The organism is Echinimonas agarilytica, from assembly GCF_023703465.1.
GTDB classification, from domain to species: Bacteria; Pseudomonadota; Gammaproteobacteria; order Enterobacterales; family Neiellaceae; genus Echinimonas; species Echinimonas agarilytica.
Genome location: NZ_JAMQGP010000002.1, coordinates 115,344 through 173,014 on the forward strand (window position 1 = coordinate 115,344; position 57,671 = coordinate 173,014).

A 57,671-nucleotide genomic window follows, 5' to 3' on the forward strand; every position below is an offset into this window, starting at 1 on the left:
GTTGTCAGATGTGTTATCACAACCGTTCGACAACCAGTCAGGCGGCAGAGATGTATTTAGCCTTGTGGTAGGGCGTCGTTAATCGTCACCTTCATTTTCTTCGGTATTTCTATTCCGGTTAAATTCGTCAATAGCCTTATCCCAATGAGGTCCGGCAAAGCTAATTTGTATGGGACGCGTGACAATTCCGAATCCAATCAATACAAAAATTATTGCAATCACGGCCTGCCAAGGGGCCAATTGAGCTAGCGCTAAAAATGGTGGCACAATAATGGCTAATTTGATCAGGTTGAGCCCTACTTTTTCCACTGCAGAAAGGCGTTTTAGCGCTAAATTTAGAATCGCAACTCGATCTAATGGCTTGAAACGGGCAAGGGCAGGAACCTTATTTAACGAAAGATACATGACTTAATTCTCATTTTGCAGCATGGGTAACGCGTGCCGCACAGGATATCGGTTGTTCCAATAGGCGACAACCTAAAGCAATGCTTAAATCATGTATAAGAGGTTTTCTGTAAAAAGGATCGCAGATATCTGTGAAAAAGTGATTCGACCTGTTCAAAGTCAGGCCGAACCTCTCGTTGTTATTTGGTTAACGCGAGCTTTGCTGCAAGTTTTAATACTTCAGGTTCTACACGAGCCTTGTAGTTTGGGTTCACATATTGAAATTGAACAATACCTTGGGTGTTAAAAACGTAAGCTGCGGGTACTGGCAATACAATGCGTTTCTCATCACCCCGAGTGACAAATTCCGTTTGGATGTTGTTGCGGTACATGGTGGCAACTTTGTCGGATAAAAAGAATCCTAAACCGAATGCTGTGGTCGCGTCTAAATTGCGGTCAGATAGAAGTGTGTAGCTGAGCTTTTTGTCAGCAATGCTGGCTTTCAAATCTACTGGTTTATCAGGTGAAATACCAATCAGTTGATAACCCATAGCTTGCAAATCAGCTTCAATCGTTTGCAGTTGGCTCATTTGCATTGTGCAAAATGGGCACCAGCCACCACGATAAAAAAACACGATGGTGGGTTTAGTCTTTACTAATTCTGCCAGCGCCACTGGGGTGCCATCTACATCGTTGAGCGTCACATTGGGAACCGCTTCGCCATTTAAAAGCGGTGCAATTGTTTCTGCCGACTCGGCGATGGTCGGAATTGCAGCGTGAGCATGCAATGACAACAATAATGCAAAAGGAATGATAAGTTTTTTAATCAGCTTCATTGAATTATTTTTCCGTAGTCCATTGGATTTTTATGGATAAAAAAGCGTACTCGGGAATAGACCGGCAACTCCCTAATATTCATTCATTAGAAATAATTTGGTTCGGTTGCCAGTGATAAAGCGCAAGACGCCTTTGCTGATATTTTGGATCGGAATCTAATGTGATTCGTTGGGCATTAACATGCACACCAAACCAATTGTAAGCTAAGCGTAAATCTGGCATTCCCTGTAGGTTTAACCATTGATAATAGTTTCTTTCAAATAGGCGATGTTGATTAAATTGGTCTAGTGAGCGCACAAATTCGATACCAGTCCACTCCTTGTTAGCTTCCCTACAACACCCTTTAAAGCGTAGTAGCGTATACGGTAGGCTCGTACCCAACGATTGCAGCTGATAAGCAACGTTGAGGTAATAAGCTGCACCGCTCCAATACACGCGTCGAAAGCTTCCTGTTTCATGCATTCGAGCCGCGAGCTTTTGTAGTGACCAATGGTTGAGACGAATATCGTTTCGGCCACGCTCGAATCCGAGGTGTAATTTTTGCCAGGCTTGATGCTCAGATGTGAGATTTACATTAATAGGTAGAAGGTACTGATATAGGCTTGCCAGACCTTCAGATAGCCAAATGTCGTCATAACCGGGATAGGGAATGAGTAAATGCGATAGTTCGTGCGGAGTGGTCCAGTCGGCCATTAATTCGTCGAGCGAATAATGGGCATTCACGTGAAAAACAATACTGTCAGGATCGCCCCTTTCGACCTGAGCCCACGGAACCGGTCCCGATCCAGAACTCGCTTTTTTGATGATATAACGTGAATGTTCAAGTGGGTATTGCCCGTATAAATAGGTTAATCCCACACTGTGCTGGCGCAGCCAATAGCTGATTTTTGCACGTTCTTTGGCTGTGAACGAATTTTGATACCTAAGCTCGATTCGAGCCTTATCAATGGAAAAATAAGTGCTGGATACCACTGCTTTGGTAGTGTTCGTCATCCACAGTATTATCGACAACAAAGCCAATACTTTGATTGTTTGTCGTTTGTTGCAATGTGATGGAATGGCGATATGCACAGATTGATTCCTTTGCATTGGCCCTGCGGAAACGCTCTATGGAGCTTACGAGCGGATATCTCACCTGTATCAATAGTAGACCGGAATTGAGGGTTTTAATTGCACAGAACATGAAGGGAGGGCAAGGGAGAGAGTCGCGACCAAGAGGCGGGCCGCGACTTGAGGTTTAATGGCCCTCGCTGAATACGTAGTTGAGCCAGCTCGTCATTCGCAATAAGACTTTGCGAATGACTGATACATGATGGAAATGATCAGTGTAAATGGCGACTTCTGCCGTTACACCCGCAGGTAGGTGGTATTCAGAAATGTCATCAAGCACTTTGAATTCAACTAGGATTCTGCCCTGAGATGCCGCGGGGTCAATGCCTTGCAATTGTCCACTGGCCTGCCAATTTCCTCGCGAGATAACCGGCATGATGGTGTGAACTTGTGCTTTAAATATTTCGCCTGGGGCTCCTTTGACAATGATTTCAGCTTCGTTCCCTACCTCAATGCGTTGGGCAAGGTTTTGTTGAAATTCAGCTAGCATGCGTGGCTTTTCTTTGTGTACAAAGACCATGACTGGTCTAAGTGGTAAGGGCACTGCCATCATTCCTGGGCGAAGTATGACTTGCGCAACGTAACCGTCTGTTGGGGCTCGTACCACGGTATTGGCAAGATCGTACTCGGCCTCAACCAATTCTGCTTTGAGTTGCGCAACAATCGGGTTTTCGCCTTCTAAATTGGCTTCGAATTCAAGTTGGGCTCTAGCAGCTTCAGCTTGCGCTTTCTGGAGTTCACCTTCTTTGGCAAGATACATTTGACGGCGATTTTCAACTTCATTTTCGCTGAAAGGAGAGTTAAGGCCGCCTTTGGTATAGCCCTCAAGATAGCGATCAAAGCTTTGCTTTGTGCGATCACGCTCGGCTTGAATCTGTGTGACTTCAGCCTTTGCCGCTTCCCAGCTTTGGTTTAGGCCGCCCACGTCTTGTATGGCTCCTGCTAACTCTGCTTTAATCTGATCAACTCGTGCTTGAAACGGCACGGGGTCAATTTTGAACAGGATGTCGCCGCGATTCAGCGCTGAGTTTCCTTCCACTGGTACCTCTGTCACAGGCCCGCGCACCTGAGAAACAATCGGTGTTGTCACGTATGCGGCCTGAGCAACTTTGGTAAACGGGTGGTTATAATTCATGAGGAGCAACATGGCACCAATTAGAAAAATCCCACCGAGCACCGCGGTTGGGACTGTCCACTTATTCACCGGCAAATCGAAAATTTTGAAAATGGCGTAACAAAGAGCCGTGTATGTGAGAATAAGTAATAAATCCATGCTTAGACCTCCTTATCGCGTGGTTGGGTAGCGTCTTTGGGTTGAAGTGCAGCAAGTTGTGCTTCGAGTACTTCAATTCGCGCGATTAACTCTTCGTTATTAGACGAGGGTGATGACGAAAACCCATAGCCACGATCGGGCCTGTAAATGGTGGCCCATATCCATAAAAAAGGCCAAATAGCGTGAAGCGTAAACAAGCTGACCCACCCGGCTGCATGAATGGCATCTTGATGGGGGTGGTTGCGCTTCACCGCGATTTCGTAAGGAATGTCGTGAACCACAATGATCAAGTAGAACATGGTGATCACCACAAAGAAGATGAGAAATAAAGCGAAATAATCCAAAAACATACTGAAATCCCTTAGTGTTTCTTGCTGCCAGTGCAAATATTTTTATACAACCTTGTTACATCCTATAGCCAAAACCAAAATTTGCCCCCATTATTAAACAATGGGGTGTTTATTTTTGTCGAATTGCAGCATAAACCTCGCAAAATGAGTGGGGTAGACTTTAGTTTATTAGTGGTGCAGTCGAAGTACTCGGAGTGACTTATGTTTCATGTATTGTATCGTTGGCAATTGAAGCCAGGTAGTGAGCAAAAATTTCAACAGGGTTGGAGTGAAATTGTTCATCGAAATGTCAATAAATACGGAGCATTTGGCTCGCGGTTGAGCAAATGCAGCGACGGATGGTGGCGTTCTTTGTCGTATTGGCCTAGCGAAGATCACTGGCTTAAAGCCTTGCGCATTGATGATTCTGACCAAGAAGCGCGCAAAAAAATGATGAGCTCCATTGTGCGTAAAGAAAAACCGGTCACAATGACCCCTGTGCTGGATCATGTGATTGCGAGTAAAGTAGATCACAATGATCTCTAGAGTCGCGATGTTTTTTTTTCGCTGGATGTTGAGTCTTTTTGTTCTGTGTAGCTCGGCATCAGCATATTCGCAATCGCCTAGTTTAACGATCGCGGTTGCGAGCAACTTCAAACATACACTTGAACTGCTCATCAATGAATGGGCGACTGAGCACACTCAGTCCATCAAAATAACATCGGCGGCTAGTGGCGTTTTGCATCAGCAAATTATTCATGGGGCGCCTTTTGATATGTTTCTTTCTGCGGATGGCATGCGAGTGGACGACCTCACTCAACGCGGTTTATCGATCGGTGGCGGCTTCGAATATGCACGAGGTAAACTTGTTTTCTGGACGCCTAGTTATATGCCTACGTTGAGCGATTTGAGGTCTTGGTCCCAGCAAATCGCCGTTGCAAATCCTGCCTTAGCACCTTACGGTGCCGCTGCTCAACAAGTGCTAGATGTACACACTCAAGTGAAACCATCGCAGTTAGTGATGGGGAACAATGTGGTTCAAACCAGCCAATATGTTGCGACTGGCCACGTCAAAGGTGCGTTAGTGGCATTGTCTCAAGTCAAGCAATTAGGTGCGCAGCATTACGTCAATATTCCGTTGTCTTGGCATGAACCGATTGTGCAAAAAGGCATGATCCTTAAATCTTCCTCTGAGCCTATGCTGGCGCAGCAGTTTGTCTCATTTTTGGCCAGTAAGACTGCGCAACGTCTAATTCACCATGAAGGCTATGAACTTCCTAAATATATAAGAGAATCAATGTGATAGGTGACTGGCAGGCCATTACGCTTACAGCCAAGTTAGCATTGGCTACGACATTTATTTTGATGTTGATTGCACCGCCTATTGCTTGGTGGTTGGCCTCCACACAGCGCCGAGTTGCGGTATTGGTGGAAGGTTTAATTGCGCTTCCTTTGGTGTTACCTCCAACGGTACTGGGGTTTTATTTATTACTGCTGTTCTCGCCAGAGAATGGACTTGGTCAAGTGTGGCATGAATGGTTTGGCGTGGGCTTAGCATTTCGCTTTGAAGGCCTTGTAATCGCATCTGTGATTTATTCGCTTCCCTTCGCTGTTCAGCCATTGCAAGCCACTTTTGAGCGATTTGATCGCAACTTGTTGAACGTTGCTGCAACGTTAGGCTTACCTCCTTATCAACAGTGGTTATCGATTATCATGCCGATGTGTCGGCCTGGATTTATTGCCGCTGCGGTATTGAGTTTTGCTCATACTGTCGGTGAATTTGGGGTGGTACTTATGATTGGTGGCAATATACCGGGAGAAACTCGGGTCGTTTCAATTGCTTTGTTTGATCATGTAGAAAGCTTTAATTTGGCCGCAGCACATCAACTCGCTGCGTGGCTATTAGGCTTTAGCTTTATTACGTTGATTTTGGTATACGGCTTAATGCGCCGCCGGAGGTGGTCATGGCGTTAACAGTAAATGCCCAAATCATTTTGAACCAATGGCAAGGGCACTTTGATTTTGAACTGCCTCACAGGCCATCATCGAGATTGAGTTGCGCTGTATTGGGGGCTTCTGGCGCAGGCAAGTCCAGTTTACTCAATGTACTTGCCGGTACTATTGAAGCTCATGGGAGTTTGCACTGGAATGAGCAGGCTTTGCTCAGCGCTAAACATCAGGTGCCAGCTTACCTGCGTCCGATTACCTTGTCGTATCAAGACAGTCGGCTGTTTCCGCATCTGAACGTGATACAAAACTTGATGCTAGTTGCCAAGCAGCATAATACTCAGTGCGATATTTCGGCACTCGTCAGTTTGACTCAAATACAAGCGTTGTTGGAGCAACACCCAGATCAGCTATCGGGTGGTCAACGTCAACGGGTAGCCATTGCTAGAGCATTGCTCTCTGCGCCAGAACTACTGCTATTGGATGAGCCCGTCAGTGCGCTCGAACGAAGTACTCGAAGGCAAATATTGCTGCGATTGAAGGTTTGGCTGAACGAACGTCATATTGGCTTAATGTTTGCCACGCACTCGGCTGAAGAGGCGTGTTTGATTTGCCAACATGCGTTGCTGTTGGAACAAGGTACTGTAATTGCCCAAGGCAGCCCAGCTAGCCTATGTGCTGATAGTCGATATAGTCATTTAATTGATACTCGGGCGGGATCAGTCTTGAATGTACAAGTGGTAGGGTATGATTCAGACCAACACCTAACGTTACTGAACCTTGCTGGCCAGCAACTTACGGTACCGGCCGAAGAACCCACCCACAGCGATGCTTTGTTTGTGAAAGTTGCGGCTGACGAAGTCATTCTAGCCACTCAAGTGTTGCAGCATTGCAGTGTTCAGAATTGTTTAACTACTCATATTCAGCGAGTTGTAGAGCACAAAGATGGGCAATTAATGCTTGAACTCAGTCTCGATGGGCAAACATTGCTAGCCGCTATTACTCGTCGCGCGTATGATCAGCTGGAATTAAAACAAGGCATGCAAGTATTGGCATATATCAAAGCCATGAGCTTGCATCCGTTATAACCCGTTTAGGGAAAGAAGTTCGATGGTATTTGATTTAACAACAGTCATCATTTTAATGCTCATTGGCGCTGTTGCGACAATTTGGTGGAAAAGCAAAGAAGCTCAAGAGCGCGCGTTATTGGCTGCGCGTGCGTACTGTAAAAGTATGGGACTTCAGTTGTTAGATGAGTGTGTTATTCAGTCGAATTGGGAAATAAGTCGAGCTGAAGACGGTCGCCGCTGCTTTATTCGGCGTTATCAGTTTGAGTTTACTTCCACCGGCCATGAGCGTTATTTTGGCGAAGTGATCATGAAAGGTCAGCGGCTACAGAATGTTCATGTTGAGCCGCATCGAGTGTCTCAGTAAATTGCTTAAACAGCATTCGTATGAACGAATTCTGTTCATCGTCATCAATGGTAACGATAGCCGCGAAAATCTTCTATCACAGAGTGATCTTGCTCTGGTTCGATTGTTCTTAACACACTAAATGGCAGAGCACTTACTTGACGTGAATTACACCAACCTAGACCCACCGGTAGGCTAGTGGCGGGTGGTAATTGGTCAATATGAGCGTTAATGTCTCTCGCCTGCATCGGTAGTATTTCTGATACCACCAGCTTTGCGCGTGTCGCGACCCAAGGTTGTCCTAAGCGTCCGCGTTCACCCCAGCCAATGGTGAAGTCGTTACAACCCGGCTCATCGATACTGGGTTGATTCACAAACGCAACATCCCTAATGGCACCAAGAACATGCGACATCATGGCATTTTCAAATAGCATCGCAACATCTTCGGCATCAGACGAGTAGTTGTACATGTCGTTTGCGCCATCAATAGAAAACTGACTTCCAGCATCGGCAGCGCTTAAGGCTCGTTGTGATGCCGTGGCCGTGTTTCCTGCGAATAGTACTTGCCCCAATGCAGCAAGTGTATTGTTGATGAGTGGCACTTGATCATCGAGTTGTTGTTGAATGGCTTCATTGGCATTGAAGGTTTGTTCAATCAAATCGTAAAAACTCGTGTTGCCTGCGGGCAGCGCAATGGCGGTGCGTCTGGTGGGCGGCACGAAGTCATTGGCATGCGCGAGTTCGTGATACAGCAAATTCATCAGCCCCGGCAAAATTTGATTGATGGTACGGTTATTGTTGAGTGCAGAATAAGTGTTGGATGTGGTGACCGAATTGCCATCTTCATCAACGTAACGCCAAAACGCATCGAGTGATAAATCGCTAGAAAAGCCTGCTCGATAGTCTTCTTTATCGGCAATGGTGTTGTACTCGCTTGCATTGGTCCAAACAAACCGAGGATCAATGTACATGGCGCCAGTCAAAGGATGATAGAAGGCTGGGATAATGTCGTAGCTAATGACGATGGCAGTGAGCGGTGCGAACATTTGGAGCAAGGAGTTTGGGGCCGCATTGAGTGCTTGTTCAAAACGCTCAGCCATCCAAGGGTGGCTCACTACCAGTCGATCCATAATGTCATCCACTGTCACTGATTGCCCTTGAATATCAAGAGGAGGCAAAACATCGACCAGGCATGATTGTTGGTCTTGATAGGCGGTTGAACATGGCGCAAGAACAGCGCTGTAAGGAGAGCTGCTGCGGGCCGGAACAATACGCGAGAGTAGAGTCTCTTCTTGGGGGGGCTCGTTGTCTTCTGGGCTGCTGTTGGAGTCGCTTCCTCCACCTCCGCCACATGCAACTAACATCATGAGAGTGCTCACCAAAATCAAATACTTCATTATCGCGTTACCGGGTCGTTAAAAATTAATGTGCTTCGTGTTGCTATCCTCTGATGTTGGGGGTAGCTTGTAAATAGATTTGTGTCACTTTATGGATATTTACGATGATCGCTTCAACAATGATCATGGTTCGCCTCAACTGGCTGCTCAAAATTATTGAGCTGCAGCCAAGGGCGTGTCTGTAATTTGATCCGACACCGGCTGCGTCAAGCAGCTGGTCTCCCCACCTACTTTTCGCAGCCTTTACTCAAAGCATTAAAGGAGCGGAAATGGATAGGACCTCTGAACATCATATAAACCGAATTAAATACCGCACTATGGGGTGGGCGATCTGCTTGTTATCGGCGGTACTTTTTTCGAGCAAAGCAATCGCGATTAAGCTGGCATATGTGTATTCAATCGATGCAACAACACTATTAGCGTTGCGAATGATCATGGCGCTACCTATTTATTTGGTGATGAGTTTCTATTACTGGACAAAGTCATCCGTGAAGCGTAAGTCAGATGCTGTGCAGGCGCGCTACACCTTTTTGACCGCTGGTTTTTTGGGCTACTACTTAGCGAGTTTGCTGGATTTTATGGGGCTGAGTTATGTCAGCGCTCAGTTAGAACGTATTGTGCTCTTTAGCTATCCAATGTTAGTGATTGTCTTGGGTTACTTTTTTTTCGGCCAACCGTTGCAACGCAATGTACTGATTGCATTGCCGATCTGCTGGGCTGGTATTGCTATTAGCATGTTAGCCGATTGGCAGGGAGCGGGTCGCCATGTGCTGCTTGGTTCGGCCTTAGTGTTTGGTAGTGCGGTAACTTATGCCATATACACATTGATTGCGCGTGGGATGATTCAAAAGCTTGGCAGTGGTTTATTTACCAGTGTGGCTATGAGTTGCTCTGCGGTGGCAAGTGTGGTGCACGCGATTGTTGTCGGTGGTGTGGATGTGCTGTTACAGCAAGAGTTAGCTGTATATGGTTATGCTCTCTACATGGCGGTATTTGCCACGGTAATCCCGTCGTATCTATTTAGCGAAGCAGTGAAACGTTTGGGATCTGATGTGGCTTCAACTGCCAGCTCTATTGGTCCGGTGATGACCAGTGCGATGGCCGTTGTGATATTGCATGAACCTTTTGGACTTTGGCAGATGCTTGGACTTGCCTGCGTGTTGCTGAGTATCGGCTGGTTGAGTCAAGCCAAGGAGTAACTTCAAGGTAATCACCCGAAACGTTACGTCAAACATAGAATTTAGCGCTAGCGCCATATTCGTTCTCGTGTTTTCAATTACTTTCATCCAACGGTAAGTACACTTATGAATATTATGGGCTAGGTTTTTATCTTGAACGATGTGAATTGCCTACGAGGAAATATGAAATGGCTGACTACACTGCTGTTGTGACATGGCAAAAAAAACCGGACGAAGTTTTTTCTGATCATACCTATAGCCGAGCTCATGTTTGGGAGTTTGACGGTGGCCTCACTGTAGCGGCCTCATCGTCGCCACATGTGGTGCCGTTACCGTATTCGGTGGAAGCAAATGTCGACCCCGAAGAAGCATTTGTTGCGTCTATTTCCAGTTGCCACATGTTGTTTTTTCTGTCGATTGCGGCTAAACGAAAATGGACCGTGCAGCGCTATTATGATCAGCCCGTTGGCGTCATGGCAAAAAACCAGTCGGGTAAGATGGCAATGACTCAACTCACTTTGAGACCCAAGATTGAATTCGTAGGCGAATCTCAACCGAGCCTTGAACAACTTCAAACAATGCATCATCAAGCCCATGAGCAATGTTTCATTGCCAACTCAGTAACAACTCAAATTGTCACTGAGATAGTCCTGTAGGTATCCAATCCCACGGGCTTTTATGCCAAGGAAACAAAATGATAGAACCCGTATCTTCCAACAATATCGATCAAGTGCTGCCCCTTATTCGACTATATCAAGCGTTTTACCATGTGAAAGTCGTCTGCGACTCCGACAATCGGAAATTTTTTAGTCAGTTTGATATTGATAATCCATTGGGTTGCTTATTTGTCGCCAGAGATGATGAACAGGTGATTGGTTTTGCAACGGTTTACTTTAGTTTCAGTTCCACTTTGATTCAAAAGGTAGCGGTGATGAATGACTTGTTTGTGGTGCCTGATTATCGAGGACATGGCAAAGGCAGAGAATTGATTGAACATTGCCGATATTTTGCGCGGCAGCGAGGCGCGGGACGTTTGCAATGGGTGACCGCGCCCGACAATCGTCAGGCTCAACAGCTATATGACGCTACACCAGCGCGAAAAAGTGTGTGGAATTTTTATGCGTATGATGTTTAATTTTGCTGCTGTGAGCGTAAAAAGCACACACCGCTAAATTGTAATTTATTTTATATTGTATGCAAAATGCCTTGATCTTGCCTCTGACTTGAGGTTTTCTTACTGCTAATGGCCACGTTAGATGGCTCATTTACTACAAATAAATACCTGTCAGGTTTACTACATTCAAGGACAATTAACATGAAGCACTCGTTGCTGGCGATATCGATCGGTCTTTTTTTAGCCGGTTGTAGCCAAGAACAAACGACCGAATCAACACCAGCTCAAACCACTCAGAGCGCTGTAACTTCTGAAGTCACCGCCGCCGCTGAACAGCAGTCTAACAGTGACATTGCCAATGCATTGTATGATGACATGTTCATGACTTTTGTTGGCTTAAGCCCGATGTCTCAGTCTTATTTAGGCATCACTGACAATCAAGATAAGTGGGATGACTTGAGCGAAGCGATGGCTGATAAAAAGCAGCAATTGAACATTGAGTATCTTGAAAAAGTGAAAGCCCTCAACACCGATGGGTTTGATGCGCAGGATGTGCTAAGTCACCGTCTTGCTATCTCGACGTTGCAAAACGATATTGATGATTACAAGTGGCGTTTTCACTCCTATCCGGTGAATCAAATGTACGGCTTGCATTCGCAAGTTCCGGCTTTGCTCATCAATCAGCAACAAGTTTCAAGTGTGGACGATGCTGGTGACTACATTGCGCGTCTCAATGGTATTCCTGCCTTATTTGACCAGCTGAAAGTCAACCTCGATACGCGAGCAGAGAAGGGCATTATTGTGCCTAAATTTGTTTTTCCTCATGTCATCAATGACAGCGAAAATTTGCTAGTGGGTGCGCCATTTGATGGTTCAGAAGCTCCGAGTACGTTATTGGCAGACTTCACCACTAAAGTGAACGCGCTTGATGCAACAGATGATCAAAAAATACTGTTGATCACCGAGGCAAACAAGGCGTTGTTAACGTCTGTGAAACCGGCATATGAGTCGCTGGTGGACTACTTAAAAGAACTTGAAAAGAAAGCCGACTCGCGTGATGGTGCATGGAAGTTCCCAAATGGTGCTGATTTTTATAAAAATGCACTCGCGCGAACCACCACCACAGATTTGACCGCAGAACAAATTCATCAACTTGGCCTTGATAATGTGGCGCGCATTCACGATGAAATGAAAACCATCATGACCAAAGTGGGCTTTAAAGGTTCGCTTCAAGAATTCTTTGTATTCATGCGTGATGATCCACAGTTCTATTACGATGATACCGATGAAGGCCGTGCGGCTTACCTTGCAAAAGCAACAGCGCTTATCGATACCATGAAAGGTCAACTTGATAGCTTGTTTACCGTGAAGCCTAAAGCGGACTTAACAGTGAAGGCTGTTGAAGCATTCCGTGAAAAAAGTGCAGGCAAAGCCTTTTATCAGCGCCCATCAATGGATGGCTCTCGTCCAGGGATTTACTACGCTAATCTTTATAAAATGGAAGACATGCCGACCTATCAAATGGAAGCATTGGCCTACCACGAAGGGATTCCGGGTCACCATATGCAGCTGGCTATTTCGAATGAACTGGAAGGCATTCCAAAGTTCCGTAAATTTGGCCGCTACACCGCATATAGTGAAGGGTGGGGGCTTTACTCTGAGTTCATTCCTAAAGAAATTGGTTTCTATGAAGACCCTTATTCTGATTTTGGCCGTTTAGCTATGGAACTATGGCGAGCATGCCGCTTGGTCGTGGATACAGGGCTGCACCATTACCAGTGGAGCCGAGAGCAAGCCATTGATTACTTGTTACACAACACGCCAAATGCACAAAATGATTCGCGTAAAGCAATTGAGCGTTACATTGTTATGCCTTCACAAGCCACGGCTTATCTCATTGGTAAGATTCAGATTTTGGAAATGCGTGAAAAAGCCCGAGCTGAATTGGGTGAGAAATTCGATATCCGAGGTTTCCATGACACTGTGCTTGAAAGCGGCCCACTTCCTCTGGATGTGCTGCAACAGCAAGTTGACGCTTGGGTGGCATCGAAAAAGTAATTTTCAAGAAAGCTAGTTTGAATTGAAAAGGGAGCTTATGGCTCCCTTTTTATTGACGTGAATTAGTTTAAATCATCATTTTTATAGTATTTGGTGCCCTGAAGCGTGGCTTGCAAAGCGAGACCATTTTCTGTGAGTTGATAAAAGTCCACTGCTGGAGCCACATTCATCGCGGTGTTCGCAGAGTCCCCTTTCTTGCCCGACTTGGCTGTTGCATCGGCTTGGCCTGAAAAATCCCAACCACTTTGCACAAAGTTATCGAATGCTTCTTGGGTATAAAATACGAACACACCCCGAAAGTCTTTCACACCTAAGCCTAAACCGAGACCGGCAGAAAACATGTCCATGTATGTGTCTTTGCCAGAGCCATTGGCATGTGCCACACCACTCCCATTAGCGGTTGATAAAAATAGTAAGTTAATGCCTACATTCGAGAATACGGCGTAGCCATAAGCCTTATTTATATTAGCTTTGGAAGCGGAGTCGTATTTGTAAAGGTCTTGGAGTACTTCCAGAGACATATTCTTAATGTTTTGACGTTGCTCGGCAGGTGACTCTGCCCAACACGCATTTGAATAGGTTAATACAGCAATACCTAGCAGAAATGTTTGCAGCAGCTGACGCATGAAGATTCTCCTTAAATTATGTACAGGTGAATTGTAGTACATGCGAATTGACGGAAAACTTAAACGAGCTGGAAAACTGACCGAAGTCTTCTAATATTAGAATAATAAAATCTAACAATAACGAATAGTTATCTTTAAACTGATATGAGTTTATTGAATGGATCGTATCGAGTCGTAATGAACCAGCAACAGGATTCTTCAGGTATGGGACGCATTATGTCTATTTTGGCATGGCTGACGTTCCTTGGCTTGATCGCTATTTTCTTCAATGATTACTTGTCAGACCAAGATGATCCAAATAGAGCTCTATCTTTTGATAAGACTCAACAACTTGTTTTAAAAAGAAATAAATCTGGACATTACATTGCTCCCGGCGAAATAAATGGGGTGCGTGTGCAATTCTTACTTGATACTGGCGCCACAAACCTAAGTATCCCTGCACACATAGCGCGCGAAGCTGGCCTAAAGAAAGGCGCTCAAAGTATTGTCAGTACTGCAAATGGTCATATTAAGGTGTACCAAACCCAAATAGATGAAGTTCGTTTGGGGGGCTTGTCTCGCTATCAAGTTGAGGGCTTTATCAACTCGTCAAATCAAGGAGATGTAGTACTTTTGGGTATGAGCTTTTTAAAGTATTTTGAGTGGCAACAAATTGGTGATAGCTTAATGTTGACCCCTCAGTCATGAATGATACATCAGCGGACGATGGAATGAGCAAAGAGACCACTAACGAGGCAAGGGATCTCAAATCGAATTCTCACTATTCCACAGCGTGTGGCGAGTGCGATGTTCTTATCTTTGCCCAGACAATCGAAGCTGGAGAGCATATTCGTTGCCCGCGCTGCGACCATCACATCAGTGCTTTGGGTGATGAGCCTGTTCAGGGGCCAATTGCAACATCTATTGCAGCATTATTTATGATGTTCGCATCGCTTTCATTCCCCTATTTATCATTTTCGGCCAGCGGCAATACGGCCTCAATGACGTTTTCAGAAACGATTAGAACGCTGCTTTCTTTTGGCTACGATCAACTCGCTCTTCTTTTATTTATTACTTTGGTCGTGCTGCCCATCGGTTTTCTGGTCATTGTGTTGTATTTACATACGTGTTTGTTATTGGGCGTGAAAGGCGTTGCCGTAGGTATGATGCTGAAGATCGTTCGAGAATCTAAACCTTGGTTGATGGTCGATGTATTTCTGATTGGTGTTTTGGTTGCACTGGTCAAAGTCATGGGAATGGCCGACGTGGAGTTTGGCTTAAGTTTCTGGGCGTTTTGTCTGTTCACAGGCCTCTTTATTAAAACCATGATTTTGTTTGATTCGCACTGGCTGTGGCATCAATTTTACGGTGAATGTCGAATATATCATTTGCCGAATGCGCAAACCGCAGATGAAGCTGACCTTGTGTTATGTCATAAGTGTGGACAGTTGAACCCGAAAGAGAACGCGCGTTGTGACCGGTGTTTGGGCGATATATCGGTACGCTTCAAAGACAGCTTACAACGAGTTTGGGCGTTATTATTTGCATCCGTCGTGTTGTACATTCCTGCTAACGTATTACCGATTATGGACACCAGTTTACTGGGTGTTCGAGACCCATCAACCATTCTTGGTGGGGTGGTCTTGTTGTGGCAACTAGAATCGTACCCCGTGGCGATTGTAATTTTTGTAGCCAGTGTCTGTGTTCCCATTGCCAAAATGTTAGCCATGGCTTGGTTAGCTTATTCGGTTCATTATGTTGATGACTACAATCCTCACAAGCAGATCAAGCTATACCGTATCACCGAGTTTATTGGACGTTGGTCAATGATCGACGTTTTTGTTGTTGCCATTTTAGCTGCACTGATTCACATCGATGGTTTAGTCGCTGTTTACCCTGGTCCAGCTGCAGTGTCATTTGCTGCAGTTGTGATTATGACCATGGTTGCCGCAAGTTCATTCGATCCGCGCCTGATCTGGGATAAAACTTCAAACAGGAAGGACGTTGTTGCCTAACATGAAAAAAATGAGAATTTCGTCAGTTTGGTTTGTACCCGTTGTAGCTGTGCTCATTGGTCTGTGGATGTTTTATAAACATGTCAGTGAGCTCGGCCCTTTGGTCACAATCACCACGGTGAATGCAGACGGGTTGGTTGCAGGTAAAACGACTATTAAGTCCAGAAGTGTCGATATTGGCATGATTGAGTCCATTGAGCTGAGCTCCGACTATTCGCATACCATCGTCAAAGCTCGCTTGAATAAACAAGTCAAAGGAATGCTTGTTCAAGATTCTAAATTTTGGGTGGTTAAACCCCGAATAGGCAGAGGAGGGGTGAGTGGTTTATCAACTTTATTATCGGGGGCTTACATTGAGTTAAGGCCCGGGCAAAGTAAAACTAGAATAACTGACTATGTGCTTATGGAAGAACCACCGCTGGGTGAAGCTGGACGGCAAGGTATTTCATTGCATTTATTCAGCGGTGCCAATAAGTCGCTTGAACGTGGCGCACCCGTTCACTTTAAGGGGTTTACCATTGGTCAAGTTGAACAGGCGAGTTACGACAAAGAAAAACAGCAGGTTCACTACAAGATTTTCATTGAAGCACCTTTTAATGAATTAGTGTCGACAAATACTGCGTTTTGGATCACCTCTGCATTTGAAGTAAAAATGAATGCTAAGGGAATTACCTTTCAATTGGACTCGTTAGAATCATTCATAAATGGTGGTATTACCTTTGGGCTGCCAGACGGTTCGGTGCCTCAAGGGCTCGCTGAAGATAACGCGAATTATGAACTATTTGCCAATGAAACGATTGCTTTAGAGGGATCGTACCGTCGCTTTACGCCATTTGTGCTGTTCTTTGAAGAATCAATCGGTGGGCTTGTAAAAGATGCACCGGTTGAATTTAGAGGGGTCCGAGTGGGTACTGTGGTTGAAGTGCCGTATTTACGTTATTTCGACCAAGATGTATTTAATCCCAAGGGGCTGATTCCAGTACTTATCCATATCGAATACGACCGCTGGAATAAATTTAAATCTGACTTAGAGGGGGACGCGTGGAAGTCGCATATTCAAGAGCAAGTATCGAAAGACATGCGAGCGACCTTGATGACTGGAAATATCCTTACAGGGGCGCGTTATATCGACATCTCGAACTCTCCAGATGTTGAACGAGACCCTTATGTGATCGGCTTAGAACAACATGTTGAAGAACCTATTATGCATACCCGTAAAGGGGACTTAGAACGAGTGGGGAATAAAATCAATAGCTTGCTCGATAAAGTCAACGCGTTGCCGTTGGAGCCGGTGTTAAATAATCTCAATACCACTCTTAAATCTGCAAATTCAGCAGTGAAGCGACTGGATTCAGCGGTTGAAAAACTTGACCGTTTGATCGAAGCCGACTCTGATGCCAACAATGCTGATTTGCGAGAAGTGTTGCAGCAGTTGAAGCAAACATTGGCAAGTTACGATCAAGGCAGTCCGCTGTATCAAGACTTGCGTCAATCAAACCAATCGCTAGACCAAGTCATGTGGGAGCTTAAACCATTGCTCGATACGTTGAATAACAAACCTGACTCGCTAGTGTTTGGCGCTGATATGAGCGATCCAAATACGGATGATGTTAACAAGGAGTCAGAGCAATGAGCATGACTAAGAAATTATTCGCGACCTTATTTGCTTCATTGCTACTGGCCGCATGCGGTAGCACTCCACCGCCCGTACATTACTATTCAGTGCTTTCGTCATCGGTTGATGTGGAGCTTGCGCAGGCTCCGCTTGAGTACGAAATATTGCTCGTACATCGAGTGGAAGTAGCAGAATATTTGAATGATCCTAGGCTGGTGATGGAGTCTGGAACGAGCGAATTATTGTTGTTGCCTCAACAGCGATGGGCTGGCCCTTTGAGCAGCGAGTTAACCGGTTTAACTGTAGAAACATTGGGGCGAATTTACCCCAATATGGTGGTGTCATCTGATTATCATGGTGCGGATGCTAACTTAAGAATTGAAGTGTTTAGCTTTCATTTATCTTCAAATTCTAGTGTTCGAGTGAGTGGAAGGTACTACTTTAAAGATAAAGGCGGATTATTTGTTTCTCTGCCATTCCAAACTCAAGCTAATTTTGAAGTTGGAAACTACGCTGATGCGGTGACTCAATTAAAGCAGTTATGGATTGAGTTATTAGTAACCGCATCTGAAAATATTAAACAAAAATAAACAATGACTTACGTTTAACAATGCACTTTACTCAGGGACGTTGATATGAAGAAACTATGCCTGCCGTTTATGCTATTGGCTGTAGTATTTGCGCCAAATGTTGTAATGGCTAATACCGATATTGAAGAGGCTGCTGAAGATCTAGTTGATCCACTTTTTGATGAAGGAGGAGAAAGCAAAGAAGCGATTGAGCGCCGAATGGAAGCTGAGTTAGACGTTAACTCAGCGACAGATCGGCGATTAGCTGCCATTTTTGAAACAGCTCGTAACCCATTTGCTCTCATTCCTTACGAGCAAAATTACATCATGTACACCTATACTGACGATATTAACAAAGACCAGTATACGGCTGCGGGTTATGAAGATGCTGACGATTTGACAGATCACGAAATCAAATATCAGTTGAGTGTGATGTTCCCACTTTATCGTGGCATCTTTGGTAAAAATACCACGCTAGCCGGATCATTTACTCAAGTGGCTTTGTGGCAAGCAACTAACAGCGATATTTCAGCTCCTTTCCGTGAAACAAACTACGAGCCGCAAATTTTTGTAGCTTGGTTTACCGATTACGATGTATTGGGCTTGAAATTACGTTGGATTGAAACAGGTTTTAACCATCAATCTAACGGGCGTGGACAAGATCTTTCTCGTAGCTGGAACCGAGTGTTCGCAAATTTTTTGTTTGAGCGTGGCGATTTTAGTATGAATGTGCGTCCTTGGGTTCGCCTTTCTGAAGACTCAGACGACGATGACAACCCAGATATTGACGAGTATCTCGGTAACCATCGTTTAGACTTCGCCTACCGCTATGACCAAAGTGTATTCACTGCACGCACGCGTTACAGCTTTGAAGGCAATAAAGGTAGCGCTGAGCTAGGTTGGAGCTATCAGCTCACCCAAAATATGCGTGTGTATGCACAGGTGTTCACAGGCTATGGTGAAACTCTTATCGACTACAATCACAACCAAACTCGAATTGGCTTTGGTGTGATGCTGAATGATCTGCTTTAACATCTCATTGTTTGCAATGCGGATGTAAAAATTTTGGATGAAAATCCACGCTGGGGCTATGTTTATAGTTAGCCTAGCGTGGATTTTTTTATGGATAAAATAGCTGTTTTCTATTTGCATCATCAAGGTCAAATCTGGCAAGTACGTACCGATGGCACTTGGATTTTGATGACCGAAGAGCAAGTACAATCAATAGATGCTCCGGTCGGTGAGTTAAGTGATTACCTTAAACTGCTTAATGGTACAGAGGGGGTATTGGTACTCAACGATGTGGAGATAGAAATTCCCGCTGCTATCGTATCCTCAATGCAGCCATTGCTAAATCCACAAGCGAAGGCTCAAGTGGCCGATGCTGCTTCTGACTCAAACTTATTGAACGGCTCATCATCTGCCAGTCAGTCCCAAACATCGGGGACTTTTTTCTTTACTACGATTCGGCGAGATGCTGAGGAAATGATTGCGGAATCGGGGTTCGATACTCTCCCAGATAACCCCGCAAAAACATCCGTATTTCAAACTTCCGCTGGAGGCGATTTACCGCCTGATATTGTGCCAACCGGTGCAGAAATTACCGTCACCATTGAAGATGGTGGAGATGGTTTTGAGAATCGCTTTGAAGTCCCCAAAGTGGATGTTCATGGAACGGCAGAAAAGTTAGACGACCGAACACTAACCATCACCATTACCGATGTGAATGACACCCAACTGAATTTTGAAGCGCTGGTTATAGACGGCCTTTGGCGTCTGGATGCTGTTGATTTGAGTACATTAGCCGAGGGAGTGGTCACTGCCACGGCAAGTATTGCCGACTCCTATGGTAATTCTGTTGAAGCGCACGACGACACCATTAAAGATACCGTAGCGCAAGTCACCATAGATTTTGGCGATGGCGGAGATCAAGCGATTAACCAATTTGAAGTGGGCGCAGTGAGCTTGTCTGGCGATGCGCTAGGCATTGAAGACGGACACCGAGTAGAGATATTGATTTCTGATGGCACAGGTCGCCATTTGCGAGTGCAAGGTTCAGTCGTCGATGAAAAATGGCAAGTTTTAGAACAAGATTTAACTAGCTTTGAACAAGGCTCAATCGTGGCACGAATTGTGTCAGTTGATACCCCCGGCAATCCTGCATTTGCATTGGGCCATTCAACCATCGATACCTTGGCGAGTATTTCAGCGTTTGCCGAAACCGGACACGACCAAATCATTAACCGCTTTGAGCAAAGTAGCGTTCGGTTGTTTGGTTCTCTGTCCAATATTGAAGATGGTCAATCCATACAAGTCTCGGTGACTGATATCAATGGGCTCACTTTATCATTCGAATCTGTTGCATCTACAAATAGCTGGGAGCGAGTCCGTACGGATTTATCGGCGCTTGCAGATGGAGCATTAACGTTAAATGTGGAAACTGCGGATTTAGCGGGAAACCCAGCCTCTGCTAATTATCTCTTTGAGAAGGATACATTTGCCCAGATTGAAGCAAAAATATTAGATGATGATGGTCTTATTAATCCTTCGGAATTGCAAAATCTAAGAGTTGGGGGAACGGTTCAAGGAGTTGAGGATGGTCAACTCGTCAGCCTGATTGTGACCGATCAATTTGGTCATTCAGCCGTTCGCCAAGTGGCCGTGACAAATGGCCAATGGTATACGGTTTTAGATGTCAGAACGTTATTAGATGGGCAAATGAATCTGGGTGTTGAAGTTCAAGATCGTGCCGGGAATATTGCTGTGGCGGGTGGCCGTGCCACGATTGATACCACAGACGGCATGACGATCAACATTGAGTCGGGCGACGACAATTATTTAAATCGTTTTGAAGTGCCTGCCACATTGGTTTCGGGTGATGTAACCGATATTGACGATGGCGCAACAGTGTCGATTGTGTTGTCGGATGTGCACGGGCATGAAGTGTTTCTTTCAGCGGTGGTTATTGATGGGCGATGGTCTGCAGGCTTACAAAATTTAACTGAATTTGATGAGGGCCCGATTTTTGCCTTAGCGACTGTACAAGACGAGGCAGGGAATAGAGCGTCAGCCATTGATTTTGCAATTATTGATCGACTGGCTGAAGTCTCACTATTGATCGACAGTGGTGACGATTCACTGATTAACCTTGCTGAACAGCTGGCCATATCATTATCAGGGGCGGCCTCGCACATTGAAAATGGTCAATTAGCGAATGTTCTATTGACCGATATTTATGGCCACACTTTAAGGTTCGAAACCACTTTGGTCGACGGCCAATGGCAGCTCGACAACCTCGATGTTTCGAGTCTAGCTGAAGGTATTGTTAGCGCCTCGGTAAAGGTTGTCGATATTGCGGGAAATCCTGCAAGTGACTCCAACACAGCTGTTAAAGATACGCTCGCTGAGCTATCAGTGACGCTCGATCCTAACGGTGATCAGCTGTTCAACCCGAGAGAATTAAGTGACGTGCCGATTGAAGGGAACGTCACCAATATTGAAGATGGTCAAGTGGTGACCATTACAGTGACAGCCACTGACGGCACAACATTTACAACGCAAGCTACGGTGTTGAATAGCGCGTTTAGTACCACCGCCGACCTTCGCTTATTTCCTGATGGTCCTATTCATGTGTTTGCTCAAGCGGAAGATATCGCGGGCAATCGTGCGTCCGATTCTGATAGCGGCAATATTGATTTAACCGATGGCCTGACCATTACCATTGATAGTGGGGATGACAATTACATCAACGCCTCTGAACTGCCTGTGCGTGATGTGTTTGGTACTACTGAAGATGTTGAGAATGGCCGTACTGTCACTCTTATCCTGACAGATTTTCGGGGGCACACTGAGGTTCTTACAACCCGTGTTCTGAATTCAGCGTGGCGGATTGAAGCGGTTGATTTTTCGGTTTTCGATGAAGGTTATATCATCGCTGAAGCCTCGGTATTGGATCGCGCAGGAAATTTGGCTAGCGGTATTGATATTGCCCAAAAAGATACTCAAATTGACGCCCAAATTATCATTGACCCCGACTCTCCAGAATACGTGAATGCAGCTGAACAGTTGGCTGTGAATATATTGAGTCAGTTCCATTTTGTTGAAGATGGGCAGGATGTTTCGCTGAAATTGTCGGATCAAGCGGGCACTGAACAAATGTTCAATATCGTCAAAAATGGAGGCGATTGGTTACTTGAAGAGGTCGATTTTTCTAACTTTGAAGATGGCCTGATCACAGCACAAGTGACAATAACCGATATTGCAGGAAACACCGTAACTGCAACAGACACGGTGATCAAAGACACGCAAGCACAGCTAACGTTAGAGTTAGATGCCAATGGCGACGGCCTGCTTAATCCATTGGAGCTTAGCGCAGTATCCATCAGTGGTACGGTATTGAATGTTGAAGATGGTCAGTGGGTTGAGATTACACTCACCGATATTGCTTCACAGCAGATTACTGTCACAGCAATGGTTCAAGGAAGCATGTATCAAACCACAGCTGATGTTCGAACATTTGTGGATGGTGTGTTATTGGCAACAGCTAAAGTGGTGGACGTAGCCGGCAACACGGCCAGCGCTTCTGATAACGTGTTGGTTGACACCACAGATGGATTAACCATCGTGATTGAGACCGGTGGAGACCCTTACCTCAATGCTAACGAAATAGGCAATGTTCGTATTCACGGCACGGCCACGGATATTGAAAATGGCCAAACAGTCGTTGTTGAGGTTGCCACTTTCGCACGCGGTATTATTGAGTTTGATGCTGTGATTGAAAATGGCGTATGGGAAGTCGCAGCTGCAGATCTTACTTCCTTGAGTGATGGCGTGCTATATGCCCTTGCTGTGGCGCAAGATCTTGCAGGAAATATAGCTTCTGCGGTGACCTCAACCGTCAAAGACACCTTAGCTAATATTGATGTAACTGTTGCGCAAACAGAGGATGGTTACCTGAATGGAGCAGAATCTTTAGTGGCATCATTGCTGGGCAATGCATCTCATGTGAATGATGGTCAAACTGTCACCATTGCCGTCACTGACAGCGCAGGGGCTGTGTTAACCGGCTCCGCCATTGTTGAAGGTGAAGATTGGTCTACAGATACGTTCGACTGGACTTCGGTCGCCGAAGGGCTTGTCACTGTTGATGTGGAAGTTGTTGATGAAGCGGGTAACCCAGCTCAATCAAGCTATCAATTTACTAAAGACACCCATGTCGGAATTGATATTGATACCGGTACCGGCTTCGATATAGAAATTGCGCGCGTCGGGCTCCCTGTGTTTTTGTCTGGGACAACCACGGCAGAAGCAGGCCAGTGGGTCACAGTCACCATATCGGACGGACTGAATGAGCAAGCAGCGACAGCGCAAGTGCAAGACGATCAAACATGGAGCACTGGCGATTTTATTATCGACCAGCTCGATTTAGTATCGAGTATTGACTGGACTTTAACTGCGTCAGTTGAAGATATTGCAGGAAATCTTGCAGAAGATGACTTTCCAACCATTGTTGAACCCTCCAGTGTTTATCTGTCTGAGCAAGCATTGGGCTTGTTCAGCGCCACTACGGCAACCAGTGAGCTTAGAATCTCAGGTGCACAATTAACTTTTTCTAGCATTCAATCGGAACTTGAATCATTAACCAGTGACGGGCAGGCATTGGTGTTGAATGTGTCGGCTGACGAGAAATCGTTTCAGCTTTCGGTTCAAGCAAGTTCAGATTTAGTCATGAGTGGCGAGATCTCAGACAACAGCCGAGCGTCTATTACCCTACATGCGCCGGTCGATCAGCCCGAAGGTATCTTTTTGTTGCGTGTGCCTATTGTCATTAATGGTCTTCAAACGGATGCCGATGGCACTGAAGAGCTGGTTGTTGCCCGTTTAGACGCGGATATATTGGACTCAACCCCGTTCGCTGTCGATGATTCATACTCTGTGGTTGAAGCTGAGGTTTCAGCGGGTTCTCTCATTGCTAATGATACGACCCTTGAGGGCCCGTTGGTGGTGACTAAAATTGTTGCCAATGGCGAGAGTCACTCGATAGCACCAACCCGCTTGAATGAAATATCGTTTCCTGAAGGTACTTTGGTGGTGACATCAAGTGGAGCATGGTCATTTCTGTCACACCGAAATTTAGATCATACGCAGCCACAAAGCATCGAATTTTCTTATGACGTGATCGATCACGACGGTGATCCCGACCGAGCCGATGTAATTATCAATATTACCGATGGGGCAGCAGGGCATGTCAGCGATGTTGATGGGCACTTGGTGGAGCCTAAAGTGGGGAGCAATATTCTGGGGACTGCATCCTTTGAAGTGACTGCGGGTTCCGACGATTTAATTGCAAATTCGATACGTTTTCATCCAGATACTATCGATCGCCTAGAGTCGCTGAATATCACAAGCTTAGGTGACACTGTCGAATACGCGCTATCGGCTGATGAAAAGCAGATACAAGCAACCACTAGTGGTACATCAGTTGATGTATTTACTCTCTCTTTGAGTGCGTTGTCAAAAGGTGGAAGTTTAGAAGCCGAAGGGTCTTTGTTTTTAATGAGGCCGATTGACCACAACGCAACCGATATTATTTATATCGATTTAAGTGTGGTTGCCAATGATGCCGACGGAACCAACACGGTGGGCGGTCGAGTGCAGGTGACAGTAAGCGACGGAGAAACTGTGGCGTTGAGTATCAGTCAGTCGGTTCATGTTGATGAAGACAATTTACCGAGCGCATTGACCGGTACAGGCTCTATTGCTGTTGAAACGGGCAGTGATGATGTGGCCACAATAGAAATCGATCGTGCCAACAATCAACCGCCACTGACTTCAGGTGGGCAGGTTATTCAATATCAATTAAGTGGCGATGGCCTGATTCTGACAGGCTATGTTTTAGATCCACTCGATCCTGTTTTTAAAGTAATTTTAAACAGTGACTTTGCGCCTGAAGTGGATAGTTCTATTGACTATGTATATGAGCAGTATCAGTCACTCGACCAAGGTTCAGATGCCTCTACTGTTGACCAATTAATACCCATTCGCATTATTGCAACCGATAGTGATGGCGATGAAACACTCGTGACGCTTGATATAACCGTGAGTGATGGTGATGCCCCCATTATTGTGCCCGACAAATTGTCTTTGGTGGTTGGAGAAATTCCACGGGATTTAGTGCATGCGCCGCTTGTCGATGAAGTTGATAGTACTTCGGTTACAGTGACCGCTGGAAAAGATCCGATTGTTGATGTGGTTTACGATATTGCCAACGGTAGTCTTGTAGTGGACCAATCAGGTACGGTTTTAACGCAAAACGGCCAATCGCTGACATGGCGTAACCGAGCAAATGGCGAGCTTGATGTGGTGTTGAGTGACGGAACCAGCGTCCTGAACTTTAAATTACCGGATGACATTTCAACCCCCTCCGAAACCGATGCAAATTTTGATTTGGTCGTGACCCAGATAGGGCCAATAGACCACCTTGATGGAAATGATCTTCAAATTGGTTTAATGATCCCTCTTGAAGTGGTGGATAGTGATGGCAGCATTGGCCGTGTAGATTTAAGCGTTATTGTGCATGACGGTCGAGATCCTCGAATCTCCTCTGGTGCTGATATGACGGTCGATGAAAATGATTTGTCAGCTGGTACGGTCATGGATACAACGCAGGTAACCATCGACCGCGGTAGCGATCGGGTTGCCGATGTCGCCCCAGATAAAGCAGATTTTGATAGCTTGAATTTATCCAGTGGTGGTTTAGCCATTACATTGTCTAGCCAAGCAAATGCAAATGGCTGGTGGCTGGCTAAAACCTCCGCCGGAACCGAAGTGTTCCGAGTGAAATTTGAACGCGATGGCAGCGTAAGCTTTGAACTAAAACAAGCCATTGACCACCCAGATGCGGCTGCACGTAATGAGCTGGAAATTCCATTCAACGTCACTGTTATTGACACCGACAACGACGAATCCGCTCCAATTGAAGTCAAAGTGACAGTAACCGATGATGTTCCAACAGCGCGTTTGGGCGTCATTGCCATTACAGAAGGCGACAGTGAAACGCGGAATATACTGCCCGAGACTCATCAAGGAGCCGACGGCGCAGAAGTGTATCAAGTGAGCTATCGAGGAACGTTATACCAAGCCGGCGAAACGATTGATTTAACCACCGATGACGGTGCGGTGTACGGCACGCTTGTGATTGATAAAAATGGTGATTTAGACTTACAAACTACCAACGTATTGTCTACTGGTCTAGTGTTCAGAGACAATAACATTAGCTATACCGTTCGTGATTTTGACAAAGACGTAGTGAACAACTCACTTGAAATTGAGCTACTCGATTCGGCGGGGTACATCGATACTGGAGAAGACACAACTACTGAGGATGTGCCCCTAAAATTAGAAATCCTCGCCAGCCCAGCGGATGTTGATGATGATGAATCCATTGTGAGTATGACATTTGATTCAGCTTCGCTGAAGGGCGGCACTTTAACCCTCAATGATGTTGCATTGAAGGTTGATGGCAGTGGCAATCCATTCTTGTCTGCCGCAGCGAATGAATTTATTACCGTGGGCAATCGCAATGTTATTCCCAACGGCGACTTGGTCTACACGCCATTGCTCAATAGTTCTGATCAAACACAAACCGTGTCGATTGGTATTCGAGTTGAAGTGCAACGCGGAGGCGTGTTCGATCGGCATATCGATGATACCTACGATCTTACTATTATTTCAGATGCAGATGTGCCTGTATGGAATGCCAACACATTTGAATACGCCATCACCGAAGATGCATCAGCAACTGCGATTAGCATCGAAGCTCTGCTGGCTGATACGGATGGATCTGAAGCATTAAGCTATGAAGTTTTGGCCATTGACAATGGGCTTTCTTTAACGTCAAACACTACACCAATAGAGGTTGGTAGTGTGCTAACAGCGGCCGAACTTGCGCAATTGAAAGCGTTGATGGGGCAGAACCTTGCAGGTGAGTATCAATTCTCCATCAAAGCGATTTCGATTGAAGCACAGAACAGTGATCAAGCCAGCGATGATCGTGTGGTGACTCTAAAAGTTGCACCCGTAGCTGATATACCGCAAGTCGCGAGTAAAAATATTCGCGGTACTGAAGATACCGATATCGATTTAAGCGCTGCTATTGTTGGCCAATTGTCTGATGATGATGGTTCAGAAACTCTGTATTACCGTGTTGATGTTCAAGATGGTTGGCTAGTGTTATCAAACTCAGGCGCAAACGTCACAGATTTGGGGGGCAATCGCTTTGAAGTGCTTGCCAAAGATGTGGAAGCCGGAGCGATTCAGTTAAGGCCGGCCGCCAATATCAGCGAAGTGACCGATACTGCCACTGTATCTGTTACCGCAATAGCCCGTGAATCATCGCAAGATGGCATTGCTCCTAGTGTTGCTGAAACTTTGGGTAACAGCACATCGTTCGACATTAAGCTCACCGGTGTTCCAGATATTCCTATTCTTGATGCGGCACAAAGTGCAGGTTGGACGTTAGACCCTGATACATTGCAGCTCACTAACTCGAGCGAAAAATATGAAGATGAGGATCTAGCGCTCGATTTCGTACTTACTACGGTCGACCAAGACGGCTCGGAAGTCATGAACTTTTTGCTGAAAGACATACCCGATGGCGTTGAGCTGGTGGATTCCGCAGGCCATAGTGCTCAGTTACCGGTGGTTGATGTGGTGAATGGAAATCCTACGTTTCAAGTCACATCATCCCAATTGAACCAATTATTTTTAAGCATTGAAGAAGATTTCAGCGGGCCCATTGATTTTACCATCCAACAAATTGTTACCGAGGAAGATGGCGCGAGTGAGAGCTACGATATTGCGGTGACTTTAGTAGTCACGCCCGTGATTGACACATCGGGTGTGAGTCAGGTCGCGCAGGGGGCAGAAGACCGAGTACTAAGTTTGAATTTAATGCCCAACACTTCAGCTGACATGGATGGTAGTGAAACCGTCACTGGGGCGGTGATTACGGATTTGTTAGGAATGCGTCTATTTATTGATGGCACAGAACAAGTGTTGCCAGCCAATGGTTTAGATCTTGCTAATTATACGGATGCTATTTCGCCCAACATTGAAAGCCTTCTGCGGAGTGGGCGTATTTCGATATTACCTCCGGAAGATGCTGCGGGGCAGTTTAGCTTGCCTATTCGCTACACCATTGCGGATACGAGTGCGCTTGAAGTGGTTCGCCAAGATATCAACGTGAATGTCAGCGTTGACATCAATGCTCGTGTTGAATCTGACACTATTATTAGCTCTCCTCGGGCCTACATTTCAGATGACGGCAGCGCTATTGCGCTGGATGGAGCCGTAAGCTTTACCGACGCAGATTTAGATGGTTCAGAAGTGGTGGATTACTTGGTGATTATTGCGCCCGATGCGAATAATTGGTTTGTGCAATCGGACCGAGAAGTCATTCATGATGGCAATGGTCGTTGGATTATTGATGTGAGCGGCCTGACAAGTGACTCAGTCAAAGAAACTGTGCAGGACTTATTGGCTAATACCACCGTCAATACTCAGCTCAAGGGTACATTTGAATTGGGCATTGAAGCACGAATATTAGATGGTCAAGATGCTGAAATTAGAAATTCATCGTTGATTTTGCGCTACAACACAGCTTCATCAGGTGGTACTGCTAGTCAAGTCAATGACTTACAAGACAGTGTGATCGATGCCATCGAAGAAAGCGGCGCTATCTCCACATCCGATCATTTAAATACAAGTATTGCCGGAGATGCGAATGATGTCGTGAGTTTTCGAGTGGACGCATCTGATCTCAGACACGGCGAAACCATATCAGGATCTGGTGTGCTGCTTGAATATGATGCCAGTGGCCAAAATGTGATCGCCTACTTATTCAGAGAATCTGATATTTCTAGCCTCTCTATTTCTGATTTAGACTCCGATTTTGCCGGTGTTTTAACGATTCCCGTTACTGTTATTGCGACTGATCCATCTGGCGATACCTTTTCAGAGCAGCAAGATTTAGTGATCGAAGTTGCCCCCAAAGTGGATGGTGTTCAACTCAATGCTAAAGTCACTGAAATTGATGAAGATGTTGCTACGGTTCTCGGGCTTAATTTTGTTTTCGCTGACAGCAATATCCCCAATGAAGGTATTGAGACCTTAAGCGGTACATTGCAGTTACAATTGCCCGATGGTGGCCGCCTTCAAGGGCCGGGTATTCTCCAAGTGAATCCAACAACTTGGCAGGTCAACGACCTCTCAACGCTGGATCAAATTGAATACATTGGCCCAGCTCAAGACAGTGGGCAATTCCGGGTTGTAGCCATTGGTAACGTGGTAGATATCGCGCAAGGAATCGGCGATAGCGTATTAACCGACTCGCAAAGTTCAACATCTGAAATTGTGATTGATGTTCTACCTGTGACGGATAGCGCTTCGATTACACCCCGCTCTATTTTCGGGGATGAAGATAGCGCCATAGATATGTCAGCTATCAGTGCGGTTGCGCCTGACAATGATGGTTCTGAGTTGGTGACGTTCGAGTTTTTTGGCGTTCCTCATGGAGCCGTGTTGTTCTATGAAGAGGGCGGGCTCAAAGTTGAGGCGGCCAATAATGGACGTGATGGCGGCGACTTTGATGGTTCGCCTACCTATGTTTGGAGTCTTCCAGAGTCAGCTTTATCGAGCCTAACGCTAACCCCGCCGTTGGACTTCTCCGGTACAATTCCGTTGGAATTTGTCGTCATCCGCAGAGAACAAGGCACCGAAGATATTGTCTCGACTAGCCAAACCATTGAAGTGCAGGTCAACCCTGTTGGCGATGATGTTCAGAGCTTTAACCCAGTGTTGGATTATCAGGTCGACGAGGGCGATACCGTTAATATCAAGATCAATGCTGAATCACTCGAAACAAACAGCAATGAAACGCTAGAAATGGTGATACGAATCGATACGACAAACTCTGATTCTAGCGCAATTGATGGCCTTTCTGGCATTCGAGCCGATGGTGATTTTTCAGCTTTTGTGACAGATGCATCGGGTACTTATGCCACGATTCAAACGAGTGCGAGTGCCATTGAGCAAGTGCAATTGGTACTTGGAGATTCCGTGTTCGGACACTTGGAAGCCGCTGTTGAAATTCGCTCGTTTGATCAAGCCTCCATCAGCGGCTCAATTGTATCTGATTATGGCGATGCGCTGATTGAAAATATTATCGTTGATATTGCCCCATTCCCTGATGCACCCATTCTAACCCTCAACCAAGACAACCTCTATGCCGAAGAAGGTGTGGATATACCCATCAATATTGACCTTGCTCAGCAAAGTCCAGCTCCCGGTGAGAATGCATTTGTAATCATTCAGGGCGCCCCTGACCATGTTACTTTTTCCAATGGCCAATTAAACCCCGAAGGTTGGACTATTGCTCAAGCTCAAGTGCCGAACCTTAAAATAGAGGGGCTTGTGGCTGGTGATACCTTCTCACTGACATTTATTCCATATAGTGAATTGGGTTCAGATCGTGCCGACGGCAGTGTTCAAACAATGACTATAGGTGTGGTTGCTGACAATACCGATGTGCTGTCAGCGGGCCTAAAGAATAACATTCTCTATGCCACCGCAGGTGACGATACCATTTCAAGCAGTGCGGGCAACGATGTCTTGTCGGGCGGCACGGGGAGTGACAATTTAAGTGGAGGTTTGGGCTCAGATCGATTTGTCTTCAATCAAGGTGATGATACGGGCGGAGCGAATGATGCAATCACAGATTTTGCATTAGGGGCTGACAGTTTGGATCTGACGGGGCTACTTGCTGCAGTTAATTCAAGCTCTGGTGCAGAGCTAGATTTGGTGGTCGACTTAAGTGAAAACGCAGGAGACACCACGCTAAGTATTAAACTAGATCAAGTGAATGTAACTCAAGAAATTGTATTGGATGGAGTTTCAATCAATGACCTCGCCGGAGGTGGAAGCACGGCTGAAGCGGATATTTTGCAAAAGCTTATTGATGACGGAACTTTGGTGTCAGGCTAAGGAACGGTATGACTGACTTAAATAAAACAGATAGTGCACAGAAAAAGCCTCTGGACAATTGGTTGCTGGTACTTTTGAGTGGATGCCGTCTAGCGGGAGGTTATGCTACAGCTGAGCAAGCAACCGCAGGGTTACCGCTCGTCGAAGGTGTTCTGACTCCTCTGCTGGTTGACAGAGCAGCGGAACAAATCGGAGTGCAATTACAACCGGTTAATTGGCAGCATTGTGAAAACGAAGACTTTCCCCTTATTGCCACAGATCTTGAAGGGCAGCCGTTGCTACTGGTATCACGGCGAGAGCAGCAAATTGACATCCAATATCCGTCCGGAAAGTGCAGAGTTATCGCCAGAGATTCTGGCGATCTGAACCCCTTAGCGCAGCGTGTGATAGTGATAGCAAAAGCTGACAAACGCAGCACTGAGCATATTTCAAGTCCACCGGAACATTGGCTTAAAGCGGCCATTAACAAAGCTCGGCCTTGGTATCGTGATTTGCTCATTGCATCCTTGGTGGTCAATATTTTAGCCCTTGTTGGCCCTTTGTTTGTGATGAATGTTTACGACAGAGTGGTGCCGAATCAGGCATTTCATACATTGTGGGTGCTTGCATCGGGCGCGGTCATTGCCATTGTCTTTGATTGGTTGTTGCGTCAGGCCAGAACGCGACTCACGGATGTTGCGGGTCGCCAGATTGACGTAAGTTTAAGCGCAGCATTGTTTTCTAAAGTCATGGGGATGAGACTTGAAAGTCGCCCGCAATCTGCAGGAGCGTTTGCGCGTCAGCTTCAAGAATTTGATAGCGTTAGAGAGTTTTTAACCTCTGCCACCTTAGTGACTGCGGTTGATTTGCCATTTACCCTATTGTTTTTGTTGCTGATGAGTTGGCTGGGTGGCCCTATGGTATTTATACCGATTGCTGCGATGGTCATTTTGGTGGTGTTATCCGCACTATTGCAGCCGGCAATTCGGAGTCACCTAGAACAAACCGGTCAGTTGTCTACCCAACGTCAAACTCACCTTGTGGAATCTTTGAATCAACTGACAGAAGTAAAACAGTCCAATGCTGAGGGGCTCATGCAAAAACGTTGGGAGCAGACGGTGAGTGCGTTGGCAGATTGGAATGGGCAAGCGCGCTTGCGGACTAATTTAATCACCCATTGCATCACCAATAGCCAGCAGCTTGTGACCATTGCCTTAGTTCTCGCAGGTGTATATCGAATTAGTGAAGGCTTACTTAGTATGGGGGGCCTGATTGCCATAGTGATGCTCAGCGGGCGGGCATCCTCAGCGATTAATCAATTTGCGATGCTGTTGCTGCGTTATCAACAGACGCGGCAAGCCATTGAGTCGCTTAATACCATTATGGCGCTTCCACAAGAGCGTTCTGCTGCACAAACGGTGAACGCAAAAAGTTTTTCAGGGGCGATAGAATTTAGTCATGTCGACTTTAGTTATCCCAACCATAAATTACCAGCATTAACAGGTGTTTCGTTCTGTATAGCGGCTGGCGAGCGAGTTGGAATAGTTGGGAATGCAGGCGCGGGAAAGTCGAGTTTAATGGCTTTGCTGGCAGGGCAATACCAAGCATCATCGGGGCAAATTCGATTTGATGATATTGATCATTCACTGTGGCCGCCATCACTACTTCGTAAGTACACAGGTTACGTACAACAGCAACCGCTACTGATGTTTGGATCCGTATTCGACAACATCGTCATGGGTAACCCTAAATATGATGAAACGGCTTTAGCAACGGTTATTCGTCAGTCCGGTGTCGAATTGTTTTTAGACCGCCTAGAAGCGGGCCTAGAAAGCCAAGTCGGAGAAATGGGGCGGTGCCTTTCTGGAGGCCAGAGGCAGGCGATTATGTTAGCTCGGGTTTTACTGCGCCAACCCCATTTACTTCTATTGGATGAGCCTACCAGTGCGATGGACAATGTATCGGAGCAGCGAGTGAAAGCGGCTTTGTTGGCAATGTCATCGAAAACCACCATGGTGATTGCATCACACAAACCATCTTTATTGGCGCTATGTAGCCGCATTTTAGTCTTAGACAAAGGGCAAATTATTTCCGAGACAACACCGGACAAGCTATTTGCCAATGACCGTCAGCGGATGAAATCAGTGTCAGTGAAGCGTCGAGGTGGCTCATGAATCATCCCGGCTACTGGCAACAGCTGCAGCAGGCTTACCAGGCGCGAGCGATCGTGTGGTTAGTAGCTGCATTACTTATTGCAGCCGTGATCTGGGCGGCTCTATCAACACTGGACGAAGTTGTGGTGGGAGAAGGCAAGGTTGTGCCATCTCAATCAGTGCAAAAAATTCAGAGTTTTGAGGGTGGTATTGTCAAAGTCATTTATGTGACCGAAGGCCAGCGAGTGAAAGTAGGAGAGCTATTAGCTGGGCTTGATGACACCCGATTTCGCTCGGCGTTTCAAGAAGCAAAAGCCCAGCGAAGTGCCTTGTTTGCATTAAAAACACGCTTAAAAGCAGAGCTTTCTTCGGTTCAAGTTGACGAAAATGAGCAAGATTGGCATCAAGCGATTTTGGTCGATCCAGTAGAAATTGTATGGCAAGACGACAATTCGGGTAGCCGACAGTCTATGGCCCATTACTCGGAGCGTATTGATCAACTTGAATCACAACTCAAACTTGCGGCACAGCAAATCTTTCAATTTGAACGGGCTGTCGAAAGCTATAAAAGTACGTTTGACACGCTAACCTTGAGTCAAAAATTGGCGGAAAAAGAGCTGAGACTCACCCGAGAAAGCGCCCAATTAGGCGCGGTTGCTGAAGTGGAAGTGATTCAATTGGAACGTGAGAGTGTTCAGCTTCGAGGAGATATTGTGAATGCTCAGCTGAGTGAGCAACGTGCTGTTGCAGAACGCAACGAAGCAATTGCTCACCGATTCGGTTTAGCCATTGAGTTTAGAGCACGCGCACAAGCTCGACTCGACGAGCTTGAAGGAGAAATGGCGCAACTTGACGAAAGTATGACGGCTTTGGCCGACAGGCTAAAGCGGACTCAAGTTGTGTCACCGGTGGAAGGCGTAGTGAAAGATATTGCCATACGTTCGGTGGGAGGAGTCGTGTCGCCGGGTGAAGCCATGATGGAAATTGTCCCACTCGGTGACAACTTGATTGTGGAAACGAGAATTGCGCCCAAAGATATTGCTTTTGTGCGGCAGGGGTTAGGGGCAATGGTGAAATTCACAGCGTTTGACTATGTTGTGTACGGTGGGCTTAAAGGTCAAGTTGTACATGTCAGCGCTGACGCCCTTCAAGATGAAGATGGCACCACATACTATCGTGCGCATATATTGACCCATACAAATGAAATTCAACATCAACCCATCATTCCGGGAATGCAAGCTAGTGTCGACATCATGACCGGCCAAAAAACTGTTTTAAGTTATTTAATGAAGCCTATTCTAAGGGCCAAAGCGACAGCTTTACGTGAGCCGTAGTAAGGATTAAATGGATGAAATTCAACATACTTTATCGTGCCATGGGAGCAGCGTTGCTCTGTGGTTTTTTTGCATTGAATGTACATGGCATGACTCTCGAAGAATCGGTTGCACAAGCCATTGATCAAAACCCACGAGTGTCGGGTCAGTATGCTCGGTACGTGTCGGTGCTGAAAGACAAGCGGGCTGCCTTTGCTGACTACTTACCCCAAGTGCAACTGTATGCCGGGATAGGGTATTCGGATATCGACTACAAACAAAATAACAAAATTGAATCGGAAACAAACCCCCAGCAGCTTGGGGTGCGTTTATCGCAAATGTTATTTGACGGATTTAGAACGCCAGCCGAAGTATCTCGCTTGGGTTATGAAGCCGAAGCAGCGCGTTTGCAACTGATTTCAGAAGCTGAAAATGTTGCACTTGAAGTGGCGCAATCGTACCTCAATGTGCTTAAGGCTGCAGCGCAAGTAGAGCTGTCGGAACGCAATGTTATTGACCATCAAAGCATATTTGAAGACATTCAAACTCGTCATCAAAAGGGTCTAAGTAGCGATTCAGATTTAGCGCAAGTGGCCTCGCGGGTTGCAACCTCTCGCAGTGCATTAGCTGCTGCTCGAAATAATCTATACGACATGCAAGCTGTTTATTTTCACTTGGTCGGCACTAATCCTGAAGCCCTCACAATTCCAAAAGCCGATGCCAACATCGTGCCTGATAATTTGGAGCTTGCATTACAAAAGGCGATATCAGCACATCCTGAGATTCGTTCTGCTATTTCTGATACGCAAGCCGCTAACGAGCAATATAACCGAGACAAAAGTGGATACTGGCCAACTTTATCAATTGATGTAGAAGCTTATGACAATGATGATATGGGGGGAATCGAAGGGCCAGATGACGATGCCCGTGTGATGCTGAATTTAAAATATGATTTGTACAGTGGCGGGCGCACAACAGCACAGGCCGAGTCTGCTTTGTGGCGCAAGGAGGCTGCACTGGCGGTAAGGATGAGAACTGAGAGGCAAGTTGTCGAAGGCACAAAATTTGCCTGGAATGCCAGTGAATTTCTGCAGCAGCAAATCGATTTTTACCAACAAAATGTTGAAATGGCAGTGAAGGCAGAGCAAGGCTACAACGAACAGTTTAAGCTCGGCCGCCGTTCATTGTTAGATGTATTGGATGCCAAAGTTGAGGTGTTTATTGCGCGCCGTAGTTATCTGAATAGCTATTATGATCACAAAGCAGCGCAGTATCGCTTGCTGAACGCTGTAGGCGAGCTATTGACGTCCATGCGGGTCGATACTCCAAGCCAGTGGCAAGCCAATGCGGAGGTGGCGCAATGATACACTCCTTGTCTTATATTTTCGCTGGATTAGCCCTATCCATGTTTTTGTCAGGTTGTGTACAACACCCTGAACTACCTATTGAACGCGAACAGGTCAATGACCTCTCCGATGCGGACAGGGATGGCGTTATTACCGTACGCGATCAATGCCCGCAAACCCCCGAACATGCGTTAACCAATAATGAGGGGTGTTCAATGTCGTTTGATGAAGCGATAGGGCATGCAACTAACTTTCACTTCGCTTACGATTCGAGCCAACTTTCCAAAGTTGAGTTTTACAAAGTTGAGCAATTGGTTGAAATACTCAATCAACACCCACACGTTCAGTTGATGTTAATGGGTGATACATCCCCTGAGGGTTCTCTGCAATACAACCAGAAACTGGCCGAACGTAGAGTCGCATCAGTTGAACGAGCGATGGAGCAACAAGGTATTTCTGCCAGTCGTTTTGTTCGTTACGACTTTAGCAGCAAACAAGTCGCTCATATCAAAGATCTGCGTCAACGTCGCACCCTTGCTTTAATAGCTTACAACAATCAGCCATATGTAATGGCTTGGTGGATCTACAACGGCGAATAGACTCAATGAAGCACCATATGCAAAATTGCATATGGATCACAAATGAAATGAAAGCGCTTTCATTTTTTCATCTCATGGCTTATTCTTCAGCTTCATTCATCGTCAATCTGCATTGTTTGCAGAGCTAAAATATCTTTTTCGGATTGGAATTTTCTTATGAGTCAGCCACATAACATTGAAATTTGGCCAGAGATGTCGTCTCCAGTCGACGACGCTGTTGAATCACGTATTCTCGAAATCATGAGCACGATGACGTTGGAGCAAAAGATTGCCCAAATGATTCAGCCTGAAATTCGCTATGTGAGTACTGAGCAGATGAAGCATTACGGCTTTGGCTCATACTTAAATGGCGGTGGGTCGTTCCCATACAATGAAAAGTTAGCAACGCCTCAGCGCTGGATCGATTTGGCAGAAAGCTATTTCGTTGCATCTAAAGAAAGCGAGTCAGGCATTGCAACTATGTGGGGCACTGATGCAGTTCATGGGCATAACAACGTGATTGGCGCGACGTTATTTCCTCATAACATTGGTTTAGGTGCTGCTGGAAATTCTGAGCTAGTCCGTAAAATTGGCGAAGCAACGGCGCGAGAAGTGCTAGCAACCGGCATTGAGTGGGCGTTTGCGCCAACAGTTGCTGTCGTTCGTGACAATCGTTGGGGTCGCACTTATGAAGGTTATTCTGAAAGCCCAGAGATTGTTCATGAATACGCGTCAGCCATGGTGGAAGGCTTACAAGGTAAGCTGGGCGAAAACTTTTTTGGTGATGAACAATTAATCGCAACTGCTAAGCACTTCGTGGGTGATGGTGGTACCGACACGGGGATCGATCAGGGCGACAATTTAAGCTCAGAGCAAGTGCTATTTGATATTCATGCGCAGGGCTATGTGAGCGCCATTGAGTCGGGTGTGCAAACGATCATGGCATCGTTTAACAGCTGGCACGGTGAAAAATTACACGGTCATAAATACCTACTGACTGACGTACTCAAGGATCGTATGGGCTTTGATGGCCTTATTGTGGGTGACTGGAATGGTCACGGACAGGTTAAGGGGTGTCGCAACGACAGTTGTGCCGCAGTGATTGAAGCCGGTGTTGATATCATCATGGTACCTGAAGATTGGGAGCCGCTATATCACAACACGCTGGCCCAAGCGCAAAGTGGTGAAGTCACGATGGAACGCGTGAACGATGCCGTTGCACGTATTTTGCGAGTGAAGATCCGCACCGGTGTGCTCGACAGTTTACCGCCATCACAACGCCCTTTATCTGGAAAAGAAGAGTTAATCGGCCACCCATCTCACCGCGATATTGCTCGCCAAGCGGTGCGTGAATCATTGGTGTTGTTGAAAGATAACGGTGGACTACTGCCTATCAATCCTCAACAACACGTACTGCTTGCCGGTAGTGGTGCTGACAACATTGGCCAGCAAAGCGGCGGTTGGAGTATTACGTGGCAAGGCACAGGCAACAAAAATTCAGACTTCCCAGGGGCCACATCCATCTACCAAGGTTTCAAAGAGTCGATTGAATCCGCTGGTGGTTCGATAGAGCTTGGTGTGGACGGTTCTTATCAGCAACGTCCCGACGTAGCCGTGGTAGTTTTTGGCGAAACACCTTATGCCGAAGGTGTAGGAGACATTGAGCACTTAGAATTTCAAGCACGCACAAAAGAAGATTTGGCGTTATTAAATTCTTTAAAAGCACAAGGGATCCCTGTGGTATCTGTGTTTTTAACGGGGCGTCCACTTTGGACCAATAAAGAAATTAATGCCTCAGACGCATTTGTTGTGGCTTGGCTGCCTGGCAGCGAAGGCCAAGGTGTGGCTGATGTTTTGGTGGCCGCGAAGAATGGATTGCCTAAATATGACTTCGTCGGAAAGCTTTCTTTTTCATGGCCTATGTTCGACGATCAGCTTATTTTAAATCGCGAAGATGCTGAGTATGTGCCGTTGTTTGGATATGGTTATGGTCTGACTTACTTATCCATGGATAAGCAGGTGCCGGTTCTGACTGAAAAGAACAACATGGACTACCCTAAGCCATCGGGTGATTTAGTGATTTTTGATCGTGTCCCTGCCTCAACCATGCAAATGGTTTTATGGGACGAAAACGACCGCAATTTGGTCACCTCTAAAACACAGGCATTTAAAGAGTCTCTGACGTTCCATACGGTTGACTGGCATATCCAAGAAGATGCAATTCGATTGGTCTGGTCTGGTGAGAAAAAAGCATATTTCTCGTTTGCTGAACACCCGCGCAATCTCACAACTTTCATGTTGAATGATGCTGAACTGGTATTTGAAGCATGCTTGGGAGATATACCTAACGGTGACGTCTTGATGAAAATCATTTCACAAGACGACGGTGAATCTGCCGTGCTCACCGTGAATGAACATTTACAAGGCGCTGAACCTCATAATTGGCAAACGGTTCGGATTCCATTGAAGGACTTTGATAAAGAAGGTTATCAGTGGGTTCAAGTGATGCATAACTTTGTCATTGAAAGCGAAGCTGCGTTAGATATCAGCCTCGCTCATATTCGCATTGTGCCTAAAATAGCTTAACTTTCTTTAGTCGAGCGTTGGTCAATCATGTGATGAAGCAATTCACCATTGATCAGCGCTCGTCTAACGAGTGCGAATGATGCTAACAAAGATCGGCGCTCTAATTTTGAAGGTTCTAGTTTTAAATCCGATAGAAAGTTATTCAGAGTTTGACGTTCGAGCGTGGCTTTAAGCACCGGCTCTACCACCTGCCAAGCCTCTGTAATATAACCTCCAATGACAATTTTTTGTGGGTTCAACAAGTTAATTGTTGCTGCCAGAGCTTTTCCCATGGCTTCCGCTACTTCTTTGAGTACTCGCTGAGCAAGTTCATCACCTTTATTTGCAGCCGCACAAATATGGCTCATGGTTAAGTCATTTTTATTCAAAGCGCTGTTGTAGCCACTATCGAATAAATGGTTCACGCGTTTCACAATGGCTTGATTTGATGCAATAGTTTCAAGGCAGCCAAAGTTGCCGCAGTGACAACGTTCACCTAATGGATCAACTTGAATATGGCCTATTTCCCCTCGATTTTGATCCTGCCCCATGAGCACCGCACCATCAATAATAATACCTGCTCCAATACCGTTATGAACACGCACAACAACAACGTCTTTAGTATCGCGAGCCGAGCCAAAGTAATGTTCTGCAAGCGCCAATGCACGAATACTGTTGCCCAAATAGCATGGCACTCCAAAGGTCGACTCAAGATGTTTAACCAATTCCAGCGGTTCAGTGAGATCAATGTGTGGCAGGTAACGAATGACACCCGTTTTAGAATTGAGTAGGCCCGGACTCGTAATACCAATGGCAACTACGTCTTTCGCTTTACGTTTATGAGAGCTAAGAAATAATGAGGTTTCGTGAGTGAGTTGAGTGAGCAGAGCCTCTCCATCGGGTACCTCAGACAAACTGACGGTATGAGAAGCAAGCTCCTCCCCAGCCAAGTTACAAAGCCCCAAGTGCAAGTGTTGCCGTCCCAAACGAATCGCAACCATTTGATGTAAATCAGGGTTAGTTGACAAGTTAATTGCGCGTCGGCCACCAGTTGAAGCTTGGGCATCTACTTCTCGAATCACGCCAAGAGGCAATAATTGCCGAGTGATTTTCGTGATACTCGCCGGTGCAAGATGTGCATATTCAGCAATTTTAATACGAGACAGTGGCCCCACTTGCTCTATCAATTGGTACACAAGCCCAAGTGTTGATTGGGAGTCGTTTCCACTGATGCCTAAAATATTTTCCGTGCTCACAGTCATACCAATTCACTACTAGTTAACGGGGCAATGGCTTCACTACTGGATGGCAGCAATAGACCGTTGCGATAACGTCTTGATTCAATGGATACATTCTAACAGTACCCGCGCCCGTTGGGTCAGTGATTCTATCGCTTTTGTGAGAAGCCTCTTTGTAATTGTTTTACAGGATATGAAAGTAACTCAAAAACAATGACTTAGATATTTTGCTTGGTAAAAAATATATTTTTTGAAGCGAAATAAGTTCATTTTTAAAGCCTTTTTGAATATGTTTTGAACACTTTTTGTGAGTTTAATCCCATAAATGTCAGGTTTTGGTTTTAATGAGTAAAATAAGTGTTAAATTAAAATCATCGAAACAAGACTGAATTGTCTTGAATAGTAAATTAAGATTGGATTTTAGATGTCTCATTCATTGACTCAATTATTGATTGCTGCTGGCGTGACAAGTGCTCTTCTAGGGTGCGAATCAGAACAAGCGAATATCGATAGTGCGGCTGAGCAACTCCGATGGACTGCCGAAGTGGTGTCCAACCATCCTGCTAAAAGTGAGGCCAATTGTGTTGAGCTGGGCGCTGAATGGGGATCCTGTTATACCGCCAAATTTACCCTCCTCAATCAGGGAGAAGCAATTACCCATACCGATTGGCAACTCTATTTTCATAGCGTGAGACGAATTGTTCGCTTTGACAGTGAGGTGCTTGATATTGAGCATCTCACCGGCGATCTCTACCGTTTGACACCGAACCAAAACTGGCAAGGTATTGGTCAAGGAGAACAGCTTGAGCTGCCTTTTGTTGGCGAATTCTGGCAGCTTTTCAATTTTGACTTCATGCCTCGCGCATTCTTGGTTTCTGAAGGCACGGAGCCTCGAGTGATTGCCAACACCAAGACGAATGATGTCAGCGAGTTCACATTACCTTTGGTGCTTGAAAACGCGAGCAGATCATCAACAGATGCCAATATTCAAATGAACGCCTCGACTCGTTATGTAGCGAATGAGCGCGCAAGTTTCGAGCAGAGTGAACGAGTTCAATCCGGTATTATTCCAAAGCCAAAATCTCAGGTTTTGTTCGCCGGGGTACGTGACCTTTCTTCGGGTATTCAATGGAATATTCCCGATTTAGCACAAAGCAACATTGATGCGTTGACTCGGCGTTTGCGACAAACAGGAATTCAATTGTCTTCATCGGGCGTGAAAGTGGTTGGCGAGATTGTGCAGGATCTAACGTCACAAGAAGGCTACAAGCTGACGGTCTCTGCTGACAAAATTATGATCCAAGCTGCGTCTGAAATAGGGCTTTTTTATGGCGCCCAAAGCTTTATTTCTGCAGTAAAATCAGCCGAACCTAAGATTCAATTTATGACGGTGCAAGATGCGCCGCGATTTTCAACACGTGCCATGCATACCGACATTGCCCGCAATTTCCAATCGCTTGAAACGTTTAAAAAGCTCATCACACAAATGGCAGCCTACAAGCTCAATACGCTGCATATTGGTTTAACCAATGACGAAGGCTGGCGTATAGAAATACCTTCGTTGCCGGAGTTAACTCATGTGGGTGCAAAGCGTTGTTTTGATTTAAGCGAAGCGACTTGTTTGCTACCGCAGTTGGGCAGCGGTCCAACAAGCGATAACAGTGGCAGTGGTTATTTTTCGCAGCAGCAATACATTGAGTTGTTGGAACATGCCCACGCAAACTTTGTGAATGTGATTCCAGAAATCAACATGCCAGCTCATGCGCGAGCGGCAGTTGTATCGATGGAAGCGCGTTATCAGCAACAAATGGCGCGAGGTAACACGCAAGCAGCAATGCGATACCGCTTGTTGGATCCGGCAGATACGTCCCATGTCACTACGGTACAGTTTTACGACAAAACCAGCTTCATAAATCCATGTTTGGCATCATCAATGCAATTTGTAGGTACTGTGATGGCAGACCTAGTAGCCATGCACAAAACCGCCGGACAACCGCTTAAAACCTGGCATTACGGCGGTGATGAAGCCAAGAACATTCACTTATCCAATGGGTATCAAGATTTGGACGGCGATGGAGAGGTTGGAAAGATCGATCTCGCCAAAGAAGATACTCCGTTTGGACGTTCGCCAGCATGTCAAAAGCTTGTTGAAAAAGGCATTGTGTCAGAGGTAAGTGAGCTGCCTACATATTTTGCAATTGAAGTCAGTAAACTCGCACATCAGCAAGGCGTCACTACATTTCAGGCTTGGCAAGATGGCTTGAAATATGCAGATTCAGCCGACCAATTTGCCACCCAAAACGTACGTGTCAATCTTTGGGAAATGGTCTATGCCGGAGCGGCAGATACGTTACCAGAATGGAATGCAAAAGGGTTTGGTGTAGTGCTCACTAGTCCTGACTTTTTATATTTTGACATGCCAAATGAAGTTCACCCGAATGAGCCTGGTTATTACTGGGCCACGCGATATTCCGATGCGTTTAAAGTATTCAGCTACACCCCTTCTAATTTGGCACAAAGTGCAGAACTAAACACTGACCGAGACGGTCGGTCGTTCAGCGCAACGACTCCCGCAGGTGTTAACCAACCGGCAGGAATGTCTGGCTCTTTCTGGAGCGAGACAATTCGTACCCCTGAGTTATTTGATTACATGATCTTTCCTCGCCTTCTTGCGCTGGCCGAACGGTCCTGGCATCAGCCCGAATGGGAGCTGACGCCAGTCATCGGCCAGAATTTTTTCAAAGGCGAAACTCGGAGGACACCTTTACATGTTTTGCACGACGACTGGCAACGTTTTGCCAATCTGATTGGGCAAAAAGAACTTGCTCGCATGGATCGAGCGGGCATTGATTATCGCCTTCCTGTGCCTGGTGCTATTTGGGAATCCGGTCAAGTTCAAAGCAATGTGGCATTTCCGGGATTAGCCATAGAGAAAGCGCTACAGCTTGACGGCACAGTCGAGTTAGTGACGAAGAATTCGGATGGTACGAGGCAATCACGATTGACAGTCCTCAAGTCATTGATGACGCAATGACTTGAGACAAAGCGCGGACAGATTTTGGGTCTCGTCGCTCATAAAAATGCTGACAGAAGCTGGACAAACAGCCGTACAGCAACATTATAAATGATAGGGAGAACGCAAGTGATATTTTCAACTAAACCTCTAGCGAACTGTGTTCGAGCTGCGCTTTGCATGAGTATTGCAATGCCGGCAATGGCACAGCAAGGAAATGAAGTAGCACCGGTTGCTGATGATGTTGAAGTCATTCAAGTGACGGGGATCAGGGCGTCAGCTCGAAAAAACCTCAATGAAAAACGTTTTAGTGACTCGGTTGTTGATGCTATTTCGGCTGAAGATGTGGGCAAATTTCCAGATCGTAACGTTGCTGAATCATTGCAGCGTGTGCCGGGTGTTTCCATCACTCGGCAGTTCGGAGAAGGCGCATCGGTCTCAATTCGTGGAGCGGGCGATGATCTGACGTTGACCACATTGAATGGTCAGAACGTGGCGTCTACAGGCTGGTTTGTGCTTGAACCTGCAAAACGTAGCTTTAACTACGAGCTGTTGCCGTCTGAGCTAGTGGGGGATTTGAAAGTATATAAAAGTTCCCAGGCAGATCTTGCTGAAGGTGGCGTCGGTGGTACCGTCGAGGTGAATACTCGCAAGCCTTTAGACATGGATTCATATTCGTTTTATGGATCTATGGCAGGACTCTATCAATCAGACTCTGAAGAATGGGACCCTCAACTGTCGGCCCTTGGTAGTTGGAAAAATGACGACGAAAACTTTGGTGTGCTTATTTCTGGTGTGATGCAAGACCGTACATTGCAACGTCAAGGTAATGAAGCGTTTTGGGAGTGGGGCGCAGGCCCAGTTGCGTTTGAACAAGAGCGTTCTCGTTCGTCATTGGCTGCCGTTGTGCAATACGCCCCAACAGATAATATGACGCTGACTTTGAATGCGATCAATATGGAAATGGAAGCCAATAATACCAATTATGCAGTTTGGCTAACTCAAGCCGATACGACGTGGGCTGGAGCTCCTGGCTCTGGTGCTTGGGACGATACAACATGGATTGGCGGCACAGGCTTAGCTAATTGTGATAACGGTGCTCCATGTGCAGGTTCTGGAACACAAATCTCAGGCCCTCTAAACGTTGCGTATTATCAAGCTCGCCCTCGTGAAGCAACCATGGAATCAACCGTGATTGATTTGGAAATGGAATACCAAGGCGACAACTTTAACGCATGGGTTCAAATTGGTGATTCATCGTCAGACGGCGGAACTGATTTTGAAATGGTGGTTGAAGATGGCACCGGTGGTACGCCAATTCCAGGTGGCACTTATGATTTTACCAGCGGCGAGCAAAAGTGGGATTTGAATGGCTTTGATTTAGAAAATTATGTGCCAAGCACTGTGGTGATGGGCACGGGTTCCAATTTCAATGCCACTCCCAAAACAGATGATGAGCAATATGCGCAGGCTGATATTGAATTCCCTGTGGATTATGGCGCTATTGCAGCCATTAAGTTTGGTACTAAGTATTCAATGCACGAAACCACAAGTCGTCGCTACGAATTCCAGCAAGACGCGAGCTTCGACCCGACCATTTCAACGGCAGGAATTTTGAGCGGTAAGCTCGATGTTGGCACCGACAACTACGCCATGACTAAAATTGATGACGGAGCGCTCAAGCGTTTTGCCAAAGACAGCATTACCGGTAAAACAGAAGATCTAGGTTCTTACAGTAAGATTGAGGAAGACAGTTTTGCGCTGTACGCAATGGCGAGTTACTCCATGGATAGTCTGCGCGGTAATTTTGGTGTTCGATATGTGACCACTGACGCCACATCGACCTATTATCTGGAAGGGGTGCGAACAAGTACTGACTCAGATTATAGTGAAGTGCTTCCAAGTTTTAATGCCGCGTTTGATTTAGCCGATGATTTAATTCTTCGTTTCTCGGCGGCTAGAACTATGGCGCGCCCACAATATATTGATATGTATGTGAACCCAGATGTGCTGGGTGCAAACGATAACTTGCCTGATAATCAATTTTGGGTGGTTGGGAATATTGGCTTAGACCCATTTATTGCGAATCAATTCGACTTGGGCATTGAGTGGTACTTCACCGATGACTCACTCATGTCGGCCACATGGTTCCGCAAAGATGTCTCTAATTTTGTGACCATCAATGAATATCACGCAGATTCTGCGGACATTCCATTTGGTGGAACTTTAACGCCGGAGGAAGAAGCGGCAGGTTGGACTGTTCAAGAGAAGCAAAACGGTCAGTCGGCTGAAATTGAAGGCTTAGAACTTCAATACCAGCAAGATTTTGGCAATGGCTTAGGTGCCATTGTGAACTACACCTATACCGATACCACCACTGACTCCGACACATTTACAGATGCGAATCCGTATTTAAGTAACAGCTCTAAAAATACTTACAACGTCACCGGGTTCTACGAAAACGAACTGATTGAAGTACGTATGTCCTACAACTGGCGTGACGAGTACATGTTGCGCGAACCGGGTGCTTACGGCAACCGCTTGCATGATGACTATGGATCGCTTGATTTGTCGGCACGTTGGCATGTCACAGACTATCTGGATATCAGCATTGATGCAGTCAACTTGTTGGAAGAAGAATCGAAACAATACGGGAATAACCAAGAACACACTGACTTTAGTGGTTTCACCGAAGGTTTCCCAACTTTCCAATACCAACAAGCGCGCATGATTACCGTGGGTGCATCAGTAAACTTTTAAGCCTGATTTAGGTTGAAGTGTGTGAAGTTAAAGGGGGGGCGAAAGTCCCCTTTTTTGCATCAAATATCGTATTAAATCGTTATAACTCTGGGTATTTGGAGTCGTCATATGTCTTTAAAACGAGTGCCGTTACATCAAAAAACTCATGCCAATTTAAACGTAAAAATCGACCGGTCCTATGCTCACGTGAGAGGGCAGCATCTGATACCAGTGGTGATTCACGAATTTGCTCAAGTGTGCATTGAGTACCCTATTGTATTTGTTAAAAATGAACAGAATGGTCGCTTTCGGGCAGTCGCCATGACCGGTGTAGTTCCGGGGGAAAACCTCTATGTGGGTGAGGAGTGGAGGGCGCCTTATATACCCGCGAGTGTGACTCATTTTCCATTGTCACTGATTCCCGACGCGCAAAATAAAGATCAAGTGTTGGTCGCTATTATTGAAGGCAGTGATCTGTTATCCCGCGAGTTGGGAGAGGCATTGTTCGATGAGCGAGGCAATAACACGCCGTATCTTGAACAGCGCAAGAAAAAAATGATTCAGTATCTAGAGTCAGAGCAAGTCACGTTTTCATTTTTGCAAATGTTGGCCGATTTGAATGTGCTTGCGCATCGTTCATTAACGCTAAATATCGAAGGCAACCCATTGAAACTGGAAGGAGTTTATATGGTCGATGAGAGCAAGTTAAACGAGCTGGACGACAGCAAGTTCATAGACTTGCGCAAGCGAGGATTATTAACGCCTATCTATTCGCATTTGTGCTCTTTGGCACAAGTAAACCGTTTGACGCTGATGAAAGCGAAGCGCTAAAGAGGTCCGTATGTCAGCGGTGCAAAAAATTGTGATTTTAGGGGGCGGCACAGCAGGTTGGCTGGTAGCAAACCACATTGCGCGAAAGCGACAGTTGAATCGATCTACAGACGTCAGAGTTGCGCTTATAGAATCTCCAGGTATTCCCACAGTGGGCGTTGGAGAAGGAACTGTGCCTATGATGCGCCAGACATTAGAATACTTAGGCATTCGAGAAACCGACTTTATTCGACAATGCGACGCAACTTTTAAGCAAAGCGTTAAATTCATTGACTGGTTTGCCCCCTCTGACGCACAAGCAGCTTATTATTATCACCCTTTTGATTACCCTAACCCTACTGGTTTTGATGCAACGCCCTATTGGTTGATGGATTCTGTCCATTCATTTGCCCATACAGTGGGCGTGCAAGCGAGTTTATGTGATGCTGGTTTGGGCCCCAAATTACTCACCCATCCTGAATTTTCTGGGCCAGTCTCATATGCCTATCATCTTGACGCTGCTAAATTTTCTCAATTGCTATGTGAGCATGCTGTAAGTATGGGAGTTGAGCATATTCAAAGTCATGTGCAGGCTGTCACACGCTTGGCATCGGGGGACATTGCATCCCTCGACACAGACTCTGCTGGAGTGATCGCAGGCGATTTATTTATTGATTGCTCTGGATTTCGAGCCCGCCTCATTGAGCAAGAGATGGGCGTGCAATTAGATGATAAAAATCACACTCTATTCGTTGATCATGCGCTGGCGGTTCAAGTGCCGTATGCATCTGCCGATGCAGATATCCCCTGCAGCACGTTATCAACTGCACAAAAGGCCGGTTGGATCTGGGACATTGGTTTGGAGAAACGTCGCGGGGTCGGGTATGTCTATTCCAGTGGGCATACCACACATGACACGGCAGAAATTGCATTGCGTCGCTATCTTGACGATGACAATGGCGATCTTTCGTTGCGTCGTATTCCAATGAAAATAGGCGTTCGGAGTCAAGCTTGGTGTGGCAATTGTGTTGCAATGGGATTGGCGCAAGGCTTTGTTGAACCGCTTGAAGCAACGGGCCTGTTGTTATTCGATGTAACCGCTCGAATGTTGGCTGAACAACTGCCCACCACTCGAGAATCAATGGAGCCCATTGCTTCTCGATTTAACCAACGAATTGGCCATACTTGGGATAAAGTGATCGACTTTATTAAACTTCATTATTGCATCTCAAATCGTTCAGACAGTGACTTTTGGTGCGACAACCGAGCTCTCAATACGATTCCTGATGGTTTGCAGCAAAACTTGGATCTATGGCGACATCAAATGCCGACGCGTTACGACTTTTCATCGACGATAGATATTTTTAATTTGGAGAATTATCTATACGTGTTGTATGGCATGAATTTCCCGACGCAACCTCAAACAACTCAGCGCTTTGGACAGAAGCAAGAATACACGAATACGGTGCAAAAAATCGAACAGGTTACAGCACAAATGAAAGCTCAATTGATGCCACACAGAGCACTCATAGAGCAGATCAAAAAGCATGGCTTACAACGTGTTTGACGATGTTGGCGGGTAGGCTGATTTAAGCGTACTCTTCTGAGCAGGCAGACTTGCAGCATGGTCTATCGCTTGTTGGCAGGTTTGCTCACTTCGACGGTTCACCTCTGCAAAATAATGTTGATATTCGCCCTTTGTGATGGGGCGCATGAGTGCTGGAAAATGTTGCATTCCATATAACACATAGCGGTAGTTCTCATCGGTAAAGATGTTATACCTTGAGGTAAAAGACGTCCGCAAAAAAGCCAGCAATAATGCTGGCTTCTATATTATTTAAACGATTGAAGAGTGACGTTTAGTCGCGCAACAAGTTTTGGATTTGGCCTAACGAGCAAAGGTGGATATAAATTAATCCTAAGAAACCTGATTTATTCAAATCAAGTACTTGCTCATCAGTGAGTTCTTTGAACTTTGGCTCATCAACCATGTGAATGCCTGATACTTCGTGCTTTGTACCGTCTTTACGAGTGATCGTAAGGTTAGATGCGTGAAGCAACTCTAGTTCAACCAATTTGTCGATGAACTGTTGAGTCACACCATCTTGATTGATCAGGTTTTGCATAGACTCGATGATGCCGTCGAAGTATTCGCTTCTTTCGCCATTCTCGTTAAATAAAGGTGCGCCTTCTTCTTTAGAGACGCGAGCATCATTTTCATCAATACAAATAACAGGTTTTTCGTCATTTGAGATGAAGTATGGGCCGCGAGCTAAGTTTACAGGCAGGTAAGTTGCCGTCCATTTGCCGTCTTTAACAAAGACGTTTTGCTTAGGGTTCACGCTAAACATTGCGACAACTTTGTATTGGTCTGATTCAGAATCTTTGATAAATACAATTGGGAAGCATGAAGCCGCACGAGAGAATTCGTGAATTGTGATTGGAGAAAGATGGCGCTCGGCGAATCCAGAGAAATCACCCAGAGGTTTAATTTTGATGTCACTGTGGTCTTTTGCAGTGATCGGTGCAATTTTTACGCTCAAAGTCTGAGTTCCTATAAAGTAGTTTGTTGTTGTGTGCCTCCGCATGCTATCAATTTTGTGTGAAAGTTCTAGTGGGATTATCGCAAAACTGTGAGGCATTGACCGGTAACAAGGCCGATTCGGCTCATTTTTACGTGAGAATTAGTTTTTAGGGTGAAAAAATCACTGTGGATTGCTTGGGGTTTATACGGTTTGTTCGCAAATGCGACTTTTCATTGTTTAAAAAGCTAGGCACCTGCCTAGCTTTTCCGATTGAGATGATGTGTTAAATTAGCTGCGACGTAAACGGCGAACCAAACCTGCTACACCTAATAGACTCAAGCCCATCATTCCCACCAGTGGCCATACACTTGCAGTTTTTGGAAGTTCTTCAACGGCAACGACTTCAACCACTTCGTCGGAATCCACTTGTGCGAGTTCAAATCGATCAGAAGGAATCATGAAGGTGAGTTCATATCCAGAATAAAGATCACGCCAGTTTACTTTTTCTCCCGCAGCGGTAATTGTGACAGGGTTTTGTAGGCGGAATGTTTTAATGATGCGATCACCGTCATTTTCGTGAATACGAAGGCGAACACGATTCCCAGTAATGCCTTCATATTGAGCTTTCATTTTGACGTACGGCTTGCCGTCTTGCTCAACGACTTCCAAACATGCTTGAGATGCTTCTGGATAAGCTGCTAATACATCCGGGTGCCATTCTACATCGGCACACTCAAGCGCTTGTGCGCCAGCAGTCATCGACATAGCGCAAACTGCAGCAGCGATTAATTTTAAGGGGTTACGTTCCATTTTGCTTTCCTTTTGCTAATTCAGTGATTCACCAATTTGGCTTTCACTATATATCGTTGTGGGGCGCTCCCTACGTAATAGAAGGGGTAGCAGGTAATTAGGGTCAACGTTGGGGTCGCGGATTCATTGAGGATTTGAGTGTCGCCGGGGTCCACAATGATAATGTCCTGTACCGAGTATATTTCTGTTGTACCATCGTCATTACGAACACGTATTTGTTGATTCTTTTTGATATTGGCCAGTTTGCGAAAGTAGCTGTCTCGATGAGCTGCTATCGCGAAATTGTTGAAACCTGCATTTGTCACCGCTCCGGCGCCTCGGTTGAGATTCGCATCAGAAGTGCCCAAATACACGGGAACTTTGAGCGCTAAATCGTCAATTTCAATCATGGCAATGATCGCTTCGCTGGAGCTCTTCATTGCTTCGTCATATTTTTTTTTGGCATGCGCTGACCAAAGAGACATGTCGGGGGCAGGTGGTGTTAAGTCGGTTGTTCCAGTTCCGGCGGAATCGTCGTTAGTTTGCGTATATCTAAGTTCTTGCTGAGCAGAAAACTGGCGCTCGAAGGCGTCGACTTGTTCATCTTTACCCGCATTAGCGTGTAGGTGAGCAGCCGCATAGCTCGCCAGCAGTAATGTGCTAGAAAACCAGCAGAATCGTTCCAACAGTAATAGAGATTTTTTTGAGTTCACGGATCAACGACAATGTTTGCTAAATTAGTTTAAGTTGTAGTTCAAACCTATAAAGTTGCAACAATCAATTGCTTACAAAGTTTATGAAAGGTGGCTTAGTTGATGAAGTTAAAGTGCTCAATATGCCCAGTTGATATGGGTTTTCAGGCTAGGTGAATGTGTTTAGTTTTAAACAGGTAATATTTAGATTTTTAATATTTGTGAACTTGGCAGTACTCGTACTTTCATATGTACTGCCGTTTTGGCAAACGACCCGGTTTTACTTTTGGCAGGAACAAAGCAGCTTGTTCGCAGTGGTGGGAGTATTGTTCGAGCAACGAGAGTTTGTGCTCATGTCGATTATCGTTGTGTTCACAATGGTATTCCCAGTCTCTAAGCTGGGCGCTCTGTTGTGGCACACATACGCCAAGCGTCGGCGGCCTAAATTACTGGTAGCACTTGAGTTGTTAGGGCGTTTTAGCATGTTGGATGTGTTTGTTGCTGCGCTGCTTGTGGTGCTGATTAAACTCGACGCTATTATTGAATTACAGGTACAAACGGGTTTTTATCTATTTTTGGCGGCCACATTAGGAAGTTTGGTGTTGGCGATGCTGATGAGGTATACAGAGGCTTACTCGGAACCGACGCCGAGCAAGCGAACTTGAACTGTTATTTTTGATAAAAGTGATACACCACAGTGCGTTTATAGCCCTGGCCGGGTCTTAGTAATGCTGAAGGAAAATAGGGTTTGTTGGGGGCATCAGGGCAACCTTGGGCTTCTAAACAAATTCCACCAAATGGCTGAAATGGTGTGTCTAGGTATTGTCCAGAATAGATCTGCAGAGAAGGTTGGTCGGTATATAGGTCGAGATGCATCCCATTTTCTGGGTTTTTTAATTGTGCTGACAGGTGATCCAGTTGTGGACGACATAATATAAGTGCGTGATCGAAACCGCTACGCGCTTTGACAACATCATCTAAATGATCGAACACGCCTGCCAATGATTTGGCTTTCATGAAATCAAGAGATGTACCAACGACGGAGTTGTGTAAGCCTTCTGGAATGCCATCGGAATAAATGGGCAGATATTGGTTGGCACTCATCATCAATTCTAACTGTTTGATATTGGTCGCGCCTAAATTGAAGTAAGCGTGATTACATAAATTAATGATCGTCGGCTGATTAGTTGTAGCGCTAAATTCGATTTCTATTTTACTGTCTTCGCTCAAGCTGTATTTAACCTGCACGTTCAATGTGCCTGGGTAGCCTTGGTCACCGTCTGGCGACTGCAGTAGAAAGGTGAGCTCAGTGGCTGAGCGTTGTTCTACTTGCCATACTTTTGTATGAAAGCCTCCTGGACCGCCATGCAAACTGTTGTGGCCGTCATTCAGTGGCAATTGAAATTCTTCGCCATCGATTTCAAAACGTCCTTCACAGATACGGTTGGCAAATCTGCCTGCTGTTGTGCCGATAAAAAAGGGGTCTTTTTCGTAGTCGCTGATGTTGTCGTAACTTAGTGCCAAATTGGTGAGTTGGCCGTCAATAGGAAATCGTATGGCTCCTACTCGTGCACCGAGAGGGATCAGTTCAACCTCTACTCCAGCTTTGTTTTTTAGGCAGTAAAATGACGAATTTGAAGAGGGCGCATCAGACATGTGTGGCATTAGAATGGATCAGCAAGTGAAAGTGGCTGCTATTATACCGCCTAAACATAGGCTTATGAAAGTGATGCGTTGCTGGATGATTCACGTTTGACCAGTGTCGGTAGGTATTTATTGGTGCTGTGGAGCTCGCTCGGATGCCCCCCGACAAGACTTAGTGCAAGCTCTGCGGCGTTAATTGCCATGCGTTCGATTGGATAGCGCATAGTCGATAACTGTGGCCTGACGTAGCGGCTGAGTAACACATCATCGAATCCTACGACTGATACGTCTTGCGGAACTTTTAATCCAGCATCATGTAGGGCCTTAATGACTCCTGCGGCCATGCTGTCGTTGTAAGCAAAAATCCCAGTAAATGGAATGTTTTTGGCCAACAAAGCTTGAGTTGCAAGTTCGCCGCCCAATTGTCCTGGTGCGCCATATTCAATGGCCTCTTCTCGAAGAGACACACCAGCTTCCCCTAATTCTTCTTTAAACCCCTGAAGGCGCAACATCGGGTCGTCAATGCTGTAATCACTGGTGATACATGCAAGGTTAGTGTGGCCATTCACCAGCAAGTGCCTCGCGGCAAGCTTGCCGCCGGCAATGTTGTCTAGCCAAATGCAGCGCTCTGGGATGTCGGGTAAGTAACGGTTAATGAAAACCATACCGGGAGTGGCGACTGCAAGCTCGGTCAATTCATCATCTGACATGAATTTACTGTGCACTATCATGGCGTCGCAACGTCTTTGCAATAAAAGTTCTATTGCGGCTCGCTCTGTGCTGGCTTCAATGAGGCCAGTTGATAGCAGTAATTGCATGTTGTGCTGGCGAGCAACGGTATCAACGCCAGATGCAAGAGAGGCGTAAAAAGGGTCGGTTAGTTCGGGAATCACAACGCCTAAAGAGGCTTCTTTTTGCATGACTAAGGCGCGAGCATTGGCATTTGGTCGATACCCAATGTCTTGCATGATTTGGAGTACCCTAGCGCGAGTTGCATCGCCTACTTTTGGACCGTTGTTGACGACACGAGATACTGTTGCGATAGAAACACCAGCTTCTTTAGCGACGTCTTTGATGGTAGGCATGGCATTCTCATTCCGATAAATAGTAACGACTTCAGCGATTCAACATCAAGAGTCGCAATTTCCAAGGTTTTAGAATACCAATTCTTTCGTAAAAACTAAAAGTTAAGGCGACAAATGTTTGATGTTGGCGGTTTAGAAAATGCTATTTTTCTTTGGATTGAATAAAGCCATGGAGCGGCATGCTGACCGGAGATAGAGATTCAGCTGCTCCAATCATTTCATCATAGCTGCAATTGAATGTGAGCTCTGCATAATCGATGGATGCTTCGCTTAAAAGTGCTTTGACTTGATCGATGCTTCTAAAATGAAAGGGTCTTCGATCGGCACCTACAATTGTACGGGGAACGCCGTCCACCAAGAGGGAGACGATGTAGTAGCCTTCTTGAGACATCAAGGATGCGCGTTCGATCACGCTTGGAAATTCATCTGGATTAGCTATGCAATAACTCATATAAACACTCAGTATTTGCAAAGGATTTGTAAAGATTTACGGGTTTAGCATATGAAACGATCGGTCTTATAAAAAGATAAAAAGCCTCCGAGGAGGCTTTTTATCTAAACCGTGTCAACATCGGTTACTTCGACAAAAACTCAGCGCGAGTTTTGGCATTGCTTTTAAACACACCACCAAGTGCGGTTGTTTGTGTATGCGAATTTGCATCCATCACTCCGCGAGACTTTACGCAGTAGTGCACGGCATCAATCGTGACCGCAACATCTTTGGTTTCCAATAAAGTTTGCAATGCGATGAGTATTTGACGAGTGAGGCGCTCTTGAACTTGGGGGCGTTGCGCAAAGAAGCGAACGATGCGATTTATTTTGGATAAGCCAATGACCTTATTTCCTGGGATGTAAGCAACGGTGGCTGAGCCATCGATTGTCACAAAGTGATGCTCACAAGTGCTCGTCACTCCGATGCCAACGACTTTGACCATTTCGTCCACACCCATTTTGTTATCAATCTGAGTGACCTTGGGGAAATTGGCATAATCAAGACCGCTAAACACCTCATCCACATACATTTTTGCAATGCGGTGTGGCGTCTCCATCAAGCTGTCGTCGGTCAGGTCTAACCCTAATGCATCAACAACTTGCGTCATCAATTCACGAATTCGTTGATATTTCTCATCACGGTTTAAACCGTTCTCTACTAATGGGGTCTCGAGACCGCGCTCCAGCAATGCTTGTTTAACTGCAGCAGCTTCCTTTGACAGCATCTTTTATTCTCTTTTCTGTAATTGTGTATTTGCTTACGCTGATAAATGGCTTTTAGATTCACACTGAAGATATGGATTTAGCTAGATATTTCAGGCAAAACTAATAGCACAGTGTAACCTATATTATTCGCATCGAGCGATCCGAACGTTAGAACATGAAGTAAGACATAATTAAATTGAGGTGAAATAAATCAATGCAAGCAGCTATCGTGATCACAGGCGCAGCACAAAGAGTGGGTCTTGCGCTGGCCAAATCGTTTGTGAGCGAGGGCCACAAGGTGATTGTGAGTTATCGAACGCTCAGGCCTGGTATCAAAGAATTACAACAACTTGGGGTTGTATGTATTCAAGCCGACTTTGAGCAACAACAAGACATTGATGCCTTTATTGTTGCTGTGAAAAATCAATGCTGTTCGATTCGTTTATTGGTTCATAACGCAAGTGATTGGTTGGCGGAACGCTCGGATTTGGCGCCCAATATTGTGTTTCAACGAATGATGCAAATTCATGCCAATGTACCTTATCAATTGACTCAGGCATTGGCTGACTATCTCAAAGCTGATGGCGGTGGAGACGTGATCGCGATGACTGATTTTGTCGCAGGTTCGGGCAGTAAGAAACATGTTGCTTACGCGGCCAGCAAAGCTGCGCTGGAGAATATGGTGAAGTCATTTGCGAGTTTGTACTCACCCACTGTAAAAGTAAACGGAATCGCGCCAGGGTTGCTCATGTTCAACCTTGACGATGATGAAGCATACAAAGCCAAGGCGTTGAGTAAGTCTCTGCTAGGAAATGAACCTGGCGCGCAAGTCGTGATAGATTCAGTGGCGTACTTAATGAATTCAACTTACCTTACCGGGCATATTTTAGCCTTGGACGGTGGCCGAAGTTTAGCTCAAAAAAATACTTAAACTTGACATAAATTGCTGTGAATACAACGCATACAGTCTAATCTTTAATAGCTAGATTCATCACAAATTTAAAAATGCAGGCTATAGACCTGCCAAGCACACAGACGAGAGATAAACCATGAATAAAAAATTAACCCGCAGGGATTTCCTGACGTACACTGGATACGGGCTGATTGCTGTTTCTGCTCCAAGCTTAGTGTCTAAAGCCGCAGTGGCAGCGGAAGGCGAAAAAATTAAGCTTGATGACCCTATTGCAAGTGCTTTGGGCTACGTTCAAGTGACTCCAAATTCAGAACAAAATTGCGATAATTGCATGCACGCCAAAGGTGATGTTGGTGCAGACTGGCGTCCTTGTGCATTATTCCAAAATAAACTTGTTGAAAAAAATGCTTGGTGTAAAGGCTGGGTGGCTGCTGGTTAATACTAGCTTCGTTTTTGTATTGATAGCCCTTTACTCAAGAAACCAAGGGGCTATCAGCCCATGTTAAAACGACAGCCCAATGAGTAGTGCTACGAGCAATGCGTGTGGCATCATGATAGTTGGGCGCAAAGCGCTAATTGCATAACCTTGCAACAAGCCAATTGCACCTGGGCGATTACGTTGCCAATGTGTGTGCAAATTCATACCGCTACATTCTCCAGATTCTAACACCATCAGTCGATCTCCAATGCGCAGCTGAAATGTCTTCCAAATGGCATCCAACCCCCAAAAGAACAAAGCGAAAGCAACTGCGTTGATGACGTTAGTTTGAGCGAAGTAAAAACTGGTTGCGCCACTGACTATTTTTAACACCAAAGACATGCGTTCATAATCATGAAATTGCTGCTGTAAGGTTTGCCACTCCATTGCATTCAGTTGATCGCTCACGATTGTTCTTCCTTTAATTTAGCGCGTACATTCATCAGAACTTGTCCGTATTGGTTTTCTCCTCGGCGGTCTCTGCCGCAGCCCCAATAAAAGTCATAACTGCTGTTTTCGACAATTTTTTGATCATCTGTTGCCAATAGTTTTTCGGCAATATCTGGATGAGTTCGCGCCTTGATGTACACGCCTCGGGTCATGATCACTACTTGTACTGACTTCCAATCTTTGCGTTTAGGCTTGAACCATCGAGATCCAAGCTTTGCCGCTAACTCAGGTGTTTCTGATTGACGAATACGTTCTTGCTCAGCTTCGTTGTCGTATTTCATCGCTTGAAAATAGTGTTCAACAGTGGGCCAGGTTTTGCCTTCAAGCTCAAAAGGGTAAGCGGAATAAGCGCTGAGTGGTTCAGCGTGATCGGTGCGAGAAAGGTAGAGATCGAGTTCGGAGTCATCGTGAACAAAAAACATGATGTGAATTGCCTGAATATTTTTTATGAATGTACCACTGTGAGGCGGTGCCGCCAAGTCTTGCTGTTGGGATATAAAAAACGCCGCATAGGCGGCGTTTAAACAATATTTATTGCAGTTTATTGCGCTGCAGGGCCCCAAGTGGGAACCAGAGAAAATAATGCATTCACATATTCGTTTGCGACAACAATGTTTTCATCAGCAGTTGAGCGTTCGTTGATTTTCTTTTTGCCGATACCGCGCCAAATAATGTTATTGGAGCGACGATCAACAAGATCGATGAGTAATTGACCTTCGGTGTACTGTTGTACATCAATGTCATTGCCCATGCCTACACCCATTCCTCCATAACGATAGCGTCCATAGTAGCCATAATTCATTGTTGTATTGTAGCTACGGATGCGAGTCTTATCTTTCGAAGCAAGGTGGAATGACACGAGTACATCCGCTTCTTCTCGCGAAACTTGGGTTAGGCCTTTATTGGTCAGACTATCTACAATCGACTTTGTAATGCGTTGCTCAGCCAAGCTAGCACCGGGTTGGCCATTGTAGGTATCGTTATTGATTGGAACCATGTAAAACGATCGTATACTGAGAAAATCATAGTCCTCAGCATAGTCCGAATTGACGTTCGGCTTTGATGCACAACCAGCCGCTAATATAGCAATCGCTGCAATAGCAGCTGTAAGAAACTTTTTCATTCAAATACCTTTGTCCATAAACAGTCAGTTTGTAAGTTGCTTCTAGATAATTATAGTCTGTTGCGAGGCCTAAAGATCAACCACTTGGCAACAATTTTAGCCTAAGTGAGAAGTTTGTTCAGTGAAAACTCCATTAACTCATTTATATTTATTAAG

47 protein-coding genes (1 of these 47 only partly in view) are annotated in these 57,671 nt (G+C 45.7%); 28 read left to right on the top strand and 19 right to left on the bottom strand.

What is annotated here, in order from left to right:
* On the top strand, positions 1 to 82 hold the end of the coding sequence (locus NAF29_RS04865; protein WP_251260376.1) for a response regulator. Its footprint begins 1,067 nt before the window's first position; 82 of the gene's 1,149 nt are visible here — the last part of the coding sequence; its start codon lies beyond the left edge, outside the window; its stop codon occupies positions 80 to 82.
* On the opposite strand, the gene NAF29_RS04870 is transcribed toward NAF29_RS04865, so the two are convergent.
* The 5 genes from NAF29_RS04870 to NAF29_RS04890 all read right to left on the bottom strand — a co-directional run bounded on the left by NAF29_RS04870 (position 79) and on the right by NAF29_RS04890 (position 3,954).
* The gene (locus NAF29_RS04870; protein WP_251260377.1) at positions 79 to 405 is read right to left on the bottom strand and encodes a DUF6170 family protein; all 327 of its coding nucleotides are present in this window, start codon (positions 403 to 405) and stop codon (positions 79 to 81) included. The genes NAF29_RS04865 and NAF29_RS04870 overlap by 4 nt on opposite strands.
* 179 nt (positions 406 to 584) lie before the next feature.
* Positions 585 to 1,220: a peroxiredoxin-like family protein gene (locus tag NAF29_RS04875; protein WP_251260378.1), complete on the bottom strand. Its 636-nt coding sequence runs from the start codon at positions 1,218 to 1,220 to the stop codon at positions 585 to 587.
* Between the two features lie 79 nt (positions 1,221 to 1,299).
* Entirely contained in the window at positions 1,300 to 2,292 is a 993-nt protein-coding gene (locus NAF29_RS04880; protein ID WP_251260379.1) for a hypothetical protein, read from the bottom strand.
* Between the two features lie 166 nt (positions 2,293 to 2,458).
* Positions 2,459 to 3,604 (bottom strand): HlyD family secretion protein, encoded by a 1,146-nt coding sequence (locus tag NAF29_RS04885; protein WP_251260380.1) that lies wholly within the window; start codon positions 3,602 to 3,604, stop codon positions 2,459 to 2,461.
* 2 nt (positions 3,605 to 3,606) lie between these two features.
* Positions 3,607 to 3,954, bottom strand: a complete 348-nt coding sequence (locus NAF29_RS04890) for a DUF3302 domain-containing protein (protein WP_251260381.1) — start codon at positions 3,952 to 3,954, stop codon at positions 3,607 to 3,609.
* A gap of 201 nt (positions 3,955 to 4,155) precedes the next feature.
* Here NAF29_RS04890 and NAF29_RS04895 point away from each other — a divergent pair, with 201 nt between their 5' ends.
* The 5 genes from NAF29_RS04895 to NAF29_RS04915 are packed head-to-tail and all read left to right on the top strand — an operon-like array spanning position 4,156 to position 7,314.
* Positions 4,156 to 4,479: a glycoside hydrolase family 25 domain-containing protein gene (locus NAF29_RS04895; RefSeq protein WP_251260382.1), complete on the top strand. Its 324-nt coding sequence runs from the start codon at positions 4,156 to 4,158 to the stop codon at positions 4,477 to 4,479.
* Between the two features lie 7 nt (positions 4,480 to 4,486).
* Positions 4,487 to 5,236, top strand: coding sequence for a molybdate ABC transporter substrate-binding protein (gene modA, locus NAF29_RS04900; protein WP_251260383.1), 750 nt, complete (start codon positions 4,487 to 4,489; stop codon positions 5,234 to 5,236).
* A complete protein-coding gene (gene modB, locus NAF29_RS04905) occupies positions 5,233 to 5,907 on the top strand; it encodes a molybdate ABC transporter permease subunit (RefSeq protein WP_251260384.1) in 675 nt (224 codons plus the stop codon). Before modA ends, modB begins: the two co-directional genes overlap by 4 nt.
* Positions 5,898 to 6,968 carry an ATP-binding cassette domain-containing protein gene (locus NAF29_RS04910; protein WP_251260385.1) on the top strand — a complete coding sequence of 357 codons (1,071 nt, stop codon included), beginning with the start codon at positions 5,898 to 5,900 and terminating at the stop codon, positions 6,966 to 6,968. Before modB ends, NAF29_RS04910 begins: the two co-directional genes overlap by 10 nt.
* 22 nt (positions 6,969 to 6,990) lie before the next feature.
* A complete protein-coding gene (locus tag NAF29_RS04915; protein ID WP_251260386.1) occupies positions 6,991 to 7,314 on the top strand; it encodes a DUF3301 domain-containing protein in 324 nt (107 codons plus the stop codon).
* A gap of 44 nt (positions 7,315 to 7,358) precedes the next feature.
* Here NAF29_RS04915 and NAF29_RS04920 read toward each other — a convergent pair whose 3' ends face one another.
* The gene (locus NAF29_RS04920; RefSeq protein ID WP_251260387.1) at positions 7,359 to 8,690 is read right to left on the bottom strand and encodes a hypothetical protein; all 1,332 of its coding nucleotides are present in this window, start codon (positions 8,688 to 8,690) and stop codon (positions 7,359 to 7,361) included.
* Positions 8,691 to 8,959: 269 nt separating this feature from the next.
* Here NAF29_RS04920 and NAF29_RS04925 point away from each other — a divergent pair, with 269 nt between their 5' ends.
* From NAF29_RS04925 to NAF29_RS04940, 4 genes are all read left to right on the top strand, one after another.
* On the top strand, positions 8,960 to 9,889 hold the full coding sequence (locus tag NAF29_RS04925) for a DMT family transporter (protein WP_251260388.1): 930 nt from the start codon (positions 8,960 to 8,962) through the stop codon (positions 9,887 to 9,889).
* Between the two features lie 167 nt (positions 9,890 to 10,056).
* On the top strand, positions 10,057 to 10,524 hold the full coding sequence (locus NAF29_RS04930) for an OsmC family protein (RefSeq protein ID WP_251260389.1): 468 nt from the start codon (positions 10,057 to 10,059) through the stop codon (positions 10,522 to 10,524).
* A gap of 38 nt (positions 10,525 to 10,562) precedes the next feature.
* Positions 10,563 to 11,003 carry a GNAT family N-acetyltransferase gene (locus NAF29_RS04935; protein ID WP_251260390.1) on the top strand — a complete coding sequence of 147 codons (441 nt, stop codon included), beginning with the start codon at positions 10,563 to 10,565 and terminating at the stop codon, positions 11,001 to 11,003.
* Positions 11,004 to 11,183: 180 nt separating this feature from the next.
* Positions 11,184 to 13,040 carry a DUF885 domain-containing protein gene (locus NAF29_RS04940; RefSeq protein WP_251260391.1) on the top strand — a complete coding sequence of 619 codons (1,857 nt, stop codon included), beginning with the start codon at positions 11,184 to 11,186 and terminating at the stop codon, positions 13,038 to 13,040.
* A 62-nt stretch (positions 13,041 to 13,102) separates the two neighbouring features.
* On the opposite strand, the gene NAF29_RS04945 is transcribed toward NAF29_RS04940, so the two are convergent.
* Positions 13,103 to 13,666 carry a lipid-binding SYLF domain-containing protein gene (locus NAF29_RS04945; protein WP_251260392.1) on the bottom strand — a complete coding sequence of 188 codons (564 nt, stop codon included), beginning with the start codon at positions 13,664 to 13,666 and terminating at the stop codon, positions 13,103 to 13,105.
* Between the two features lie 177 nt (positions 13,667 to 13,843).
* On the opposite strand from NAF29_RS04945, the gene NAF29_RS04950 reads away from it, so the two are divergent.
* The 11 genes from NAF29_RS04950 (at position 13,844) to NAF29_RS05000 (ending at position 38,840) form a co-directional block, all read left to right on the top strand.
* A complete protein-coding gene (locus NAF29_RS04950; RefSeq protein WP_251260393.1) occupies positions 13,844 to 14,353 on the top strand; it encodes a retropepsin-like aspartic protease family protein in 510 nt (169 codons plus the stop codon).
* Between the two features lie 23 nt (positions 14,354 to 14,376).
* A complete protein-coding gene (locus NAF29_RS04955; RefSeq protein WP_251260394.1) occupies positions 14,377 to 15,660 on the top strand; it encodes a paraquat-inducible protein A in 1,284 nt (427 codons plus the stop codon).
* A 1-nt stretch (position 15,661) separates the two neighbouring features.
* Entirely contained in the window at positions 15,662 to 17,293 is a 1,632-nt protein-coding gene (gene pqiB, locus NAF29_RS04960; protein WP_251260395.1) for an intermembrane transport protein PqiB, read from the top strand.
* The gene (locus NAF29_RS04965; RefSeq protein WP_251260396.1) at positions 17,290 to 17,865 is read left to right on the top strand and encodes a PqiC family protein; all 576 of its coding nucleotides are present in this window, start codon (positions 17,290 to 17,292) and stop codon (positions 17,863 to 17,865) included. Before pqiB ends, NAF29_RS04965 begins: the two co-directional genes overlap by 4 nt.
* A 45-nt stretch (positions 17,866 to 17,910) precedes the next feature.
* Complete coding sequence (locus tag NAF29_RS04970) at positions 17,911 to 18,876, top strand: phospholipase A (protein ID WP_251260397.1); 966 nt, start codon at positions 17,911 to 17,913, stop codon at positions 18,874 to 18,876.
* A 90-nt stretch (positions 18,877 to 18,966) separates the two neighbouring features.
* Complete coding sequence (locus NAF29_RS04975; protein WP_251260398.1) at positions 18,967 to 30,885, top strand: T1SS-143 repeat domain-containing protein; 11,919 nt, start codon at positions 18,967 to 18,969, stop codon at positions 30,883 to 30,885.
* Between the two features lie 8 nt (positions 30,886 to 30,893).
* Positions 30,894 to 33,038, top strand: coding sequence for a type I secretion system permease/ATPase (locus tag NAF29_RS04980; protein WP_251260399.1), 2,145 nt, complete (start codon positions 30,894 to 30,896; stop codon positions 33,036 to 33,038).
* Positions 33,035 to 34,351, top strand: coding sequence for an HlyD family type I secretion periplasmic adaptor subunit (locus NAF29_RS04985; protein ID WP_251260400.1), 1,317 nt, complete (start codon positions 33,035 to 33,037; stop codon positions 34,349 to 34,351). The genes NAF29_RS04980 and NAF29_RS04985 overlap by 4 nt, the downstream gene beginning before the upstream one ends.
* Before the next feature lie 14 nt (positions 34,352 to 34,365).
* On the top strand, positions 34,366 to 35,694 hold the full coding sequence (locus NAF29_RS04990; RefSeq protein ID WP_251260401.1) for a TolC family outer membrane protein: 1,329 nt from the start codon (positions 34,366 to 34,368) through the stop codon (positions 35,692 to 35,694).
* Positions 35,691 to 36,275 carry an OmpA family protein gene (locus tag NAF29_RS04995; protein WP_251260402.1) on the top strand — a complete coding sequence of 195 codons (585 nt, stop codon included), beginning with the start codon at positions 35,691 to 35,693 and terminating at the stop codon, positions 36,273 to 36,275. Before NAF29_RS04990 ends, NAF29_RS04995 begins: the two co-directional genes overlap by 4 nt.
* A 156-nt stretch (positions 36,276 to 36,431) precedes the next feature.
* Entirely contained in the window at positions 36,432 to 38,840 is a 2,409-nt protein-coding gene (locus tag NAF29_RS05000; protein WP_251260403.1) for a glycoside hydrolase family 3 protein, read from the top strand.
* On the opposite strand, the gene NAF29_RS05005 is transcribed toward NAF29_RS05000, so the two are convergent.
* Entirely contained in the window at positions 38,837 to 40,081 is a 1,245-nt protein-coding gene (locus tag NAF29_RS05005; RefSeq protein ID WP_251260404.1) for an ROK family protein, read from the bottom strand. The genes NAF29_RS05000 and NAF29_RS05005 overlap by 4 nt on opposite strands.
* Positions 40,082 to 40,481: 400 nt before the next feature.
* Between NAF29_RS05005 and NAF29_RS05010 the strand changes: the two genes are divergently transcribed.
* The 4 genes from NAF29_RS05010 to NAF29_RS05025 all read left to right on the top strand — a co-directional run bounded on the left by NAF29_RS05010 (position 40,482) and on the right by NAF29_RS05025 (position 48,186).
* Positions 40,482 to 43,091 (top strand): family 20 glycosylhydrolase, encoded by a 2,610-nt coding sequence (locus NAF29_RS05010; RefSeq protein WP_251260405.1) that lies wholly within the window; start codon positions 40,482 to 40,484, stop codon positions 43,089 to 43,091.
* 108 nt (positions 43,092 to 43,199) lie between these two features.
* Complete coding sequence (locus tag NAF29_RS05015) at positions 43,200 to 45,830, top strand: TonB-dependent receptor (RefSeq protein ID WP_251260406.1); 2,631 nt, start codon at positions 43,200 to 43,202, stop codon at positions 45,828 to 45,830.
* 108 nt (positions 45,831 to 45,938) lie between these two features.
* Positions 45,939 to 46,640, top strand: a complete 702-nt coding sequence (locus tag NAF29_RS05020) for a SapC family protein (protein WP_251260407.1) — start codon at positions 45,939 to 45,941, stop codon at positions 46,638 to 46,640.
* Positions 46,641 to 46,650: 10 nt separating this feature from the next.
* A complete protein-coding gene (locus NAF29_RS05025) occupies positions 46,651 to 48,186 on the top strand; it encodes a tryptophan halogenase family protein (RefSeq protein ID WP_251260408.1) in 1,536 nt (511 codons plus the stop codon).
* Here NAF29_RS05025 and NAF29_RS05030 read toward each other — a convergent pair.
* From NAF29_RS05030 to NAF29_RS18385, 4 genes are all read right to left on the bottom strand, one after another.
* Complete coding sequence (locus NAF29_RS05030; protein WP_251260409.1) at positions 48,172 to 48,354, bottom strand: hypothetical protein; 183 nt, start codon at positions 48,352 to 48,354, stop codon at positions 48,172 to 48,174. The two genes, NAF29_RS05025 and NAF29_RS05030, sit on opposite strands and share 15 nt — an antisense overlap.
* Positions 48,355 to 48,478: 124 nt before the next feature.
* Complete coding sequence (locus NAF29_RS05035; RefSeq protein ID WP_251260410.1) at positions 48,479 to 49,162, bottom strand: SapC family protein; 684 nt, start codon at positions 49,160 to 49,162, stop codon at positions 48,479 to 48,481.
* Between the two features lie 270 nt (positions 49,163 to 49,432).
* On the bottom strand, positions 49,433 to 49,954 hold the full coding sequence (locus tag NAF29_RS05040) for an LPXTG cell wall anchor domain-containing protein (protein ID WP_251260411.1): 522 nt from the start codon (positions 49,952 to 49,954) through the stop codon (positions 49,433 to 49,435).
* A gap of 20 nt (positions 49,955 to 49,974) precedes the next feature.
* Positions 49,975 to 50,646, bottom strand: coding sequence for a class D sortase (locus tag NAF29_RS18385; RefSeq protein ID WP_251260412.1), 672 nt, complete (start codon positions 50,644 to 50,646; stop codon positions 49,975 to 49,977).
* A 200-nt stretch (positions 50,647 to 50,846) separates the two neighbouring features.
* Between NAF29_RS18385 and NAF29_RS05050 the strand changes: the two genes are divergently transcribed.
* Positions 50,847 to 51,290, top strand: coding sequence for a paraquat-inducible protein A (locus NAF29_RS05050; RefSeq protein WP_251260413.1), 444 nt, complete (start codon positions 50,847 to 50,849; stop codon positions 51,288 to 51,290).
* 4 nt (positions 51,291 to 51,294) lie between these two features.
* Here NAF29_RS05050 and NAF29_RS05055 read toward each other — a convergent pair whose 3' ends face one another.
* The 4 genes from NAF29_RS05055 to folE all read right to left on the bottom strand — a co-directional run bounded on the left by NAF29_RS05055 (position 51,295) and on the right by folE (position 54,571).
* Positions 51,295 to 52,290 carry an aldose epimerase family protein gene (locus tag NAF29_RS05055; RefSeq protein WP_251260414.1) on the bottom strand — a complete coding sequence of 332 codons (996 nt, stop codon included), beginning with the start codon at positions 52,288 to 52,290 and terminating at the stop codon, positions 51,295 to 51,297.
* A gap of 53 nt (positions 52,291 to 52,343) precedes the next feature.
* On the bottom strand, positions 52,344 to 53,354 hold the full coding sequence (locus NAF29_RS05060; RefSeq protein ID WP_251260415.1) for a LacI family DNA-binding transcriptional regulator: 1,011 nt from the start codon (positions 53,352 to 53,354) through the stop codon (positions 52,344 to 52,346).
* A gap of 142 nt (positions 53,355 to 53,496) precedes the next feature.
* Positions 53,497 to 53,805, bottom strand: a complete 309-nt coding sequence (locus NAF29_RS05065; RefSeq protein ID WP_251260416.1) for a DUF6482 family protein — start codon at positions 53,803 to 53,805, stop codon at positions 53,497 to 53,499.
* A 124-nt stretch (positions 53,806 to 53,929) separates the two neighbouring features.
* Positions 53,930 to 54,571: a GTP cyclohydrolase I FolE gene (gene folE, locus NAF29_RS05070; protein ID WP_251260417.1), complete on the bottom strand. Its 642-nt coding sequence runs from the start codon at positions 54,569 to 54,571 to the stop codon at positions 53,930 to 53,932.
* A gap of 194 nt (positions 54,572 to 54,765) precedes the next feature.
* On the opposite strand from folE, the gene folM reads away from it, so the two are divergent.
* Positions 54,766 to 55,482: a dihydromonapterin reductase gene (gene folM / locus NAF29_RS05075; protein WP_251260418.1), complete on the top strand. Its 717-nt coding sequence runs from the start codon at positions 54,766 to 54,768 to the stop codon at positions 55,480 to 55,482.
* 118 nt (positions 55,483 to 55,600) lie between these two features.
* Positions 55,601 to 55,903 carry a high-potential iron-sulfur protein gene (locus tag NAF29_RS05080; protein WP_251260419.1) on the top strand — a complete coding sequence of 101 codons (303 nt, stop codon included), beginning with the start codon at positions 55,601 to 55,603 and terminating at the stop codon, positions 55,901 to 55,903.
* A 63-nt stretch (positions 55,904 to 55,966) separates the two neighbouring features.
* Here NAF29_RS05080 and NAF29_RS05085 read toward each other — a convergent pair whose 3' ends face one another.
* From NAF29_RS05085 to NAF29_RS05095, 3 genes are all read right to left on the bottom strand, one after another.
* On the bottom strand, positions 55,967 to 56,350 hold the full coding sequence (locus NAF29_RS05085) for a hypothetical protein (RefSeq protein ID WP_251260420.1): 384 nt from the start codon (positions 56,348 to 56,350) through the stop codon (positions 55,967 to 55,969).
* On the bottom strand, positions 56,347 to 56,814 hold the full coding sequence (ybiA, locus tag NAF29_RS05090; RefSeq protein ID WP_251260421.1) for a riboflavin biosynthesis intermediates N-glycosidase: 468 nt from the start codon (positions 56,812 to 56,814) through the stop codon (positions 56,347 to 56,349). The genes NAF29_RS05085 and ybiA overlap by 4 nt, the downstream gene beginning before the upstream one ends.
* Before the next feature lie 119 nt (positions 56,815 to 56,933).
* Entirely contained in the window at positions 56,934 to 57,515 is a 582-nt protein-coding gene (locus tag NAF29_RS05095) for a DUF4136 domain-containing protein (RefSeq protein WP_251260422.1), read from the bottom strand.
* Positions 57,516 to 57,671 lie beyond the last annotated feature (156 nt).

Coding starts and splice junctions, on each gene's coding strand:
- NAF29_RS04870 (WP_251260377.1), bottom strand. CDS start 405: ATGTATCTTTCGTTAAATAAGGTTCCTGCCCTTGCCCGTTTCAAGCCA.
- NAF29_RS04875 (WP_251260378.1), bottom strand. CDS start 1,220: ATGAAGCTGATTAAAAAACTTATCATTCCTTTTGCATTATTGTTGTCA.
- NAF29_RS04885 (WP_251260380.1), bottom strand. CDS start 3,604: ATGGATTTATTACTTATTCTCACATACACGGCTCTTTGTTACGCCATT.
- NAF29_RS04890 (WP_251260381.1), bottom strand. CDS start 3,954: ATGTTTTTGGATTATTTCGCTTTATTTCTCATCTTCTTTGTGGTGATC.
- NAF29_RS04895 (WP_251260382.1), top strand. CDS start 4,156: ATGTTTCATGTATTGTATCGTTGGCAATTGAAGCCAGGTAGTGAGCAA.
- modA (WP_251260383.1), top strand. CDS start 4,487: ATGTTTTTTTTTCGCTGGATGTTGAGTCTTTTTGTTCTGTGTAGCTCG.
- NAF29_RS04910 (WP_251260385.1), top strand. CDS start 5,898: ATGGCGTTAACAGTAAATGCCCAAATCATTTTGAACCAATGGCAAGGG.
- NAF29_RS04915 (WP_251260386.1), top strand. CDS start 6,991: ATGGTATTTGATTTAACAACAGTCATCATTTTAATGCTCATTGGCGCT.
- NAF29_RS04920 (WP_251260387.1), bottom strand. CDS start 8,690: ATGAAGTATTTGATTTTGGTGAGCACTCTCATGATGTTAGTTGCATGT.
- NAF29_RS04925 (WP_251260388.1), top strand. CDS start 8,960: ATGGATAGGACCTCTGAACATCATATAAACCGAATTAAATACCGCACT.
- NAF29_RS04930 (WP_251260389.1), top strand. CDS start 10,057: ATGGCTGACTACACTGCTGTTGTGACATGGCAAAAAAAACCGGACGAA.
- NAF29_RS04935 (WP_251260390.1), top strand. CDS start 10,563: ATGATAGAACCCGTATCTTCCAACAATATCGATCAAGTGCTGCCCCTT.
- NAF29_RS04940 (WP_251260391.1), top strand. CDS start 11,184: ATGAAGCACTCGTTGCTGGCGATATCGATCGGTCTTTTTTTAGCCGGT.
- NAF29_RS04945 (WP_251260392.1), bottom strand. CDS start 13,666: ATGCGTCAGCTGCTGCAAACATTTCTGCTAGGTATTGCTGTATTAACC.
- NAF29_RS04950 (WP_251260393.1), top strand. CDS start 13,844: ATGAACCAGCAACAGGATTCTTCAGGTATGGGACGCATTATGTCTATT.
- NAF29_RS04955 (WP_251260394.1), top strand. CDS start 14,377: ATGAGCAAAGAGACCACTAACGAGGCAAGGGATCTCAAATCGAATTCT.
- pqiB (WP_251260395.1), top strand. CDS start 15,662: ATGAAAAAAATGAGAATTTCGTCAGTTTGGTTTGTACCCGTTGTAGCT.
- NAF29_RS04965 (WP_251260396.1), top strand. CDS start 17,290: ATGAGCATGACTAAGAAATTATTCGCGACCTTATTTGCTTCATTGCTA.
- NAF29_RS04970 (WP_251260397.1), top strand. CDS start 17,911: ATGAAGAAACTATGCCTGCCGTTTATGCTATTGGCTGTAGTATTTGCG.
- NAF29_RS04975 (WP_251260398.1), top strand. CDS start 18,967: ATGGATAAAATAGCTGTTTTCTATTTGCATCATCAAGGTCAAATCTGG.
- NAF29_RS04980 (WP_251260399.1), top strand. CDS start 30,894: ATGACTGACTTAAATAAAACAGATAGTGCACAGAAAAAGCCTCTGGAC.
- NAF29_RS04985 (WP_251260400.1), top strand. CDS start 33,035: ATGAATCATCCCGGCTACTGGCAACAGCTGCAGCAGGCTTACCAGGCG.
- NAF29_RS04990 (WP_251260401.1), top strand. CDS start 34,366: ATGAAATTCAACATACTTTATCGTGCCATGGGAGCAGCGTTGCTCTGT.
- NAF29_RS04995 (WP_251260402.1), top strand. CDS start 35,691: ATGATACACTCCTTGTCTTATATTTTCGCTGGATTAGCCCTATCCATG.
- NAF29_RS05000 (WP_251260403.1), top strand. CDS start 36,432: ATGAGTCAGCCACATAACATTGAAATTTGGCCAGAGATGTCGTCTCCA.
- NAF29_RS05005 (WP_251260404.1), bottom strand. CDS start 40,081: ATGACTGTGAGCACGGAAAATATTTTAGGCATCAGTGGAAACGACTCC.
- NAF29_RS05010 (WP_251260405.1), top strand. CDS start 40,482: ATGTCTCATTCATTGACTCAATTATTGATTGCTGCTGGCGTGACAAGT.
- NAF29_RS05020 (WP_251260407.1), top strand. CDS start 45,939: ATGTCTTTAAAACGAGTGCCGTTACATCAAAAAACTCATGCCAATTTA.
- NAF29_RS05025 (WP_251260408.1), top strand. CDS start 46,651: ATGTCAGCGGTGCAAAAAATTGTGATTTTAGGGGGCGGCACAGCAGGT.
- NAF29_RS05030 (WP_251260409.1), bottom strand. CDS start 48,354: ATGCAACATTTTCCAGCACTCATGCGCCCCATCACAAAGGGCGAATAT.
- NAF29_RS05040 (WP_251260411.1), bottom strand. CDS start 49,954: ATGGAACGTAACCCCTTAAAATTAATCGCTGCTGCAGTTTGCGCTATG.
- NAF29_RS05055 (WP_251260414.1), bottom strand. CDS start 52,290: ATGCCACACATGTCTGATGCGCCCTCTTCAAATTCGTCATTTTACTGC.
- NAF29_RS05060 (WP_251260415.1), bottom strand. CDS start 53,354: ATGCCTACCATCAAAGACGTCGCTAAAGAAGCTGGTGTTTCTATCGCA.
- NAF29_RS05065 (WP_251260416.1), bottom strand. CDS start 53,805: ATGAGTTATTGCATAGCTAATCCAGATGAATTTCCAAGCGTGATCGAA.
- folE (WP_251260417.1), bottom strand. CDS start 54,571: ATGCTGTCAAAGGAAGCTGCTGCAGTTAAACAAGCATTGCTGGAGCGC.
- folM (WP_251260418.1), top strand. CDS start 54,766: ATGCAAGCAGCTATCGTGATCACAGGCGCAGCACAAAGAGTGGGTCTT.
- NAF29_RS05080 (WP_251260419.1), top strand. CDS start 55,601: ATGAATAAAAAATTAACCCGCAGGGATTTCCTGACGTACACTGGATAC.
- ybiA (WP_251260421.1), bottom strand. CDS start 56,814: ATGTTTTTTGTTCACGATGACTCCGAACTCGATCTCTACCTTTCTCGC.
- NAF29_RS05095 (WP_251260422.1), bottom strand. CDS start 57,515: ATGAAAAAGTTTCTTACAGCTGCTATTGCAGCGATTGCTATATTAGCG.